Source organism: Duganella sp. GW821-FHT01E12, from assembly GCF_059422325.1.
Genome location: NZ_JBWKWR010000002.1, coordinates 440564 through 496260, shown reverse-complemented (window position 1 = coordinate 496260; position 55697 = coordinate 440564). Strand labels below are relative to the sequence as shown.

Annotated in this window: 53 protein-coding genes, 1 tRNA gene and 1 pseudogene (2 of these 55 running past the window's edge); 34 read left to right on the top strand and 21 right to left on the bottom strand. The window is 64.6% G+C overall.

The window, feature by feature from the left end; genetic code table 11:
• Positions 1 to 385: the 3' portion of an MFS transporter gene (locus AC07WS_RS07515; protein WP_494728436.1), read on the top strand. 935 nt of this gene lie to the left of the window's left edge; the window shows 385 of its 1320 coding nt (coding positions 936–1320); the start codon falls outside the window, past its left edge; the stop codon is at positions 383 to 385.
• Between the two features lie 306 nt (positions 386 to 691).
• Positions 692 to 1810 carry a trypsin-like serine protease gene (locus AC07WS_RS07510; RefSeq protein WP_494728435.1) on the top strand — a complete coding sequence of 373 codons (1119 nt, stop codon included), beginning with the start codon at positions 692 to 694 and terminating at the stop codon, positions 1808 to 1810.
• A 78-nt stretch (positions 1811 to 1888) separates the two neighbouring features.
• On the opposite strand, the gene AC07WS_RS07505 is transcribed toward AC07WS_RS07510, so the two are convergent.
• Positions 1889 to 4000 (bottom strand): prolyl oligopeptidase family serine peptidase, encoded by a 2112-nt coding sequence (locus AC07WS_RS07505; RefSeq protein WP_494728434.1) that lies wholly within the window; start codon positions 3998 to 4000, stop codon positions 1889 to 1891.
• A 96-nt stretch (positions 4001 to 4096) separates the two neighbouring features.
• On the opposite strand from AC07WS_RS07505, the gene AC07WS_RS07500 reads away from it, so the two are divergent.
• On the top strand, positions 4097 to 4942 hold the full coding sequence (locus AC07WS_RS07500; RefSeq protein WP_494728433.1) for a PhzF family phenazine biosynthesis protein: 846 nt from the start codon (positions 4097 to 4099) through the stop codon (positions 4940 to 4942).
• On the opposite strand, the gene AC07WS_RS07495 is transcribed toward AC07WS_RS07500, so the two are convergent.
• Positions 4939 to 5718: a substrate-binding periplasmic protein gene (locus AC07WS_RS07495; protein WP_494728432.1), complete on the bottom strand. Its 780-nt coding sequence runs from the start codon at positions 5716 to 5718 to the stop codon at positions 4939 to 4941. The genes AC07WS_RS07500 and AC07WS_RS07495 overlap by 4 nt on opposite strands.
• An 88-nt stretch (positions 5719 to 5806) precedes the next feature.
• Here AC07WS_RS07495 and AC07WS_RS07490 point away from each other — a divergent pair, with 88 nt between their 5' ends.
• The 3 genes from AC07WS_RS07490 to AC07WS_RS07480 all read left to right on the top strand — a co-directional run bounded on the left by AC07WS_RS07490 (position 5807) and on the right by AC07WS_RS07480 (position 10813).
• Positions 5807 to 7336, top strand: a complete 1530-nt coding sequence (locus tag AC07WS_RS07490) for an alpha/beta hydrolase family protein (RefSeq protein ID WP_494728431.1) — start codon at positions 5807 to 5809, stop codon at positions 7334 to 7336.
• Positions 7337 to 7498: 162 nt separating this feature from the next.
• Positions 7499 to 10192, top strand: a complete 2694-nt coding sequence (locus AC07WS_RS07485; RefSeq protein ID WP_494728430.1) for a hypothetical protein — start codon at positions 7499 to 7501, stop codon at positions 10190 to 10192.
• Between the two features lie 15 nt (positions 10193 to 10207).
• Entirely contained in the window at positions 10208 to 10813 is a 606-nt protein-coding gene (locus AC07WS_RS07480) for a hypothetical protein (protein ID WP_494728429.1), read from the top strand.
• Here AC07WS_RS07480 and AC07WS_RS07475 read toward each other — a convergent pair.
• The 4 genes from AC07WS_RS07475 to AC07WS_RS07460 all read right to left on the bottom strand — a co-directional run bounded on the left by AC07WS_RS07475 (position 10751) and on the right by AC07WS_RS07460 (position 13884).
• Positions 10751 to 11302, bottom strand: coding sequence for a hypothetical protein (locus tag AC07WS_RS07475; protein ID WP_494728428.1), 552 nt, complete (start codon positions 11300 to 11302; stop codon positions 10751 to 10753). The two genes, AC07WS_RS07480 and AC07WS_RS07475, sit on opposite strands and share 63 nt — an antisense overlap.
• Positions 11303 to 11306: 4 nt before the next feature.
• Entirely contained in the window at positions 11307 to 12086 is a 780-nt protein-coding gene (locus AC07WS_RS07470; RefSeq protein ID WP_494728427.1) for a substrate-binding periplasmic protein, read from the bottom strand.
• 80 nt (positions 12087 to 12166) lie between these two features.
• Positions 12167 to 12682, bottom strand: a complete 516-nt coding sequence (locus AC07WS_RS07465; protein WP_494728426.1) for a GNAT family N-acetyltransferase — start codon at positions 12680 to 12682, stop codon at positions 12167 to 12169.
• Complete coding sequence (locus AC07WS_RS07460; RefSeq protein ID WP_494728425.1) at positions 12679 to 13884, bottom strand: MFS transporter; 1206 nt, start codon at positions 13882 to 13884, stop codon at positions 12679 to 12681. The genes AC07WS_RS07465 and AC07WS_RS07460 overlap by 4 nt, the downstream gene beginning before the upstream one ends.
• Before the next feature lie 70 nt (positions 13885 to 13954).
• Between AC07WS_RS07460 and AC07WS_RS07455 the strand changes: the two genes are divergently transcribed.
• The 3 genes from AC07WS_RS07455 to AC07WS_RS07445 all read left to right on the top strand — a co-directional run bounded on the left by AC07WS_RS07455 (position 13955) and on the right by AC07WS_RS07445 (position 18057).
• The gene (locus tag AC07WS_RS07455; protein WP_494728424.1) at positions 13955 to 15133 is read left to right on the top strand and encodes a citrate synthase family protein; all 1179 of its coding nucleotides are present in this window, start codon (positions 13955 to 13957) and stop codon (positions 15131 to 15133) included.
• 103 nt (positions 15134 to 15236) lie between these two features.
• Positions 15237 to 17165, top strand: coding sequence for a serine hydrolase domain-containing protein (locus tag AC07WS_RS07450; RefSeq protein ID WP_494728423.1), 1929 nt, complete (start codon positions 15237 to 15239; stop codon positions 17163 to 17165).
• Between the two features lie 112 nt (positions 17166 to 17277).
• Entirely contained in the window at positions 17278 to 18057 is a 780-nt protein-coding gene (locus AC07WS_RS07445) for a substrate-binding periplasmic protein (protein WP_494728422.1), read from the top strand.
• Positions 18058 to 18131: 74 nt separating this feature from the next.
• On the opposite strand, the gene AC07WS_RS07440 is transcribed toward AC07WS_RS07445, so the two are convergent.
• The 4 genes from AC07WS_RS07440 to AC07WS_RS07425 all read right to left on the bottom strand — a co-directional run bounded on the left by AC07WS_RS07440 (position 18132) and on the right by AC07WS_RS07425 (position 21572).
• Positions 18132 to 18207 (bottom strand) — tRNA-Lys (locus tag AC07WS_RS07440).
• Between the two features lie 72 nt (positions 18208 to 18279).
• On the bottom strand, positions 18280 to 20094 hold the full coding sequence (gene tfpB / locus AC07WS_RS07435) for a type IV pilus assembly ATPase TfpB (protein ID WP_494728421.1): 1815 nt from the start codon (positions 20092 to 20094) through the stop codon (positions 18280 to 18282).
• 54 nt (positions 20095 to 20148) lie between these two features.
• Positions 20149 to 20925, bottom strand: coding sequence for a spermine/spermidine synthase domain-containing protein (locus tag AC07WS_RS07430; protein ID WP_494728420.1), 777 nt, complete (start codon positions 20923 to 20925; stop codon positions 20149 to 20151).
• A 122-nt stretch (positions 20926 to 21047) separates the two neighbouring features.
• Positions 21048 to 21572 carry a glycine zipper 2TM domain-containing protein gene (locus AC07WS_RS07425; protein WP_494728419.1) on the bottom strand — a complete coding sequence of 175 codons (525 nt, stop codon included), beginning with the start codon at positions 21570 to 21572 and terminating at the stop codon, positions 21048 to 21050.
• A gap of 446 nt (positions 21573 to 22018) precedes the next feature.
• Here AC07WS_RS07425 and AC07WS_RS07420 point away from each other — a divergent pair, with 446 nt between their 5' ends.
• The 6 genes from AC07WS_RS07420 (at position 22019) to AC07WS_RS07395 (ending at position 27829) form a co-directional block, all read left to right on the top strand.
• Positions 22019 to 22417 (top strand): barstar family protein, encoded by a 399-nt coding sequence (locus AC07WS_RS07420; protein ID WP_117011729.1) that lies wholly within the window; start codon positions 22019 to 22021, stop codon positions 22415 to 22417.
• Between the two features lie 124 nt (positions 22418 to 22541).
• Entirely contained in the window at positions 22542 to 23153 is a 612-nt protein-coding gene (gene purN / locus AC07WS_RS07415; protein WP_494728418.1) for a phosphoribosylglycinamide formyltransferase, read from the top strand.
• Between the two features lie 18 nt (positions 23154 to 23171).
• Complete coding sequence (locus tag AC07WS_RS07410; protein WP_494728417.1) at positions 23172 to 24476, top strand: RsmB/NOP family class I SAM-dependent RNA methyltransferase; 1305 nt, start codon at positions 23172 to 23174, stop codon at positions 24474 to 24476.
• An 85-nt stretch (positions 24477 to 24561) separates the two neighbouring features.
• Entirely contained in the window at positions 24562 to 25941 is a 1380-nt protein-coding gene (locus AC07WS_RS07405; protein WP_494728416.1) for a mechanosensitive ion channel family protein, read from the top strand.
• Between the two features lie 111 nt (positions 25942 to 26052).
• Positions 26053 to 27255, top strand: a complete 1203-nt coding sequence (locus AC07WS_RS07400) for a DesA family fatty acid desaturase (RefSeq protein WP_494728415.1) — start codon at positions 26053 to 26055, stop codon at positions 27253 to 27255.
• A 64-nt stretch (positions 27256 to 27319) separates the two neighbouring features.
• The gene (locus AC07WS_RS07395) at positions 27320 to 27829 is read left to right on the top strand and encodes a hypothetical protein (RefSeq protein WP_494728414.1); all 510 of its coding nucleotides are present in this window, start codon (positions 27320 to 27322) and stop codon (positions 27827 to 27829) included.
• Positions 27830 to 27887: 58 nt separating this feature from the next.
• On the opposite strand, the gene rpmG is transcribed toward AC07WS_RS07395, so the two are convergent.
• From rpmG to AC07WS_RS07375, 4 genes are all read right to left on the bottom strand, one after another.
• Entirely contained in the window at positions 27888 to 28055 is a 168-nt protein-coding gene (gene rpmG, locus AC07WS_RS07390; protein WP_008451489.1) for a 50S ribosomal protein L33, read from the bottom strand.
• Positions 28056 to 28068: 13 nt separating this feature from the next.
• Positions 28069 to 28305 carry a 50S ribosomal protein L28 gene (gene rpmB, locus AC07WS_RS07385; protein ID WP_008451488.1) on the bottom strand — a complete coding sequence of 79 codons (237 nt, stop codon included), beginning with the start codon at positions 28303 to 28305 and terminating at the stop codon, positions 28069 to 28071.
• 161 nt (positions 28306 to 28466) lie between these two features.
• On the bottom strand, positions 28467 to 29141 hold the full coding sequence (radC, locus tag AC07WS_RS07380; protein ID WP_494728413.1) for a RadC family protein: 675 nt from the start codon (positions 29139 to 29141) through the stop codon (positions 28467 to 28469).
• A gap of 66 nt (positions 29142 to 29207) precedes the next feature.
• Positions 29208 to 30332, bottom strand: coding sequence for an acyltransferase family protein (locus AC07WS_RS07375; protein WP_494728412.1), 1125 nt, complete (start codon positions 30330 to 30332; stop codon positions 29208 to 29210).
• A 138-nt stretch (positions 30333 to 30470) separates the two neighbouring features.
• Between AC07WS_RS07375 and AC07WS_RS07370 the strand changes: the two genes are divergently transcribed.
• The 6 genes from AC07WS_RS07370 to AC07WS_RS07345 all read left to right on the top strand — a co-directional run bounded on the left by AC07WS_RS07370 (position 30471) and on the right by AC07WS_RS07345 (position 35834).
• Entirely contained in the window at positions 30471 to 30926 is a 456-nt protein-coding gene (locus tag AC07WS_RS07370) for an FKBP-type peptidyl-prolyl cis-trans isomerase (RefSeq protein WP_494728411.1), read from the top strand.
• 7 nt (positions 30927 to 30933) lie between these two features.
• Positions 30934 to 31896, top strand: a complete 963-nt coding sequence (gene ispH / locus AC07WS_RS07365; RefSeq protein ID WP_494728410.1) for a 4-hydroxy-3-methylbut-2-enyl diphosphate reductase — start codon at positions 30934 to 30936, stop codon at positions 31894 to 31896.
• A 274-nt stretch (positions 31897 to 32170) separates the two neighbouring features.
• Positions 32171 to 33100: a branched-chain amino acid ABC transporter permease gene (locus AC07WS_RS07360; protein ID WP_494728409.1), complete on the top strand. Its 930-nt coding sequence runs from the start codon at positions 32171 to 32173 to the stop codon at positions 33098 to 33100.
• A 12-nt stretch (positions 33101 to 33112) separates the two neighbouring features.
• Positions 33113 to 34330, top strand: coding sequence for an ABC transporter permease subunit (locus tag AC07WS_RS07355; RefSeq protein WP_494728408.1), 1218 nt, complete (start codon positions 33113 to 33115; stop codon positions 34328 to 34330).
• Positions 34331 to 34341: 11 nt separating this feature from the next.
• On the top strand, positions 34342 to 35112 hold the full coding sequence (locus tag AC07WS_RS07350) for an ABC transporter ATP-binding protein (protein WP_494728407.1): 771 nt from the start codon (positions 34342 to 34344) through the stop codon (positions 35110 to 35112).
• Complete coding sequence (locus AC07WS_RS07345) at positions 35112 to 35834, top strand: ABC transporter ATP-binding protein (RefSeq protein ID WP_494728406.1); 723 nt, start codon at positions 35112 to 35114, stop codon at positions 35832 to 35834. The genes AC07WS_RS07350 and AC07WS_RS07345 overlap by 1 nt, the downstream gene beginning before the upstream one ends.
• Before the next feature lie 75 nt (positions 35835 to 35909).
• Here the strand turns inward: AC07WS_RS07345 and AC07WS_RS07340 are convergent, their stop codons facing one another.
• Complete coding sequence (locus tag AC07WS_RS07340; RefSeq protein WP_116990480.1) at positions 35910 to 36470, bottom strand: phasin family protein; 561 nt, start codon at positions 36468 to 36470, stop codon at positions 35910 to 35912.
• A 332-nt stretch (positions 36471 to 36802) separates the two neighbouring features.
• Between AC07WS_RS07340 and AC07WS_RS07335 the strand changes: the two genes are divergently transcribed.
• From AC07WS_RS07335 to pbpG, 3 genes are all read left to right on the top strand, one after another.
• The gene (locus AC07WS_RS07335; protein ID WP_494728405.1) at positions 36803 to 37711 is read left to right on the top strand and encodes a DMT family transporter; all 909 of its coding nucleotides are present in this window, start codon (positions 36803 to 36805) and stop codon (positions 37709 to 37711) included.
• A 10-nt stretch (positions 37712 to 37721) separates the two neighbouring features.
• On the top strand, positions 37722 to 38417 hold the full coding sequence (locus tag AC07WS_RS07330; protein ID WP_494728404.1) for a nitroreductase: 696 nt from the start codon (positions 37722 to 37724) through the stop codon (positions 38415 to 38417).
• Positions 38418 to 38565: 148 nt separating this feature from the next.
• Positions 38566 to 39633, top strand: a complete 1068-nt coding sequence (pbpG, locus tag AC07WS_RS07325; RefSeq protein WP_494728403.1) for a D-alanyl-D-alanine endopeptidase — start codon at positions 38566 to 38568, stop codon at positions 39631 to 39633.
• Here the strand turns inward: pbpG and AC07WS_RS07320 are convergent.
• Positions 39615 to 40394 (bottom strand): IclR family transcriptional regulator, encoded by a 780-nt coding sequence (locus AC07WS_RS07320; protein ID WP_494728402.1) that lies wholly within the window; start codon positions 40392 to 40394, stop codon positions 39615 to 39617. The two genes, pbpG and AC07WS_RS07320, sit on opposite strands and share 19 nt — an antisense overlap.
• A 103-nt stretch (positions 40395 to 40497) precedes the next feature.
• Between AC07WS_RS07320 and AC07WS_RS07315 the strand changes: the two genes are divergently transcribed.
• From AC07WS_RS07315 to AC07WS_RS07270, 10 genes are all read left to right on the top strand, one after another.
• Complete coding sequence (locus AC07WS_RS07315; protein ID WP_494728401.1) at positions 40498 to 40881, top strand: diacylglycerol kinase; 384 nt, start codon at positions 40498 to 40500, stop codon at positions 40879 to 40881.
• A gap of 98 nt (positions 40882 to 40979) precedes the next feature.
• Positions 40980 to 41978, top strand: coding sequence for a sulfate ABC transporter substrate-binding protein (locus AC07WS_RS07310; protein WP_494728400.1), 999 nt, complete (start codon positions 40980 to 40982; stop codon positions 41976 to 41978).
• Between the two features lie 2 nt (positions 41979 to 41980).
• Positions 41981 to 42544 (top strand): RBBP9/YdeN family alpha/beta hydrolase, encoded by a 564-nt coding sequence (locus AC07WS_RS07305; RefSeq protein ID WP_494728399.1) that lies wholly within the window; start codon positions 41981 to 41983, stop codon positions 42542 to 42544.
• A 35-nt stretch (positions 42545 to 42579) separates the two neighbouring features.
• On the top strand, positions 42580 to 43218 hold the full coding sequence (locus tag AC07WS_RS07300) for a peroxiredoxin (RefSeq protein ID WP_494728398.1): 639 nt from the start codon (positions 42580 to 42582) through the stop codon (positions 43216 to 43218).
• 99 nt (positions 43219 to 43317) lie between these two features.
• On the top strand, positions 43318 to 44091 hold the full coding sequence (locus AC07WS_RS07295) for a sulfite exporter TauE/SafE family protein (protein ID WP_494728397.1): 774 nt from the start codon (positions 43318 to 43320) through the stop codon (positions 44089 to 44091).
• A 110-nt stretch (positions 44092 to 44201) separates the two neighbouring features.
• Entirely contained in the window at positions 44202 to 45074 is an 873-nt protein-coding gene (gene cysT / locus AC07WS_RS07290) for a sulfate ABC transporter permease subunit CysT (RefSeq protein ID WP_494728396.1), read from the top strand.
• Complete coding sequence (cysW, locus tag AC07WS_RS07285; protein WP_494728395.1) at positions 45074 to 45973, top strand: sulfate ABC transporter permease subunit CysW; 900 nt, start codon at positions 45074 to 45076, stop codon at positions 45971 to 45973. Before cysT ends, cysW begins: the two co-directional genes overlap by 1 nt.
• A gap of 4 nt (positions 45974 to 45977) precedes the next feature.
• The gene (locus AC07WS_RS07280; protein WP_494728394.1) at positions 45978 to 47048 is read left to right on the top strand and encodes a sulfate/molybdate ABC transporter ATP-binding protein; all 1071 of its coding nucleotides are present in this window, start codon (positions 45978 to 45980) and stop codon (positions 47046 to 47048) included.
• A complete protein-coding gene (locus AC07WS_RS07275) occupies positions 47045 to 47977 on the top strand; it encodes a CysB family HTH-type transcriptional regulator (RefSeq protein ID WP_494728393.1) in 933 nt (310 codons plus the stop codon). Before AC07WS_RS07280 ends, AC07WS_RS07275 begins: the two co-directional genes overlap by 4 nt.
• A gap of 151 nt (positions 47978 to 48128) precedes the next feature.
• On the top strand, positions 48129 to 49733 hold the full coding sequence (locus AC07WS_RS07270; protein WP_494728392.1) for a methyl-accepting chemotaxis protein: 1605 nt from the start codon (positions 48129 to 48131) through the stop codon (positions 49731 to 49733).
• A gap of 6 nt (positions 49734 to 49739) precedes the next feature.
• Here AC07WS_RS07270 and AC07WS_RS07265 read toward each other — a convergent pair whose 3' ends face one another.
• From AC07WS_RS07265 to AC07WS_RS07245, 5 genes and pseudogenes are all read right to left on the bottom strand, one after another.
• A complete protein-coding gene (locus tag AC07WS_RS07265) occupies positions 49740 to 52121 on the bottom strand; it encodes a TonB-dependent receptor plug domain-containing protein (RefSeq protein WP_494728391.1) in 2382 nt (793 codons plus the stop codon).
• A 215-nt stretch (positions 52122 to 52336) separates the two neighbouring features.
• Complete coding sequence (locus tag AC07WS_RS07260) at positions 52337 to 53383, bottom strand: aldo/keto reductase (RefSeq protein ID WP_494728390.1); 1047 nt, start codon at positions 53381 to 53383, stop codon at positions 52337 to 52339.
• A gap of 20 nt (positions 53384 to 53403) precedes the next feature.
• Positions 53404 to 54444, bottom strand: coding sequence for a quinone-dependent dihydroorotate dehydrogenase (locus AC07WS_RS07255; RefSeq protein WP_494728389.1), 1041 nt, complete (start codon positions 54442 to 54444; stop codon positions 53404 to 53406).
• Positions 54445 to 54476: 32 nt separating this feature from the next.
• Positions 54477 to 55205, bottom strand: a complete 729-nt coding sequence (locus AC07WS_RS07250; protein WP_494728388.1) for an arginyltransferase — start codon at positions 55203 to 55205, stop codon at positions 54477 to 54479.
• Between the two features lie 73 nt (positions 55206 to 55278).
• Positions 55279 to 55697 (bottom strand): annotated as a pseudogene (locus tag AC07WS_RS07245) (leucyl/phenylalanyl-tRNA--protein transferase) (it continues 384 nt past the right edge of the window).

Sequence of the window (55697 nt, the reverse complement as noted above, 5' to 3'; positions counted from 1 at the left end):
CAAGCTGCTGTTCATGTACTACGGCTTGCGCGGGCTGTCGCTGTTCTGGCTGCCGTACTCGGAATTCACGTTGTACGGGCTGTCGCTGTTCGCCATGTTCTACGGCCTGGACTGGATCGCCACCGTGCCGCCGACGGTGCGGCTGGCCGGCGCCGCCTTCGGCAAGGAAAAGGCCGGCATGGTGTTCGGCTGGGTGTTCGCCGGACACCAGCTGGGCGCGGCCGTGGCCGCGTACGGCGCCGGCCGGGTGCGCACCTTGATGATGACCTACAACCCGGCGCTGTTTGCCGCCGGCGCGGCCTGCCTGGTGGCGGCCGGCCTCATCCTGCTGATCCGCAAGCCGGCCGTGGCCGTCGCGGCGGTGGCGCCGGCCAAGGCCGCCTGAGGGCCGGGCGTCGGCCCATCGACGCCGGCATCCCGCGCAAAACATTGATCAGTGACAATAACACTAGATTAAGTTTCAACTACATACTGGCAAGCTCTGCAATATCTGTCACAAACCGTAACATTTATCAAGAAACTAGCGCAAAAATAAATATTGCAACAACAAGATTACTTCATAAAAAAACAATGTTATATTGCTTTTCAGACTACAGTCATCTGGGATGCACTTCGGTGATGATGGCTGCGGTTGCTATTCAGGGCCCTATAACTTTCTACAAGAAACCTAAAAAGTAAGGATAGTTTTTTTATGATTTTTCAAACCAAACAATTCAAACTGGCCGCTGTGGCCGCAGCTCTGCTGGCCGCCGGCGCGGCCCAGGCAACCGAACACCTGAACAATGACCTGGTCCATGCGGCCAAGGCGCTGGAGCCGCTGACCGGCAACACCTCGGCCGTGAGCAACTGGCGCTTCACCGCAGGCCAGAGCTTCAACGGCGTCGCTGGCGCACTCGATGGCGTTGCCCGCCTGAGCTTCAGCAATTCGGGTGGCAACTGGGCTTGTTCCGGTTCGCTGCTGGCAGGCGGCCAATACGTGGTGACCGCCGCGCACTGCGCCGACAACTTCAGCAAGATGACCGTGCAGTTCGGCTGGCAGGGCGGTACCGCCGCCGTGACGCGCAACGTCTCGGTCGGCAACGCCTACGTCAACAAGGCCTGGACCGGCGCGCTCGACACCGGCGCCGACATCGCGATCCTGAAACTGGACACCGCCGTCACCGGCATCAATGGCTATCACCTGAGCACGACCAACGACGTCGGCAAGGACTACCTGATGGCCGGCTATGGCACCACCCAGAACGCCAACAACAACAGCGCCACCAACTGGAACGACGGCGGCTACGGCCACTACGGCTTCAACACCTTCGACGTCGACAGCAAGTCCTTCAACAAGGCCGCCGGCGATGCAGGCGTCTACTCGTACGACCCGAACTACTACGCTCCAGGCACCACCTACATGAGCGATTTCGATGACGGCACCGATGAACACAACACGCTGGGCCGTCTGGCCCACGCGACCGGCGACAAGTGGAGCAGCAGCACCGGCCATGGCGCCAACGAAGCGCTGATCGCCGGCGGCGACTCGGGCGGCGGCGATTTCGTCTGGAACGGCAAGGAATGGCTGCTGTCGGGCGTGCACTCGTGGGGCTGGCAGGGTAGCGACGCCTGCCCGGACTTCGGTCTGGCCGGTTGCGACAGCGCCACCAAGAACCACTCCAGCTTTGGCGACCTGTCCGGTTCCACCGCGACCTTCTCGCACATCGCATGGATCAACTCGGTGACCGCCGTGCCTGAACCGGAAACCTACGCGATGATGATCGCCGGCCTGGCGCTGGTGGGCGTGGCCCGCCGCCGCAAGCAAGCGTAATTCCGCAAGCGTAAAAAAGCCCCGCCTGCCTTGTGCGCGATCGTGATCGCGTTCAGGCAGGCGGGGCTTTTTGTCGACCTACTTCAGATACCTGGCCAGCCAGCCGTGCACCTCGCTGTAGAAGTAGCGGCTGTTCTCGCCCTTCAGGATCCAGTGGTTCTCGTCCGGGAACACCAGCAGCTTGGCCGGCACGTTCAGGCGGTGCTGGGTCGCGTAGTTCATCAGCGCGTTGTTGGCCGGCACCCGGTAATCCAGTTCGCCCACCGAGATCAGGATGGGCGTGGTGAAGCCCGTGCCCTTGGCGTGGTTCCCGCCCTGCATCACCGGACTCTGCTCGCGCCACACGGCCTGATCGCCCCACACCGGGCCGCCGCTGTTGACCTCGCGGCCGTGGATGCTGTCGCTGCTGCCCCACTGCATCACCAGGTCCATCTCGCCGGCGTGCGACACGAAGGCCTTGTAGCGCGTGGTGGTGGCCTGCAGCCAGTTGGCCAGGTGGCCGCCGTAGCTGGCGCCGCCGGCCGCCAGGCGGCTGCCGTCGATGTAGCCGTACTTTTTGACCGCCTCGTCCACCGCCTCGTTGATCTCGTCGCCCGGCCCCTTGAGCGGATCGCCCTGGATGGCGCGCGCGAACTCCTCGCCGTAGCCGGTTGAACCCTTGTAGTCGGTCAGCAGCACCACGTAGCCCGGCTGCGCCAGCAGGTGGTAGTTCCAGCGGATCACGAACTGGTCGCGCCACATATTGGCCGCGCCGCCATGGATCACCGCGAACAGCGGATACTTTTTGGCCGGGTCGAAATTGGCCGGCTTGACGAGCATGTTGTGGATCATGCGGCCGTCGCTCGCCTTGAACCAGAAGTGTTCGGGCGCCTGCCAGTCGATGGCGGCCGCGCGCTCGGTGTTGAACGCGGTCAGGCGCCTGGGCGCGCCGTTGCCGAAGGCGTACACCTCGGGCGGGTTGACCGAAGATTCCCACACGCCCACCAAGGCCTTGCCGGCGGCCGCCAGCGCGCCGATGCTGCCGGTCGGCGGCGAGGCCTCGTCGCGCAGGCCGCCGCCGGCGTAGTCGATCGAATGCAGCTGCTCCAGGCCCGCGTGCTCGTAGCTGAACACGATGCGGCCGCTGCCGGCCGGCAGCGCGTAGCGCGAGATCGAGCGGTCCAGGCCGGCCGTCAGCAGCCTGGGCTCCGGCTGTGTCAGCGGCCAGGCGAAGCTGGCCAGGCGCGTCACGTCGTAGACCTTGCCTTCCTCCTCGGCCTGGGTCAGGCTGAACAGCGTCCTGCCGTCGGCGCTGAACTTCAGGCCGCTGTAGCTGTGCTTGTCCCGCGTCAGCTGCTGCGGTTCGCCGCCGGCCACCGGCACGCTGTAGATCTGCGTGTAGCCGGCCGCGCGCGCGGCCTCGTCGCGGTTGGTCGAGGCCGCGAACACCACGGCCTTGCCGTCCGGCGACCACAGCGCGTCGAGCGACTGGCCCTCGTCGCCCTGGCCGCCGCCGAAGCCCGGCAGCGCCGCCAGCCTGCTGCCGGCCAGCAGGTCGCGCGGCTTGGCGCCGGCCGCCGCGTCCATCACGAACAGCCGCACTTTTTTATCGTCGAGCCATTTGTCGAAGTAGCGCGGCGGGAAGGTCTCGTAGGCGCGCGCCGTGTACTTGCGGTCCTTGCGCTCCTTGGCGCTCTTCCTGACGTCGTCCTCGCCGGCGTCGCCGGGGTAGACGTCGCTGACGAACAGCAGCCGCGTGCCGTCCGGGCTGAACTTGGGCTGGCGCGCGCCCAGCGTCAGCGTGGTCAGGCGCTGCGCCTCGCCGCCGGCCGCCACGTCGATGCGGTACAGCTGGGCCGCGTCGTCGCCGTCGCGCTTGGCCACGAACACCAGCTGCCTGCTGTCCGGCGACCACACTGCGCCGCTCTCGCCGCCCTTGCTGAAGGTCAGGCGGCGCGCCGGGGTGTCGTCGGTCAGCGACTTGATCCACAGGTCCGACCATTGCTCCTTGCTGTCGTAGGCCGGATCGGTGACGGGAAACACGGCCCACTTGCCGTCGGGACTGGGCACCGGCGCGCCGACCCGCTTCATCAGCCACACGTCCTCGTGGGTGATCGCGTGCCGGGCGGCCGGCGCGTCGGCGGCATGGGCGCCGCCGGCCAGCGCGGCCGAAATCAATATGGCAAAAATGGAAAGTCGCGGTATAGTCATGGCGAGGTCGCTGCAAAGTCGGTGAAGCGCCGATAGTGACCAAATCTCCCATTGCTGTCAATCAAGTATCCATTCTCAACCGTGGAGTAGCCATCTATGCAGACCATCACCAAGATCCACAAAGTCGCCGCCTTCACCGCCGGCGAACAGGGCGGTAATCCGGCTGGCGTCATGATCCGTTCCGCATTGCCGGAGGAGTCCGCCATGCAGCGGATCGCCGCCGAGATGGGCTACTCCGAAACCGTGTTTGCCGCGCCCACCGGCGACGGCTGGCGCGTGCGCTATTTCTCGCCGGACGGCGAGGTGCCGTTCTGCGGCCACGCCACCATCGCGCTGGGCACGGTGCTGGCGCAGCAGAACGGCGACGGCATCTTCCCGCTGACCACCAACCACGCCCGCGTCACCGTCGAGGCGCAGAGCCGTGGCGGGCAGGGCAGCGCCGCATTGCAATCGCCGGCCACCGCCAGCGCGCCGGCCCCGGCCGCGCTGGTGACGGCCGCGCTGGCGCTGTTCGGCTACCGCCACGCCGACCTGGACGACCGCATCCCGCCGGCCATCGCCAACGGCGGCGCCAACCATCTGGTGCTGGCGCTGGCCAGCCGCGCGCGGCTGAGCGCGATGCGCTACCAGCTGGCCGACGGCCGCGACCTGATGCGCGGCCACGGCCTGGCCACGATCGCGCTGGTGCACGCGGAAACCCCGCAGCGCTTCCATGCGCGCAATCCGTTCGCCTCGGGCGGCGTGTATGAAGACCCGGCCACCGGCGCCGCGGCCGCCGCGCTGGGCGGCTATCTGCGCGACCTCGACTGGCCGCACGGCGGCGCCATCGACATCATCCAGGGCGAGGACATGGGCGCGCCCTGTCATTTGCGGGTGGAGATTTCCGGCCAGGCCGGCAGTTCGATCCGCGTCTCGGGCAGCGCCCGCATGCTGGGGGACTAGTCCCACTTCCTGAGCAGGCGGGCCAGCTCGCCTGTTCTTTCCATCTGCTCCAGCGCGCCGCGCACGCGCGCCACCACGGCCGGATCGACCTGCCGGCCCATCGCCATGTACAGCTGCGCGCTCGCCATCACCTGCGGCAGGATCCTGACCTTGCCGGTGGCGCCGGCGCTGGCGATCAGGCGCGCCAGTCCCGGCGCGCGGTGCATGAAGAAGCGGCCCCGGCCGGCTACCAGTTTTTGCACGTTCAAGGCCGGACTGGTGGCGCTGGCGTTGATCTGCAGGCCGCCCTGCGCGGCCAGGATGCCGGTGGCGGCGTGGCCGCGGTTGGCCAGCACCACGCCGTCCTTGCCGAGCTTGCGCACATCGTTCCAGTCGTGGATCGCCACCTCGTCGCCGGCGCGCGCCAGCAGCATGAACTGGATGGGAAACAGCGGCGGTTCGACGTACACATATTGCCGTTCGCGCTCGTCGGTGCGTTGCACGCCGCACAGCGCGTCGTGCTGCTGGACCGCCACCTCGTGATAGGCGCGGATCAGCGGCATCCACTGCTGGTCGCCGACGAAGACCAGGCCGGGGTCGATGCGTTCGATGGCGCGGAAGATGTCGACGCACAGGCCGACGATGCGGTCCTTGCCGGCCGCGATGAACTTCGGCTCCGTGCCTTCCTGCGCGGCCACCCGCAGCACCACCGGTTCGGCGCGCGCGGCCGGCGGCAGCAACAGCGCGGCCAGCAGCAGCGCGGCGCGTTGGAGGGGCTGGCGTACGGTCGGCGGCATCGGGGCTCCTGCGGCGGATTTAAAAATGATTATAGTTTAAACATTGTCTTATACTGAATGTTTCAACCCGAAAAATGAAAGCTTAACCGTGCGCAAACTGCTGACCATGATCTTGTGCTGTGCCGCGGGCCTGAGCCAGGCCGCGTCCAATTTCACCTTCGATGTCGCGCCGGGGCCGCATGCGGTCGGCTTGCGCGTGGTCGAGCAATACGATTATTCCCGCGCCTACCTGGGCCAGTACGACGTCGTCACCGGCAAGCCGGTCAGCGGCGAGACCGCGCGCCCGATGCAGACCGTGATCTGGTATCCGGCGCAGAAATCCGGCAAGCCCATCGTCTACGGCGACTACTACCGGCTGGCCGCCGGCGAGGAGAAGTTCGGCCTGGGCGAGGCGGCCGTGGCGGCCGACGTGGCGGCGCGCGTGAGCAGCGATGCCGGCGAGGCGGCGCATGTGCGCGAGGAGCTGGCGCGGCCGATGTGGGCGCTGCGCGACGCCAAGCCGGCCGCCGGCAAGTTCCCGGTGGTGGTCTACGCGCCCAGCTTCGGCGCCCACGCCTACGAGAACGCCGACCTGTGCGAGTACCTGGCCAGCCACGGCTACGTGGTCATCGCCAGCCCCAGCATGGGCGCGCACGGCCGCGCCATGACCGACGACCTCGAGGGCATCGAGGCGCAGGCCGGCGACATCGCCTTCCTGATCGGCTACGCCCACACCTTGCCGCAGGCGGACACGGGCCGCATCGCGGTGGCCGGCTACAGCTGGGGCGGCATCTCGAATGTGTTCGTGGCCGCGCGCGACAGCCGCGTCAAGGCCCTGGTCGCCCTGGACGGCTCGGTGCGCTACTGGCCGGAACGGGTGCGCGAGGCCGGCTATGTGCTGCCGACGCGCGTGACGGTGCCGCTGCTGTTCCTGGCGGCGCGCCCGCGCTCGCTGGAAGACCTGGCCCGGCGCGGCAAGCCCGTCACCAGCTTCCTCAACGAGCTGAAGTATTCCGACCTGTACACGGTGACCCTGCCGGCGATGGAACACTACGCCTTCGCCTCCGAGGCGCTGCGCTTCTATGTCGACGCGCCCTACAAGGACTACACGGCGGCCGAGGTGAGCCAGTCGCACGGCTGGATGGCGCGCTACACGCTGCAATTCCTCGACGCCTACCTGAAGCAGCAGGCGTCCGCCAAGGCCTTCCTGGCCGCGTCGCCCGCGCAGAACGGCGCGCCGCCCCATGCGCTGACGGTCGAGACCCATTTGTCGGAAGGCCCGGCGCCGACCATGCAGACGCTGGCGCACGAAGCGTCCAAGAGCGGATTCGCCGACCTGCAGGCTGTGTATGAAGGCATGCGCAAGCGCGACAGCAAATTCGAGGTCGGCGAGTCGGCCTTGAACAGCTGGGGCTACCAGCTGCTGCGCGGCGGCGACACCCAGGGCGCGCTCGCCGTGTTCAAGCTGGCGACGGTGCTGCACCCGGACAGCGGCAACGCCCACGACAGCCTGGCCGAAGCCTACGAGGCCGCGCGCGACAAGCCGCTGGCGATCCAGCACTACCAGCGCTCGCTGCAACTCGATCCCAAGAACAGCAATGCCGTCCGGCACCTGAAAACGCTGGGCGCGCCGCTGTAAGCCTGTCGGCGAACTTGACAGTAAAACGCGCGCCGCCCATCCGGCGCGCGCCAATCGCTTGATTCCAAAGGAGGAGAGGGGAACGGCACGATATATGCGTCGCATCGCCGCGTGTCCGCCATGGCGCGGACTGGTGCTTCCACGCATGGGAAAGGATATCGTATGCGCACAGTTCCCTCCTTGTTGCTGGCCTCGCTGTTGCTGGCGGCCAGCCTTCCCGGCAACGCCTTCTGTCCCAAGAACGGCTTTGTCTGTTTCATCACGTCCAAGTCGGCCGGCAGCCTGACCCACCAGGACATCACCCAACGCGGCATCGAGGCGCTCGACAAGCGCTACTTCGCCGTGCCCAAGCTGACGGCGTCGATGCAGAAGGCGCTGGACCAGATCATCGAGGCCGACGCCAAGGTCGACGAGGACCAGACCAGCTCGGCCAAGCACTTCGACGGCGAGAACGCGGCCGGCGCCCAGCTGCGGCTGGCCACGCTCAAGCAGAACGTGCTGGACGCGCTGCGCAGCGACCCGATCAACGCCACCGGCGCGCGCGACAACCTCGGCAGCGCGCTGCACACCATCCAGGACTTCTACTCGCACAGCAACTGGGTCGAGCAGGGCAACAGCGGCGCCCATCCGGGCGTGGGCCGGCCGGGCGCGCTGCCCTTCGCCGGCCCAGCCACGCCGACCTGCGACGGCTACACCGACACCGGCCTGTTCTGCGCCAACTCGTCCAACCTGACCGGCAGCCTGCTCACCAGCGGCTATTACGGCGGCGAGGACCGCGTCAAGCCGGGCGCCTTCAAATGCAGCCACGGCGGCCCGCTCGACAAGAGCTCGCCGTCCAGCGACCTGCTGGGCTACTTCCGCGAAGGCATCAACAAGGACACGCTGTACTGCGACATCTCGCCGCACAGCGGCTTCCACAACACGGCCGCGTCGGCCGCCATCGATGCCACCCAGCAGTTCGTCGAGGACATCAAGGCCGTGATCACGCCGGCGCAGCTGAAGGCGCTGCTGGGCGCCGGCCCCACGCTGGCCTTCGCCATCGACACCACCGGCAGCATGGGCGGCATCATCGCCGGCGTGCGCGCCTCGGCCATCAGCATCGTCGACGCCCGCCTCGGCACCGACGAGGAACCGCTGCAATACGTGCTGGCGCCGTTCAACGACCCGTTCACCGGCCCCACCATCGCCACCAACGACGCCGACCTGTTCAAGGGCGCCATCGGCGGCCTGGGCGCCTCGGGCGGCGGCGATTGTCCCGAGCTGGCCATGACCGGCATGTACAACGGCCTGTCGCTGGCCGACCCCGGCGGCGACCTGTTCATGTACACCGACGCCAGCGCCAAGGACGCCAGCCTGGCCGGCGCCGTCATCAGCCTGGCCAAGAGCAAGGACATCAAGATCTATCCCATCCTGTTCGGCAGCTGCTCGCCGCTGACGCCGGGCTTTCTGCAGGCGGCGGCCGAGACCGGCGGCCAGGCGTTCTTCCTGTTCGGCGGCGAGGCCGGCACCGTCACCCAGCTGGCCGACCTGGTGGCGCGCAACAACGTGGTGCAGCTGCTGTCGCTGGTCGACACCTACGCCAGCGCCAAGAGCTACACGGTGCCGGTCGACAGCAGCATGAGCCGGCTGACGGTGTCGGTCAGCGGCACGGTGCAGGGCGTGCAGCCGGCGGTCACGCTGACGCGGCCGGACGGCGTGGTGGTCACCGCCGCCAACGCCACCCGCTTCCTCAGCCTGTCGAGCGGCGTCATCATCTCCATCGACAGCCCGCCGCGCGGCGCCTGGAAGCTGGACATCAGCGGCTCGTCCGACCAGACCTACGTCAACGTCAACGGCGTGGCCGACCTGGCGTTCAGCTCGTTCCGGCTGGCCCGCTTCGGCGCGCAGCCGCCGCACCAGGGCTTGCTGACCATCGACGGCGAACCGGGACCGGGCCAGTCGCTGTACGCGATCGCCGCGCTGACCGGCATCGCCAGCGCGCCGCAGTTCCAGCTGCGCCGCAAGAACTTCGACCTGCTGTCGCCGCTGTCGCTGGAGCAGGACCAGACCGACGCCGGCAAGTTCTTCGGCGCGCTGACCGTGCCCAACGAAGCCTTCGTCGCCTACGCCACCGGCACCGACAGTTCCGGCTTCCCCTACCAGCGGCTGGTGAGCGTGATGGTGCAGCCGCAGACGGTGTCGGTGACGCCGCCGTCGCGCCAGGACCTGCGCCCCGGCGTCAGCACCACGCTGATGTACCAGGTGCGCAACGACGGCCCGTCCGGCGGCTTCGGCGTCAGCGCCACCGACGACCAGCACTACATCACGGCCGTCTCGCCCAGCTCGCTGACGCTGGCCACCGGCGAGAGCGCCAGCGTTGCCGTCACGCTGATGCCGCCGGCCGGCGCGCGCATCGGCAGTTCCGACAGCATCACCGTGTCGGCGCAGAGCACCAGCGCGGCCACCGTGCACAACAGCGCATCGCTGACGGTGTTCGTCACCGGCGCGGCGCAGGTGCCGGGACGGCCCGACTTCACGGCCGCCATCGTCGGCCAGGAAACCGTGGCGCCCGGCGTGATCGGCGTCGATGTGCGGCTCACCAACATCGGCGTCGGCACGGCGCGCGACATGACCCTGTCCTCGCTGTCGTTGCGCACGCTGGCCGGCACCGGCACCGTCACGCTCAACACCGCGCTGTCGCCGGCGCTGCCGATGGTCACGCCGAACGTCGACGTCGGCAGCTTCTTCACCGTGCGCCTGACCTTCAACGTGCCGGCCACGGTGCAGCGCTTCAGCGTGATCGAGAACGGCAGCGTCACCGACTTGAGCGGCGTGATCTATGCCTACTCGCAGGCCCAATCCGTCATCCCGAAATAAACCGGAGCAAACGCCATGAAACTCAGATCCCTTTGCGCGCTGGCCGCGCTGCTGTCGAGCACGCTGCTGTGTTCGCTGTTGTGGACGCCCGCCGCGCAGGCCGCGCCCATCGTGTTCACCTTCGCCACGCTGCCGGCCGGCGGCGCGCTGACCGGCAATCCCGGCGACACGGTGGGCTGGGGCTACCAGCTGGTCAACACCGATCCGCTGAACTGGTTCGTGCCGACCCAGCTGAACGCCACCTCGTTCAGCATCGGCACGCCGGACGCCAGCTACTTCGACTTCCCGACGCTGGCGCCGGGCGCCAGCGCGACCGTCGCCTTCGATCCGGTCGCGCACGCGGGCCTGTACGGCTTGCAGATCTATGCCTTCGCCTTGCCGGGCATGAGCGACAGCGGCAACTTCACGCTGTCGGGCGAATGGTGGAGCGGCGATCCGCTGGCCGGCGGCAGCTTCCTGCGCGCGTCGGACCTGCAGATGGCGCCGCTGTCGGCCACGGTGAGGATAACGGCCGTGCCCTTGCCGGGCACGCTGTGGCTGCTGGCGGCCGGCCTGCCGCTATTGTGGCTGGGCCAGCGCCGACGCCAGAAAGGCGCGCAGTTCGGCGGCGCTCTGGGCTGAGGGCGCGGCCGGCCGCAGGTCCAGGTAAGCGCCGGGGCCGGTGCGGCCCAGCAGCTTGAAGGACTTGCCGGCGTAGACGGTGGGCCGCAGCTGCAGCACGGCCAGTTGCGACCGGCCGCCGCCATGGCCCGCCGCGGCCTGAATGTGCACGATGAACTGGCAGGAGAACTGGCGCCCCTCGGCGTTCCAGTAGTAATCGATATCGGGCGCGATCAGCACATCGTAGCGGCGCTGATCCGTCGGCAGGCGCAGCCATGCGGCCAGCGCATCGCCGGACGGTGCCAGGGCCAGGTCGGTGTCGGGCGGGAACAGCGGCGCGCCGAAGGGCAGGGCCATGCGGTAGCGCCGGTGCGCCTCCTGCTGCGCGGGGATGCGCTGCACCGTTTGCAGGATCGCCTGCTGCGCCTGCGGTGGCGCCAGCGCCACCGTCAGTTCGCCGGCCCGTGCATGCGCCGCCATCGACAGCATTAACACCAGCGCGGCGCGCATCGTCTCAATCCCACTTGCGCATCAGCCGGTTCAGCTCGCCGTTTTTCTCAAGCTGGTACAGGGCCCGTTCCAGGCGCTCGGTGATAAAGACGGCCAGTTTTTTGCTGGTCACGAAATACAGCTTGGCGCTGTACATCACCTGCGGCAGGATGCGCACCTTGTCGGCGGTGCCGGTGCGCGCCAGCAGCCGCTGCAGGCCGGGGCCACGGTGGAAGAACAGCCGTCCGCGGCCGGCGATCAGCTTTTGCAGATTCAGTTGCGGATTGGTGGAGTTGGCGTCGACTTCGACGCCGCCCATGCGGGCCAGCACATCGCCGGCCGCGAAGCCGCGATTGATCAGCACGATGTTGTCGGGCGCCAGCCGGCGCACGTCGTCCCATTGCGTGATGCTGATCGTGTCCTGGGCGCGCGCCAGGAAATGGTATTCGATGGTGTACAGCGCCGGGCCGAGATAATGAAAGCGCTGCTCGCGCTCGGCGGTGCGTTGCATGGCGCACTGCACGTCCTGCTGTCCGGTTTCCAGTTCCGAGAAGGAGCGTATCAGCGGCTTCCAGCGCTGGTCGCCGACGAACTGCAGTGTGGGTTCGATCTGCTCGACGGCGCGCAGGATGTCGACGCACAGGCCGACCACGCGGTCCTTGCCGTCGGCGACGAACTTGGGTTCGGTTCCTTCCTGCGCGGCGGTGCGCAGCACGATGGCGTGGGCGGGCAGGGCGGCGGATAGTCCGAACGCGCAGCACGCCGCGCCAAGCAGCCGGGTCCATCCGCTGTGCTGTCCTGCCATCTCGTCATCTCCGTATCGCGTTGTACGCTGTCGTTATACGCTGTTTGATGACAAGCTTACACCAGTATGGCGCCAAAGTCTCAAGGGCGCAGGCGGATAAATTGGCGGCCGTTGCGCAGGATTCCGGCGATGCGGTCCATGCCGGCCTGGCGCTCGCCTTGTGCGAAGCCGCATTTGCGCAGCACGCGGGCCGACGCGGGATTGCCGTCGGCGACGTAGGCCAGCACCTGCCGCAGCTGCCACTGGTCGTCCGCCAGCGCGACCAGGTGCCGCAGTGCGCGCGTGGCCAAGCCGCGTCCCGTCTGGTCGCGGGCGACGCGGTAGCCCGCCTCCGCGCTGCCGGCCTGGCGGTCGATGTCCTTCAGGTTGGCGCGGCCGACGATGCGGCCTTGCCCATCCAGGATCAGGCAGGGATGCCAGGTGCCGTGCGCGTAGCCGTCCAGGTATTGCGCGATGTGGCGCTGGATGCCTTGCGGCGTATAGAACTCCGCGCCGCGCGGTGCGATGTGCTGCTCGAACCAGTGCCGGTTCTCCAGCTCGAATTGCAGCAGCGGCGCGGCGTCCTCCTCCTGCAGCGTTCTGATGATGTCGTTCATGCGGTCTCCAAAAAATCGTTCGAGCAGGCCACCAGCGCCGCGCTGGCCAGCGTGGCCATGCCCGCAGCGGTCAGCGCCGGCACGATGCCGCAGCGCGCCGCCACCAGCCCCCACGCCGCGCTGCCGGCGGTCTGGCCGGCGGCGATCGCCAGGATGTGTACCGACAGCGTCCGCGCCCGCACCGCGTCGGGAAAGGCCTTCTGCGCCGCGCCGTTGAGCGTGGTGACGATGGCCGACCACGCCACGCCGCCCACCGTCACCAGCAGCAGGCGCAGCGGCTGCGAGGCCGCATGGCCGACCGTCGCCAGCATTGCGCCATACACGCACAGGCCGCCGGCCAGCACCATCCGCTTGACCGCGCGCCGGCGCACGGCAGGCAGCACGACGGCCGCCAGCACCGCGCCCGCGCCCAGCGCGCCCATCAGCGAGCCGTAGGTGCCGGCGTCGGGATGGAGCAGCGGCAGCAGCGCGGCAAACGCGGCCGACACGAAGAAGATCCCCATCGCATACATCAGCAGCGAGCGATAGCGGGGCGAGGCGTAACTGATGCGCAGCGCGCTGCCCATGCTGTGGCGGCCCGCGCCGGATGCCGCGCTCGACTGTTGCGCCGGCCGCCATTGGCGGTAGATCCACAGCAGCGCGCTGAAGGACACCGCGTTGAACAGATACAGCGGTCCCGCGCCGGACAGCTGGAACAGCATCCCGCCCAAGGCCGGCCCGGCCAGCGCGGCCAGGTTGTAGCTCAGGTTGTTCAGCGTGGCGGCCGACTCGATCTCGTGCAGCGGCACCAGCGATGACATCGACGCCTGCCAGGCCGGCATCGTGAACGCCATGCCGGCGCCCATGACAAAGGTCAGCAGCAGCAGGGCCGGCACCGGCTGCCTGCCGCCGTAGGCCAGCAGCGCCATCGCGACGGCCGCCGCCGCCATCACCGCGTTGCTGCGAAAGAGCAGCGTGGGGCGGTGCAGCGTATCGGCCAGCGCGCCGGCGGGCAGCGCGAACAGCAGCATCGGCGCCCAGGTCGCGGTCTGCACCAGCGCCGTCAACTGCGGCGATTGCGACAGCGAGGCGATCTGCCAGGCCGCCGCGAAGGCCTGCATGCGGCTGCCCAGGTTGGACAGCAGGTTCGCCGTCCAAAGCTGGCGAAAGCGCGCGTGGCGCAGCGGCTGGAAGATCGAAACGGTGTGGGATGGCGATGGCATGACGGCAGTCTAAAAGTGCGCCGCCGGCCGGGTCAATCTTGATTCCTGCAATCGACATTACAATACCCGCATGAACAGAGACCTGTCCGCATCCGAGGCGGCACGCATCCTGGGCGTCAGCCTCGCCACCCTGTACTCCTACGTCAGCCGGGGCATGCTCACGCCCAGCGGCGCGCAGGCCGACCGCCGCAAGCGCTATCCGCACGACGAGGTGCTGCGGCTGGCCGCGCGCAAGGCCGACGGCAAGCGCGGCGGGCACAAGGTCGCCGCCGCGATGAACTGGGGCACGCCGGTGCTGGAGACGCGCATCTCCGGCATCGCCGACGGCCGCCTGCATTATCGCGGCCACGACGTGCTGGCGCTGGCCGGCGGCGCCACGCTGGAGCAGGTGGCCTGCCTGCTGTGGGACGACAGCGGCACCGACTACTTCGCCGCCGCCGATGCCGCGCACGCGCCGTTCGCCGCGGGCGTTGCGGCGGCCATCGGCGGCACGCGGTCCATGCCGCCATTGGAGGCGGCCATGTGCATGCTGCCCGTGTGCGCGCAGTCGCTGCCCGCGCGCGACGGTTTCGTCGCCGGCGCCGCGTTGATGCGCATGCTGGCCGCGCTGCTGCTGAATCGCGCGCCGTCGACGCAGCCGCTGCACCTGCAAGTAGCGCAGGCATGGCAGGCCGACGCCGCGCAGACCGATTGGATACGCGCGGCGCTGGTGCTGCTGGCCGACCATGAGTTGAACGCGTCGGCTTTCACCGTGCGCTGCGTCGCCTCGACCGGCGCCGGCCAGGCCGCCACGCTGAGCGCCGGCCTGGCCGCCTTGTCCGGCCCGCAGCATGGCGCAGGCAGCACCGTGATCCGCGCCATGCTGGCGGCGGCGCTCGCGGCCGACAGCGTCGAAGAAGGCATTGCTCCGTGGCTGGATGGGCGCGATGCCAGCGTTTTCGGCTTCTCGCACCCGCTGTACCCGCAAGGCGATCCGCGCGGCGCCTGCCTGCTGGAGCGCATGGCGGCGTGGCCGCAAGCCCGGCCCGTGCTGGCGATCGGCGAGCGCGTCGCCGCGCGGCTGGGCATGCCGGCCAACGCCGACTTCGCGCTGGCGGCCATGAGCGTGGTTTGTGGATGGCCGCCGGCGGCCGGAGAAATCCTGTTCGCGCTGGCGCGTTCGGCCGGCTGGATCGCGCACGCCGCAGAGCAGATCGCCAACGGCAGCATGATCCGCCCCCGCGCGCGCTATGTCGGCAGCTACCGTTGACATGGCAAATGTTCAGATGTTGATTGACTAACATTCTTGCATGACGGAAGATCGCTTTCCCGGACGGTACCGGGGAATTGTCGAAAGTGATAGGAGTCATAGCTTGACCAGATTCTTGAGTAGCTTGAAGCGTGCTGTTGCACTCGTACTGCATGTCGCGGTCGGCATGGGATGTGTTGGACTGGCTCACGCGCAAACCGAGGCGCCGCCGGCCGCGGTGATGACAGCTGAAGATATGGGCAAGTTCTTCGACGAGCATGTTCCCCGCGAGATGACGAAGGGGAATGTGGCTGGCTCCGTGATCGCGGTAGTCAAAGACGGCCAATTGCTGTTTACGCGTGGCTACGGCTATGCGGACGTTGAGCGGAAGACCCCGGTATCGCCAAGCGGCACGCTGTTCCGCGTTGCATCGCTATCCAAGGTGGTGACCTATACCGCCGTCATGCAGCTGGTCGAGCAGGGGAAAATCGATCTCGATGCCGACGTCGCGAACTATCTGGATTTTGCTATCCCCGCCGCCTTCGGCAAACCGATCACCATGCGCAATCTGATGTCGCACACGGCCGGCTTCGAGGAAACGGTAAGGGGCCGCTGGGTGCAGCAGTTCGGTTCCACGCGCGACTATCTCGTGCGGCAGATGCCCAGGCGCCTGTTTGCGCCGGGCACCGTGCCTGCCTATTCCAGCTATGGCACCACGCTGGCGGGGTATATAGTCGAACGGGTATCGGGGCAGGCTTTCGATACCTATATCGAGCGTCATATTTTTGCTCCGCTCGGCATGCGCGATTCGAGTTTTGCGCAACCTTTGCCGCCACGCCTGGCGCCCATGCTGTCCAAGGGATATGAGACAGGCGGCGGGCCCTCCCGCCCGTTCGACACGGCGCAGGCGTCGCCTGCGGCCGGCATGTCGAGTTCCGCGATGGACATGGCGCGCTTTATGTTGGCACACCTTGGCGGCGCGGATGCGTCCGCGCCGTCGCTGCTCAAGCCGGCTACGCTGGCGCAGATGCATACGGTCCAGTTCCGCCACCATCCCGCGGGTCCGGGCATCGCACTGGGTCTCTACGAAATGGATCTGGTTGTGCCGAAAGTGATCGGACATACCGGCGACATTCCCAATTTTCACTCGGCGATGTATCTGTTGCCCGACCAGCGTATCGGCTTGTTTATCGCCCAAAACACCGAGTCTGGCGGAGCAATGCGCAGCGCCTTGCTGAGACAATTTGCCCGACGCTACCTGGCGCCTCTTCCGCCGGCCACGTTGCCGCGCCAAGCTGCGGCCAGCGACGCTGAACAGCTGCAGGGGAGTTATCGAACCAGCTGGCGGTTCGATGCGAGCCCGCTATCGCTGCGCGATTTGCTGGGACAGGACATGGTGCGCGTCGTCAAACCGGGAATCCTGGCGATCGGGACGCAGCTTGGATTGGATGGCGCGCCGGTTCAATGGCATGAGGTCGCCGCCGGCGTATGGCAGGGTGATGCGAACCCGCAGGACCGGCGCTACTTTCGCAAGAGCGCGGATGGAAACTGGGAGATGAGCAGTCGCTACAACCCGACCTACATCATGCAGAAGACGCCTTGGCACCAGCACAGGCTGCTCGTGCTTTGCGTGCTGTCGCTATCGATAGCCGGCTTATTGCTCAGTGTGCTGGCATGGCCGGTGTCCGCCGTGCGCCGCTGGCGCCACGGCCGGCGGGCCGATCCGTCGCCGCCGTTGCGCATGGCGCGCCTGGCAGGGCTGTTGGCTTTGTCGCCCTGGCTTTTGTATGGCGGCATTGCGCTGGTCATCGCCAACGACCTCTTGTTCGTCTCAACACCGGCCTGCGCATTTCTGCTGCGTGTGGTTCAGGCGCTGGCATGGCTTGCGGTGGGCGGCGCGATCGGCGCAATCTGGGTCGCATCGGTGAGCTGGCGTACACGGGGTGTGTCGTGGGTGAGTCGGGCTCACCATGCCTTGCTTTGCATGGCCTGCCTCGGGGCTTCGGCGATGGCCTGGCAGGGCGGCTTTCTCATTTGGGATGGAAGGTATTGACCATCCCGGCAATCCAGGTCGTGAACGAGCATAAGCAGAAACCGTTAATATGCTTTTCACTCGGCTTGGTATATTGTCTTGCCTATCATCCACAGTTTTTTTGGGGGGGCGCATGCTGTTTCACCATGCACCATGGTCGCTCTTTGTCTTCCTGCTCGTCATCGCTTGCGCTGGCGCGCTGGACGGGACGGCGGGCGCGCAAGAATTGATATTGCGGGAAGTGCACGTGGGCATGGGCTTGCCCAAGCCACCCTACATCATGGAATCGGGAACGGCAGGTCTCGACTATGACATCGCCAAACAGGCGCTGGCAGCCGGAGGCTACAAGCTGGTCGGCCATATGTTGCCGCAGACGCGGGCGCTGGCGATGCTGCGCGCCGGCCAGCTCGACGGCATGCTGTCGACGACGGAAGGAATCGGCGGCCATGATTACTTTACCGACGCCTACGTCGTCTACCAAAACGTCGCGATCACGCTCACCAGCCGCAACTTGAAACTTCGGAAAATTGAGGAGTTGTCCAATTACTCGGTGGCTGCTTTCCAGAATGCGAGTATGGTTCTAGGCGAGCGTTTTGGCTTGGTCGCGAGCGGGCATACCGACTATAGGGAATTGCCATCCCAGATCACCCAGAACAAGCTGCTCTTTACTGGAAGGGTCGATGTGGTGGTGGGGGATCGTTTGATTTTTAACTACTTCCGCGACAAGCTCGAACCGCAGATCGATGCCACGCAGGCGGTGACCTACCACAGGATTTTTCCGGAAAGCCCGCGCAAGGCGGTATTTCGCGATGCGCGCGTGCGCGACGCCTTCAATGCCGGCCTGAAGATCATCCACGGCAATAGCGCATATGACTCGATCGTGAGGCAATACGTGGGCGTGGCGCGGCCCTGACGGCACGGCCTCCCAAAACAAAAAAAGCAATTACGATCACTCGTAACTGCTTGATTTTGCCACTGCGAATTCGGTGGTAGGCCGTGCGGGATTCGAACCTGCGACCAACGGATTAAAAGTCCGCTGCTCTACCAGCTGAGCTAACGACCCCCGAAAGAGGCCGTATTATATACAGCCTGCAGGAAACTGCAAAGGGTTTTGTGAAAACAATTTATCCCCTTCTCATTTCATGCCCAGCGCCGCCGTCACCTTCAGCACCTCGTCCGCCGTGGTCACGCCCTCCTGCACCTTCATCGCGCCGGCGATGCGCAGCGGCTTCATGCCGTCGGCCACGCTTTGGCGGCGCAGCGCCTGGATGTCGGTCTCCTCGCGCACCATCTCGCTGAAGCCTTCCGTCACCGTCAACAGCTCGTAGATGCCGGTGCGGCCGCGGTATCCTGTCTGCCGGCATTCGGGACAGCCCACCGGCCGGTACACCGTGGCCGGCTTGGGCAAGTCCCAGGCGCCGCCGATGCTGTGCCAGATGTCGTCGGTCAGCGTGCCGTCGGGCTTCTTGCATTCGCTGCACAGCGTGCGCACCAGGCGCTGCGCCATGATGCCGATCAGCGTCGCTTCCAGCAGATAGTAGGGCACGCCCAGTTCCAGCAGCCGCATCACGGCCGACGGCGCGTCGTTGGTGTGCAGCGTCGACAGCACCAGGTGGCCGGTCAGCGCGGCCTGGATCGCCATCTCGGCGGTGGCCAGGTCGCGGATCTCGCCGACCATGATGATGTCCGGGTCCTGCCGCATCAGCGCGCGCACGCCATCGGCGAAGGACAGCTCGATCCCGGGCTGCACCTGCATCTGGTTGAAGGCCGGCTCCACCATCTCGATCGGGTCTTCCACCGTGCAGACGTTGACCTCCGACGTGGCCAGCGCCTTGAGCGTGGTGTACAGCGTGGTGGTCTTGCCGGAGCCGGTGGGCCCCGTCACCAGGATGATGCCGTGCGGGCGCGCGGTCAGCGCGTCCCAGCGCTGCGCGTCGTCGGGCGGGAAGCCCAGTTCCGGCAGGGTCTTGACCACCACCTCGGGATCGAAGATGCGCATCACCAGCTTTTCGCCGAAGGCGGTCGGCAGCGTCGACAGGCGCAGTTCGATTTCCTGGCCGCCGGCGGTGCGGGTCTTGATGCGGCCGTCCTGCGGGCGGCGTTTCTCGATCACGTCCATGCGTCCCAGCAGCTTGATGCGCGCGGTCATGGCGATCATCACCACCGCCGGCACCTGGTACACCTGGTGCAGCACGCCGTCGATGCGGAAGCGGATCGCCGCCATGTCGCGCTTGGGCTCCAGATGGATGTCCGAGGCGCGCTGTTCGAACGCGTACTGCCACAGCCAGTCGACGATGTTGATCACATGCTGGTCGTTGGCGTCGACCTGCTTGTTGGTCTTGCCCATCTCGACCAGCTGCTCGAAGTTGTTGCGCAGCGCCAGGTCGTTGGTGTTGGACTTGTTGGCCTTCTTGATCGACTTGGCCAGGCTGAAGAACTGCGTGATGTACTGCGCGATGTCGAGCGGGTTGGCGATCACGCGGCGTATCGTGCGGCGCGAGATCTTGGCGATCTCCGCTTCCCACTCGACCGCGTAGGGATCGGCGGTGGCCACCACCAGCGTGTCGCCGCTGATCTCCAGCGGCAGGATGTTGAAGCGCGCCGCATAGTTGGCCGACATCACGTCGGCCACGCGGGTGAAGTCGATCTTCAGCGGGTCGATGCGGGTGAAGGGCAGGCCGGCGCGCGCGGCCAGCCATTCGCACAGCACGTCCAGCGTGAGCAGCTTGTGCGGCGGCTGCGCCGACAGCAGCTTGCCATGCGCCACCGCGCACAGCGGGTGCATGGGGCCGATGGCGTTCTTCAGGATGCCCTGGCTGTGCGCGTACAGTTCCTTGACTTCGGCCTTGCGTATCATGCCGTCGGCCAGCAGCCAGGAGTAGATCTGTTGCAGATCGAGGGGACCCGTTTTGGCGGGCGGCGTGACGGTAGGTGCGGACGTTGCGGACATCGTGCCACTTTCAAAAGTTGGCAGCGGAACGGCCCGCCGCCGCATTACCTGTGCTTACTTCGCTGCGATGCCTTGGACCCAGGTCTTGGCCGGCAGCTTGGTGTCGGCGGCGATCTGTACCGCGCGCGCGGCCAGCGCCTCCAGGTCGATGGCGCGCTTGCGCTTGAAGGCGATCGCCACCACGTTACCATCATGTACCGGCGGCAGGCAAATGACTTGCTCGAACGCGAAATTCATCGCTTTGATGTTGCGCGCATAACTCGGATGGTCGCCGAACAGGTTGACCGTCATGATGCCGTCGTCGGCCAGGCAGGCGTTGCAGGACCGGTAGAACTCGGCGCTGTCGAGCACCGGGCCGCGCGCGGTGGCGTCGTACAGGTCCACCTGCAGCACGTCCAGCAGGCCGGCGTTGGCTTCGTCGTTGACGTAGTCGAGCGCGTCCATTTCCACCACGTGCAGGCGTTCGTCGTTGTCGGGCAGCTTGAACATCGAGGCGCAGATCGCGATCACCGACGGGTTGAGCTCGACGGCGGTGACGGCCGCCTCGGGGAAGGTGGCGTAGCAGTATTTGGTCAGGGTGGCCGTGCCCAGGCCCAGCTGGGCGATCTGCGCCGGCTTTTCCAGCCACAGCATCCAGGCCATCATCTGCTGCGCGTATTCGAGCTCCGGCCAGTTCGGCTTGCGGATGCGCATCGCGCCCTGCACCCATTCCGTGCCGAAGTGCAGGTAGCGCACGCCGTCCTGTTCCGACAGCGTCACCGGCGCGTACTTGGGCTTGCGGGCGGGACGGGAGGATTCTACTTGTTCGATGGATTTTCGTTTGATCAGCATGGGGTGGGGGCAGCGGCAACAGGAGGTGAACCCGCATTATCCCGCGATGCCTTGCAGCAAAGCAAGCCTGAAAACGACACTGCCGGTCATGGGACCGGCAGTGCTGGGGGAGAAGCTGGGGATTAACGCTGCATCGGCTCGACGACCACGCGCAGGCGCACGCGCTCGCCCGGATCGTAGGACATCACGCTGGTGTAGTTGCGGCCGCGATAGTCGTAGGTGACTTCATAGCCGGACGTGCGCGATTCCCAGTGGTCGACGGTGCGGCACTGCTTGACTTGCTGTTCCTGCACGCCGCCGCTGCTGGGCGTGTTGGCGTTGTCGACGCGGTCGCCGACGACGGCGCCGGCGATGGCGCCCGCCGCGGTCGCGACCGAGCGGCCGGTGCCGCCGCCGACCTGGTTACCGGCCAGACCGCCGATCAGGCCGCCGATGATGGCGCCGCCGACGCCGCGCTGGGGCGCAGGCTGCTGGACTTGCACGTATTCGGTGCGGCATTCCTGGCGCGGACGGTTGATCTGCTCCACCTGCGGGGTCACGCGAACGACCCGGCCGAAATCTTCAAAATCGGCAGCTTGAGCTTGGGCGGCGAAGGGCAGGGCGCCTACGCACAGTACGGATGCGATCAATTTGGCTTGCAAGTTCATTTGGTACCTCGTTTCAGTTTGGATGGCTTGGGTGGCATGTCAGGGCCTCTGATATGGCATGGTTTGTATGGTAATCCCGTAACCAGGCCAGAACTAGTGCTATTCAGGTATCTGTGGCAACAAATTGTAACAGCGATCACAAATGGCCGTTGTGTGGCCCCGGAACGGAAATGTGCCGATTTGACCCCTAAAATCCATATAAAATGTTCTGTTTTTAACAAATATTGCGTGAGCCATCACATTCGTGTTGATCTAGGAGGAACAACACGTTACCCTAATATGCGTATGGGATTCGAGAAACATATTGAATCAGCCATGGCGAACGCAGACCAGTTTGCCGTGTAAAGTGGACAGGTGCTCAAATTATTTACTCTTTAATTCACAAAATAGGCACGCTCGACAGTAAAGTGGACACACCGTACATACCAGGTCAGATTGAGGGAAACATGAGTTTGCTAATGACCGTGCCGCCCAACCTTGTGCAATCGATCCGCGCCTTTCGCGTGGTCGAGCTGCAGGAGGAGGCGGCCCGCCTCGGACATCACTTCCTGTACGCGCACTGCATTGCCGGCGCGACCAAGCAGCAAGTCCTGGGCATCATTGCCGAATCGTTCCTGTTCCCCAAGGGTATAGGCAAGAATTTCGATGGTTTACGGACAACATTGACCGAAACCATGGCCGGCGCCGGCACCCAGGAGGGTTTCCTGGTGGTGCTGGAGCAATTGCCCAATACCCAGAAATTTGACAAGGAAGCACGGGAAACCCTGCTGGATGTCTTCCGCGACGCTGCCGATTACTGGGCCGACAAGAAAGTCCCGTTCCGGGTATTTTACTCCTTCGAGTAAGCCCGCACCCCCTCCCGCGCCAGCGTAGGAGCGGGCGTGCTGCGCCCCGGGCTGTCCTGCTGCATTGCAACAAATCTTGTTCAGTTGTAGTCCCGACTGCCTGAACAAGGTACAATGTCGGCCTATGAAAAACATCGTCATCCTGATTTCCGGTCGCGGCAGCAATATGGAAGCGGTGGTCCGCGCGGCGCAGGCCGAGCGCTGGCCAGCCCGGATTGCCGCCGTCATCAGCAACCGCGCCGACGCCTCCGGGCTGGCGTTCGCTGCCGGACACGGGATTCCGACGGCCGTTGTGGCCAACAAGGATTACGCCAGCCGCGCCGAGTTCGACGCCGCCCTGCAGACCGTGATCGACGGCTACGCGCCCGATCTGGTGGTGCTGGCCGGGTTCATGCGGATTTTGACGGAGCAGTTTGTCGCGCACTACGCCGGCCGCATGCTCAACATCCATCCCTCGCTGCTGCCGCTGTTCCCCGGCCTGGCGACCCACGCGCAGGCGCTGGCCGCCGGCGTGGCGGAGCATGGCGCGACGGTGCATTTCGTGACGGCCGAACTCGATCACGGGCCGATGGTGGCGCAAGCCGCCGTGCCCGTGTTGCCCGACGATACGGTCGAAACCCTGTCCGCCCGCGTGCTGCAGCAGGAGCATGTGATTTATCCGCGGGCGATACGCTGGTTTGTCGAAGACAGGTTGACGATAGCGCAGGGCGCGGTCCACGTGGACCACACAAAGTAAAACTAACCAAGGATTTCCATGAGATTGCCACCAGCGATACTCGCCAACGCCGAAGAAGTGTTGCGCGAGATTTTGCGCTTTGCCGCGCCGGCCGACACCACCCTGTCGCGCTATTTCAAAGACCACCATCGCCTGGGCGGCCGTGAGCGCGGCGCCATCGCCGAGTGCATCTACAACGTGCTGCGCAACAAATCGTTTTATACCGATTTCTCCGAGGCCGGCGGCGGCGCCACCATGCGCCGCCTGACCCTGCTGGGCATGGCGGACGCGGTCGGCGTCGAATCGCTGGGCGGCCTGACCGAGGACGAGGTGTCCTGGGTCGAGCGCATCCTGCAGATCGACCGCAAGGTGATGCACAAGTCCAGCCGCTCGAACATGCCGAAGTGGCTGTTCGACAAGCTGGTCGAGCAGATGGGCGAGGAGGAAACGCTGGCGCTGGCCGACGGCATGAATTCGCCCGCGCCGCTGGACCTGCGCGTCAACGCCATGAAGGCCACCCGCGAGGAAGTGGCGGCCAAGCTGCTGGAAGCGCCGATCCGCAGCACGCCGACGCCGTTCGCGCCGCTGGGCCTGCGCGTGCTGCAAAAGCCTGCGCTGCAGAACCTGCCGCTGTTCAAGGAAGGCCATATCGAGGTGCAAGACGAGGGCAGCCAGATCCTGTCGGCCATCGTCGGCGCCAAGCGCGGCGAGATGGTGGTGGACTTCTGCGCCGGCGCCGGCGGCAAGACGCTGGCCCTGGGCGCGACCATGCGCAACACCGGCCGCCTGTACGCCTTCGACGTGTCCGAGAAGCGCCTGGCCAAGCTCAAGCCGCGCCTGGCGCGCAGCGGCCTGTCCAACGTGCATCCGGTGCAGATCGCGCACGAGCGCGACGCCAAGATCAAGCGCCTGGCCGGCAAGATCGACCGCGTGCTGGTCGACGCGCCGTGCTCGGGCCTGGGTACCCTGCGCCGCAACCCCGACGTCAAATGGCGCCAGCAGCCGAGCGCGATCGGCGAACTGCAGGTCAAGCAGGCCGCCATCCTGGACGGTGCGGCCCGCCTGCTGAAGGGCGGCGGCCGCCTGGTCTACGCCACCTGCAGCTTCCTGGACGACGAGAACGACTTCATTGCCAAGCAGTTCCTGGAGACCCATCCGGACTTCGAGCTGGTGCCGATGAGCAAGGTGCTGGCCGAGCAGCGCATCGAGCTGGAGATGGGCGACTATCTGAAGCTGCTGCCGCACAAGCACCAGACCGACGGCTTCTTCGCCGCCGTGTTCGAGCGCAAGCCGATGGCCAAGAAAGCCGTCGTCAAGGATGAAGAGGATGCCGCCGACGAGTAATCGGCCGCACGTCTCATCGCAAAAGGCCGGGGTTCCGGCCTTTTTTACGTTAATCTACACACCTTAGCCTTCGCATCCAGCTCCTATGACACAACAACAGCCCCTGCTCAATCTGATCGACGACCTGACCGGCGACCTGCAAGACCCCAGCCGATTGTGGCAACTCGCCGCCATCGTCGGTTCCGTGATCCTGGGCTGGGGCCTGGCGCGGCTGCTGAAGAAACGATTTGGCCGCCAGGAAGTGCAGAGCGGCGTGCTGGGCTTCGGCGTGGAGAGTTTCGGCCGTGTGATGGCGCCGCTGGCCGTGGTCTGCCTGCTGGCGCTGTCGCGCGTGGCGCTGGCCAAGTATCAATTCCACGTCAACCTGATCAAGGTGGCGTTGCCCATCTTCGGATCGCTGGTCGTGATCCGCTTTGCCGTCTACCTGCTGCGCCGCGTGTTTGCGCGCCACGGCCAGATCAGCGCCACCATGCTGGCGTTCGAGAAGGTGTTCCAGCTGCTGGTGTGGCTGGCCTTCGTGTTGTACATCACGGGCCTGTACCAGGAGGTGTTCGACTTCATGGACGACACCATCCTGCCGCTGGGCAAGTACAAGGTGTCGCTGGCCGACATCCTGCAGGCGACCGTTTCGGTGATCGTGCTGCTGATGCTGGCGCTGTGGGCCGGCGCGGCGCTCGAAGAGCAGCTGATGAAAGTGCAGGGCATGCACACCAATCTGCGGGTGGTGGTGGCGCGCACGGCGCGCGCGCTGCTGATCCTGGTGGCGGTGCTGATGAGCTTGTCGCTGGTGGGCATCGACCTGACCGTGCTGTCGGTGTTCGGCGGCGCGCTCGGCGTCGGCCTGGGCTTGGGCTTGCAGAAGATCGCCAGCAACTATGTGTCCGGCTTCGTCATTCTGCTGGACCGCAGCCTGACCATCGGCGACATGATCACGGTCGACAAATACAGCGGGCGTGTGACGCAGATCAACACTCGCTACACGGTGCTGCAAGGCCTGGACGGCGTCGAATCCATCGTGCCGAACGAGATGCTGGTGTCGGGCGCGGTGCAAAACTCGTCGCTGTCGAGCAGCATGCTGTGGATTTCAACCAAGGTGTCGGTGGCCTACGATACCGACGTCGACACGGTGCTCAAGCTGCTGGAAGCCGCCGCGTTGACGGTGGACCGCGTGCTGAAGGAAGAGAAGCTGCCGTCGGCGCAGCTGCTGAGCTTTGGCGCGGACGGGCTGGATCTGCAGCTGGGCTTCTGGATCAACGATCCGCAGAACGGCCGCGGCGGCGTGATCTCGGACGTCAACCGCGCGATCTGGCGCGCGCTCAAGGATAACAACATCTCCGTCCCATTCCCGCAACGGGAAATGCGCATCCTCGGTCCCGTGCCGGAGCAATTTACCGCTCCGGAAAGCACGACCGTGCCAAAGAAAACGGCAGTGACTGAGGGAAATCCTTCCGCTAATCACGTTTAATTCAGCGTACAATGAGGTCCAAGAGTAATACTGACGGACTTCCTGCGCCTGCTGGAAACGCAATGTTGTCGGAACGACCGTGCAGCGAGACACGCCCACTTTGGAGTAGTAATGATTTTTAGTTTATACGATGTACTGGATTTTTTGTCTAACGGCGTCACCCGACTCACCGCATGGCAAGTATTTTTCTATACGCTGGTTGTCACCCACATCACCATCGCCAGCGTCACCATTTACCTGCACCGCCACCAGGCGCACCGCGCGCTGGAGCTGCACGCCATTCCAAGCCATTTCTTCCGGTTCTGGCTGTGGCTGACCACCGGCCAGGTGACCAAGGAATGGGCGGCGATCCACCGCAAGCACCACGCCAAGTGCGACACCGAGGAAGATCCGCACAGCCCTGTTACCCGCGGCATCAAGAAGGTTTTCTGGCAGGGCGCCGAGCTGTATCGCGCTGAATCGAAGAACCTGGAAACCATGGAAAAGTATGGCCATGGCACGCCGACCGACTGGATCGAGCGCAACCTGTACACCCGTTTCAGCTGGCAGGGCGTCGCCGCGCTGCTGGTGATCAACGTCATCCTGTTCGGCGTGATCGGCATCACCGTGTGGGCCGTGCAGATGATGTGGATCCCCGTGACGGCGGCCGGCATCATCAACGGCATCGGCCACTACTGGGGCTACCGCAACTACGATTGCGCCGACGCCGCCACCAATATCATCCCGCTCGGCATCCTGATCGGCGGCGAAGAACTGCACAACAATCACCACACCTTCGCCACCTCGGCCAAGCTGTCGTCGAAGTGGTATGAGTTCGATATCGGCTGGGGCTATATCCGCGCGCTGGAAATGATGGGCCTGGCCAAGGTGAAGAAGCGCGCGCCGGAGCCGAAGTTCGCCAAAGGCAAAGTGGAAGCCGACTTCGACACGCTGCAATCGGTCATCGCCAACCGTTACGACGTGATGGCCAAGTACGCCAAATCGGTCAAGCATGCCTGGAAGGAAGAGCTGGAACACCTGAAGGACAAGGCCCAGCTGGAAGCGCGCTTCCTGAAGTCGTCGCGCAAGCTGCTGCAGCGCGAGCCGGGCAAGCTGGAAGCGCCGCAACAGCAACAGCTGGTGGAACTGTTCCAGCACAGCAAGGCGCTGGAGACCATGCACAATATGCGCGTGGAACTGGGCGTGATATGGGAGCGTTCGCACTTCACCCGCGACCAGCTGCTGCACAAGCTGCAAGACTGGTGCAACCGCGCGGAAGCGTCGGGCATCAAATCGCTGCAGGATTTCTCCTTACGCCTGCGCAGCTACGCATAAGAAAGTATTGATACAATTGAACGGCCCCGAATCTTCGGGGCCGTTTTTCATTCCGAGGAGCAATATGAGATTGCGAACTTATCTGGCGGCCCTGGCACTGGCCTTGCCGCTGTGTGGCGTCCGTGCCGCCGACTGGACCGTGCGCTTCGACGGCGCCGGCCCGCTGAAGATAGGCATGCGTTTCGATGCTGTCAATAAAGTGCTGGGCGATCACATGCAACGTACGCCCAAGGAATTGCGCGGCTCGCCGAACTGTTTCCAGCTGGAGCCGGCTCGACAGCCCGGTTTGCTGCTGATGTTTGTCGGCGACGTGCTGAAGCGGGTGGACGTAATGGAGGAGGGCATCTCATCCGAGCGCGGCATCGGCCTGGGCGACCCGGTGGAAAAGATACGGCAAGTCTACGGCGAGGCGGTCACGTCGGCGCCGCAGGCCTACGACGACAGCGAGCAGACCCTGACCGTCAAAGCCGGCGGCGGACAATATGCGATCCGCTTCGACACCAGCAAGGGCAAGGTCGGCGCGATCTACGCCGGCGCCTGGAAGGAAGTGCAATACATCGAAGGCTGCCTGTAAAAGAAAAAAGCCGCTGAGCTGATGCTGAGCGGCTTTTTTGCGAGAAGCGAAGACCGGATTACTTGATCTTGGTTTCTTTGAACATGACGTGCTTGCGAGCTTTAGGATCGAACTTCATGATCTCCATTTTAGCTGGCGTAGTACGCTTGTTCTTGGTGGTGGTGTAGAAGAAACCCGTACCTGCGGTCGATTCCAGTTTGATTTTGTCGCGGCCAGTTTTTGCCATGGTAGCTCCCTAATTAGACTTTTTCGCCACGGGCGCGCATGTCGGCCAGTACGGCATCGATGCCGACTTTGTCGATTACGCGCAGACCAGCGTTGGACAGACGCAGGGAGACCCAGCGGTTTTCAGATTCAACAAAAATACGACGGTTCTGCAGGTTAGGCAGGAAACGACGTTTGGTTTTGTTGTTTGCGTGGGAAACATTGTTGCCGACCATCGGCTTCTTCCCAGTAACTTGGCAAACACGTGCCATAACGCACTCCTTAAAAGACATTCCACAATTGGAAAAACAAGAGTATATCCAAAAAACTCAGCTTTTTCAATGACTTGTGGAAAACAATTGTGTCTTGAATATCTGAAAAAATTTAACAATTGTGAATTCACTCGTAAACCCTTGAGCCCATAGGGGTAAACTCATAGCTGGCCGTGCTCGGCAAACGAGTGGACCTGGTGGCCGGCCACCACAAAATGGTCGAGGATGCGGATATCGACCAGCGCCATGGCCTGCACCAGCGCCCGAGTCAGCAGCAGGTCCGATTCGCTGGGCTCGGGCGTGCCCGACGGATGGTTGTGCGCCAGCATGATGCTGGCCGCGTTGCAGGCCAGCGCCGCCTTGACCACCTCGCGCGGGTAGACGCTGGTGTGCGTCAGGGTGCCGCGAAACATTTCGCGGACCTCGATCAGGCGGTTCTTCACATCCAGGAACAGGACGTGGAAGGATTCGCAGGCATGGCCACGGAACAGCATGCGCAGGTATTCCTTGACCGCCTTGGGCGAGCCCAGCGCCTGTCCCGTCTTGATTTCCTCCAGCATGGCGCGCCGCGCCAATTCCATCACCGCCTGCAGCTGGGCGAACTTGGCCGGGCCGAGCCCGTTGATGGCGGAAAATTCCCTTAGGCTGGCGCCAAACAAACCTTGCAGCGAGCCAAAATGGTGCACCATCTCCTGTCCCAGCTGCACGGCATCCTTGCCGGGCACGCCGATGCGCAGAAAGATGGCCAGCAACTCCGCATCCGTCAGCGCGGTGGCGCCTTCGCGTATCAGGCGCTCGCGCGGGCGCCGCTCCAACGGCCAGTCCAGGATGGGCATGGGGGTCTCCGGTAATCGTTCTGCCGTCGATTATCGGCGCGCCGGCGCGGGCGGTACTAACCCTGCTCAAAGGCGCAGGAAAAGCTTCTTTCGGTAGAGCGCCAGCAGCAGCGTGCCCAGTAGCACCACCAGTCCGGCGGAGTAGGCGACGGAGGCGATGCGGGCGTCGGCGATCAGTCCGCCCAAGCCGTGCGCCAGACTGTCATGCCACGATTGCCCGGCGTTCAGCGGCAGTTGCAGTACGCAGTCGAGCAGGCTGATGGCCACAAAGGCCAGCGTGGCGTTGGCGCCGAAAGCCAGGATGACGCTGGCGCCGGCCGTCGTGCGCCGCAGCAGCACCAGCGCCAGCAGCGAAAAGCCGGAGGACAGCAGGGCGAAGCTCGGCGTCCAGATCTTCTTGACCACGGGAAGCAAGGGGTCCAGCGCGAAGCCGGCCACCAGCAGCGCCACGGCGGCCAGCGCCAGTTGGCGCCAGGCATCGCCGCCACGGCGCAGCACCAGTCCCGCCGCCAGGCCGGCCAGCACGTTGACCAGCGCGCCGACGGTCGACAGCAGGCCCTCGGGCTCGTACGTGACCTGGCCGCCGGTCAAGCCGTAGGGCCACAGGTGGTCGACGCCGAGCACGGCACGGTCGATCATTGCCGGCAGCGAGTGGACCGAATCAAAGCAGGCGCGGCCGCAGTCGGGCGCATTCCAGGCCAGCAGCAGGGCGCCGTAGGCCGCCGCCACGGCCGCCGCGGCCAGCAGCACGGAGCGCAGCGGCAGCAGGAAGCCGTCCGCCGTGCGCCGCCCCAGCGCCAGGACCAGCGCGCCCGCGGCCAGGTAGCAGATGCCGATGCGTTGCAGGATGCCCATGAGGCGCACGTGCGCGAAGTCAAAGGAGGGCAGCAGGTTCAGCGCCAGCCCCAGCAGGAATAGCGCGGCCGAGCGCCGCGCCAGGTAGGCCAGCAATTCGGCGGCGGACTTGTCGCCGGCGCGTTTGAGCAGCGAGTAGGGCATGGCCGCGCCCACGCAAAACAGGAAGCTGGGGAAGATCATGTCGGCCAGCGCGAAGCCTCGCCAGTCCGCATGGGTCAGCACGCGGAAACGGTGGTCCCAGTCGCCGGCGTAGGCGACCAGTATCATGCCGATCACGGCCAGTCCGCGCAGCATATCAATAGCGGCCACCCGCTGACGGGGCTGTATTTCCATGGTCTTCCTTTCAATGGCCAGAAATCGTTTCAAATATGCCTATGAAAACGTTTTCAGTCAATCCTTTGCGCACTTGGAGGGCGCTGGCGGCAAGGTGGCTTACAATAGAGCCTTTGCCAGCTCACCGAATCCCACGTCATGTCTAACGCGCAACCTGCTGTCGTCACCAAATCGGCTTACTTAACTCTGCATTACCGTCTCGCCTCGCTGGACGGTACTGATATCGTTACAACCTTCAGCGGCAATCCCGCCACGCTGATGCTGGGCCAGGGCCAGCTGGCGCCGGTGCTGGAAGAGCTGTTGATCGGCCTGCCCGAAGGCACGCACAAGACCTTCGACCTGGAGCCGGGCGTCGGCTTCGGCCCGCGTAATCCGGAACTGGTGCGCGAAGTCACCCGCGCCACGCTGGACGAGAACTCGATGCCGGGCGCCGACTACAAGGTGGGCGACCTGGTCGACTTCGCCGCGCCGGGCGGCGGCCGCTTCGCCGGCATCCTGCGCGAGCTGGGCGATGAAACCTGCCTGTTCGACTTCAACCACCCGCTGGCCGGCCAGCCGCTGAAATTCGAAGTCCAACTCATTTCCGTGCTGTGAGGAAGTCATGAGCGATAAAGAAATCCTGTTGGCCCAGCCGCGCGGCTTTTGCGCCGGCGTCGACCGCGCCATCGAAATCGTCGAGCGCGCGCTGGTCCAGTTCGGCGCGCCCATCTATGTGCGCCACGAGATCGTCCACAACGCCTATGTGGTGGAAGATTTGCGCAACAAGGGCGCCATCTTCATCGAGGACCTGGACGACGTCCCGGCCGGCAACACGCTGGTGTTCTCGGCGCACGGCGTGTCCAAGGCAGTGCGGGCGGAAGCGGAATCGCGCGGGCTCAGCATCTTCGACGCGACCTGTCCGCTGGTCACCAAGGTCCACGTGGAAGTGGCCAAGATGCGCAAACAGGGCTGCGAGATCATCATGATCGGCCACGACGGCCACCCGGAAGTCGAGGGCACGATGGGCCAGACCGAGGAGGGCATGTACCTGGTCGAAACCGTGGCCGACGTGGACAAGCTGAACGTCACCAAGCCCGAGCAGCTGGCGTATGTCTCGCAGACCACCTTGTCGGTGGACGACACCGCCGACATCATCGAAGCGTTGAAGCGCAAGTATCCTGCGATTATCGAGCCGAAGAAGGGGGACATCTGCTACGCCACCACCAACCGCCAGGAAGCCGTGAAGTTCATGGCGCCGCAGGTGGAGCTGGTGATCGTGGTCGGCAGTCCGAACAGTTCCAATTCCAACCGCCTGCGCGAAGTGGCGGAAAAGAAGGGCACGCCGGCCTACATGGTGGACAACGCCACGCAGATCGATCCGCTCTGGCTGGAAGGCAAGCTGCGTGTGGGTGTCACCGCTGGTGCATCGGCGCCCGAGGTGTTGGTGCAAGCGGTCATCGATCGCCTGAAAGAATTGGGCGCGCGCAGCGTGCGCACGCTCGACGGCGTACAGGAAGCTGTTACTTTTCCGCTACCCAAGGGCCTGGATGGACAAAAAGCCATACCGGCGGAGGGTGCGGTTTAACGAATTCCTGGATGATACAGAATTAAATTCCGTGTTTTTCCGTTATTCCGCAGTTAGTTTTTCGAAAATCTCGTTATCATTGCCTCGCTCTTAAAAAGTTGTCGTTTCGGCTTATAAATGAGAGGGCGGTACGCAGGAGACGATATCGGTTCAGGCACGATTTTTGCAACGTGAACGCGTAGTCAACGGCGGCACTACGGAGACTTCCTCCGGGTGCCGTTTTTGTTACCTGAATCGGTTGTGCAGGCATAACTAAAAAGTAAAGGCACTCTTCATGGATACTTTTATCCAACAAATTATTAACGGACTGGTGCTAGGCAGCATGTACGCCCTGGTCGCGCTGGGCTACACCATGGTGTACGGTGTGCTGAACCTGATTAACTTCGCGCACGGCGACGTGCTGATGATCGGCGCCATGACCGGCCTGACCATCCTCAAATATCTCAACGAATACGCGCCGGACCTGCCCGGCTACGTCAAGCTGGGGATCGCCATCGGCGGCGCCATCCCGGTCTGCATGGCGGTCAACGTCCTGATCGAACGGGTGGCCTACCGCCGCCTGCGCAATGCGCCGCGCCTGGCGCCGCTGATCACCGCCATCGGTGTTTCGATCCTGCTGCAAACCTTCGCCATGATGATCTGGGACCGCAACCCGCTGCCATTCCCGCAGTTGCTGTCGTCGGAACCGATCACGGTTGGCGGCGCACTGATTTCGCAGACCCAGGTGTTGTTACTGGCGCTGGCGGTGCTGTCGATGGCCGGTCTGGTCTTGCTGGTCGAAAAAACCAAGATGGGCCGCGCCATGCGCGCCACGGCCGAGAACCCGCGCGTCGCCGGCCTGATGGGCGTCGACTCGAACAAGGTCATCGTCGCCACTTTCGCGCTGGGCGCCGCGCTGGCGGCCTTGGCCGGCGTGATGTGGGGCGCCAACTATGCGTCGATTTCGTTCTCCATGGGCTTTGTGCCCGGCCTGAAGGCGTTCTCGGCCGCAGTGCTGGGCGGCATCGGCAATATCTACGGCGCGATGATAGGCGGTATCGTGCTGGGCATCGTCGAAAGCCTGGGCGCCGGCTATATCGGCGAACTGACCGGGGGCTTCCTCGGCAGCCACTACCAGGACATCTTTGCCTTCGTGGTGCTGATCCTGGTGCTGACGGTGCGTCCGTCCGGCATCATGGGCGAGCGCGTTGCGGATCGCGCATAAGAAAGGATAATCATGGCTATCTTGAATTTCGACCTTACCCGCAATCCGCGCAAGACCTACGGCAGCTTGGCGGTCCTGCTGATCGGCTTGCTGATCTTCCCGTTCCTGGCCGCGCCGTTCGGCAACTCCTGGGTACGCATTGTCGATATCGCGCTGCTGTATATCATGCTGGCGCTGGGCTTGAACATCGTGGTCGGCTTCGCCGGCCTGCTGGACCTGGGCTACATCGCCTTCTATGCGGTGGGCGCTTACATGACCGGCCTGCTGGCCTCGCCGCAGTTCGCGACCCTGCTGGAATCGATGATCAATGAATACCCTGCAGTCGGCAATACGCTGGTCGCCATCATGGGACCGGATATCCAGCAGAACGGCATCCACCTGTCGGTCTGGCTGATCGTGCCGCTGGCGGCCGCGCTGGCCGGCCTGTTCGGCGCCATCCTCGGTGCGCCGACGCTCAAGCTGCGCGGCGACTACCTGGCCATCGTGACGCTGGGCTTTGGCGAGATCATCCGCATCTTCATGAACAACCTGAACGAGCCGATCAACTTCACCAACGGGCCGCAGGGGATCAATATGATCGATCCGATCCGCGTGTTCGGCGTCAACCTGGCGGGCGAGGCGGGCTCGCGCGCCAATGTGGTGATCGGCGGCTTTTCCATGCCGTCCGTGAACGCCTATTACTTCCTGTTCCTGTTGCTGTGCGTGGCGATCGTGTTCGTCACCGCCCGCCTGCAGCACTCGCGCCTGGGCCGTGCCTGGGTCGCGATCCGCGAGGACGAGATCGCCGCCAAGGCGATGGGCATCAACACCCGCAACGTCAAGCTGCTGGCGTTCTCGATGGGCGCCTCGTTTGGCGGCATCGCCGGCGCGATGTTCGCCTCGTTCCAGGGCTTCGTCTCTCCGGAATCGTTCTCGCTGACCGAATCGATCGCCGTGCTGGCGATGGTGGTGCTGGGCGGTATCGGCCACATCCCCGGCGTGGTCCTGGGCGGTGTGTTGCTGGCGGCCTTGCCGGAGGTCTTGCGCTACGTCGTCGAGCCGGTGCAGCAGCAACTGTTCGGCCACGTCTATATCGAGGCAGAAGTGATGCGCCAATTGCTGTATGGCCTGGCCCTGGTGCTGATGATGCTGGTCCGCCCGGCCGGCCTGTGGCCCGCGCCCAAGCATGAGGACCGTCCCGACGGCGACTCCGACACCAAAGACCAATCGTCCGGCGTCATCGCGGCTTGAGGAAAACAGAAATGAGCGAACCAGTTATTCTCCACATCGCCGGCGTCAACAAGCGCTTCGGCGGCTTGCAGGCGCTGACCGATGTCGGCATCAAGATCATGAAGGGCCAGATATACGGCCTGATCGGCCCGAACGGCGCCGGCAAGACCACCTTCTTCAACGTCATCACCGGCCTGTACCAGCCGGACACCGGCACCTTCGAGCTGGCCGGCAAGCCGTACTCGCCATCGGCGCCGCACGAGGTGGCCAAGGCCGGCATCGCCCGCACCTTCCAGAACATCCGCCTGTTCGGCGAGATGACCGCGCTGGAAAACGTCATGGTCGGGCGCCACGTGCGCTCGCACCAGGGCGTGTTCGGCGCCGTGTTCCGCCACAAGGCCGCGCGCGAGGAGGAGGCGGCGATCCGCAAGCGCGCGCAGGAGCTGCTGGACTTCGTCGGCATCGGCCAGTTCGCCAGCCGCACCTCGAAGTTCCTGTCGTACGGCGACCAGCGCCGGCTGGAAATCGCCCGCGCGCTGGCCACCGATCCGCAGCTGCTGGCGCTGGACGAGCCGGCGGCCGGCATGAACGCCACCGAGAAGCTGGCGCTGCGCGAGCTGCTGGTCAAGATCAAGAACGAAGGCAAGACCGTGCTGCTGATCGAGCACGACGTCAAGATGATGATGGGCCTGTGCGACCGGCTGATGGTGCTGGAATACGGCAAGCCGATCGCCGAAGGCCTGCCGGCCGAAATACAAAGCAATCAGGCGGTTATCGACGCCTACCTGGGAGGATCGCACTAATGGGCGACAACGTTCTTAAAGTATCGGGACTGAAAGTCGCGTACGGCGGCATCAAGGCCGTCAAAGGCATCGACCTGGAAGTGAACCAGGGCGAGCTGGTGGCCTTGATCGGCGCCAACGGCGCCGGCAAGACCACCACCTTGAAAGCCATCACCGGCACGCTGCCGCCTTGCAAGGTCGAGGGCACGGTCACTTACCAGGGCGAATCGCTGAAGGGCAGCAAGTCCTTCCATCTGGTCGAAAAGAAGCTGGCCATGGTGCCGGAAGGGCGCGGCGTGTTCACCCGCATGTCGATCCAGGAAAACCTGATGATGGGCGCCTACACCCGCGACGACAAGGCAGGCATCGAGGCCGACATCGCCAAGTGGTTCGATGTGTTCCCGCGCCTGAAGGAGCGGGCGGCGCAGATGGCGGGCACGCTGTCGGGCGGCGAGCAGCAGATGCTGGCGATGGCGCGCGCGCTGATGTCGCATCCCAAGCTGCTGCTGCTGGACGAGCCGTCGATGGGCCTGTCGCCGATCATGGTCGAGAAGATTTTCGAAGTGATCCGCAACGTCTCGAAGGAGGGCATCACGATCCTGCTGGTGGAGCAGAACGCCAAGCTGGCGCTGCAGGCCGCGCACCGCGGCTACGTCATGGATTCCGGCCAGATCACCATGACCGGCAACGCCAGGGACATGCTGGACGACCCGCGCGTCAAAGCCGCCTACCTCGGCGAATAAAAAAAGCCCGTGTGGCTTGAGGCGCACACGGGCTTTTTGATGGAACCGGCGCCCTACCGCGCCGGTATTCCTTGATTACTTCTTGGCTGGAGCAGCTTTTGCGGCAGCGGCGGTGAACTGGTTCACGGCCGAGGTCAGGTTCGATTCGATCGACTCGACAGCCTGCTTGGCGGTCTTGGCGAACTGCTCGTAACCGGCGTTGGCGTTGCCGATGGCCGATTTCAGGATGGCCACGGCGTTTTCCGAACCGGCTGGAGCGTTCTTGCTCACTTCTTCCACCAGCGAGATGACTTTGCGGTTGGTTTCAGCGATCTGGGTTTCAGCGGCTTTGCTGAATTCAGCGCCGGTGCTCGAAGCGATGGTCGCCAGGTGACGGCCGTAAGCGATGGTTTTTTCTGCGCTAGGCTGGGCTTGAGCCGAAGCCAGCGAGAAGAATTCTTGTGGATCTTTGGCCGACAGCAGTTGCTTGGTGGTGATCGACGACTCTTCCAGCGATGCCTTGGCAGCGGTCAGGTTCAGGTCGACGAACTTCTCCACGCCTTCGAAAGCCTTGTTGGTCAGGGCCGAGAAAATCGCGAATTGAGCTTCAAAATTAGCTTTGGTCGCATTGGAAAATTGCTCAGGGATTGAAAACATTTAAATCTCCAGGAAAGTAGTCATTGATAAGTACTGCTGTTTCTACAGCCGGTGCGAAACAGACTATCCACGTTTCAGACCGAACAACAAATTGTGCAACGCAACAAACCCGATTTTACGGCCTTACGAAATTAAGTCAAGCGATTTTTTGTGCATTGCATCAAAGAACCAACTCTGGCCGGAAGAAAGCATTTCCATAGGGAAAATGCGGCCGGGCCTGGCTTGGCCGGTGGCGCGACGCCTGCCGTGATAGACTTGCATCCTGTCGAGTCGGCGCCGCATACCGGCGCCGATTTCCTTTCATTTTGCAAGCCGGTTTGACCGGTTGACCCATGTCCGACACCCCCAGCGCCGCCGCAGCCCTCAAACACGCCACTTTCCTGTCGCCGCTGCCGCTGTTTTTCGTGTTGTTGTGGAGCAGCGGCTTCATCGTCGCCAAGTTCGGCCTGCCGTATGCGCCGCCGCTGACCTTCCTGGTGATGCGCTTCCTGGGCGTGCTGCTGTTCCTGGTGCCGGCCGTGCTGGTGCTCAAGGCGCCCTGGCCGCGGGGCAAGGTCTGGCAGATCGCGCTGGCCGGGCTGCTGGTGCAGGCCGGCTACCTGATCGGCGTCTGGTGCGCCATCAAGCTGGGCATGCCGGCCGGGCTGTCGGCGCTGATCGTCGGCATGCAGCCCATCCTGACCGCCATCGCGGCGCCGTTGATCGGCGAAAGGGTGCTGCCGCGACAGTGGCTGGGTCTGCTCTTTGGCTTTGCCGGGGTGGGGCTGGTGGTGGCCGCCAAGATCCGGCTGGCCGGCCTGTCGCTCGACGCCATCCTGCTGTGCCTGCTGGCGCTGTTGTCGATCACGGCCGGCACCCTGTATCAGAAACGCCATTGCCCGCAGTTCGACCTGCGCACCGGCACCGTGATCCAATTCGCCGCCTCGCTGGCCGTGGTGCTGCCGCTGGCCGTCTTCTTTGAGGGCTGGACGCCGGACTTTGCTGCGGTGCAGTGGACGCCGCGCTTCATCGGCGCCTTGCTGTGGTCGGTGATGGGCTTGTCGATCGGCGCCATCTTTTTGTTGTTCGCGCTGATACGCCGCAGCGACGCCACCCAGGTCACCAGCCTGATGTACCTGACACCGCCGACCACCGCCGTCATGGCCTGGCTGATGTTCGGCGAGGCGTTCAATGCCCTCGGCATAGTGGGGATGGCGCTGGCGGTCACCGGTGTGATATTTGTAGTCAAGAAAACCAGATAAGCGAGTGCATATGATTTCAACTCCCGACCAGCAAGCGGTGGACGCCGCCATCACCAGCCGCCGTTCGATCCGCGCCTTCCTGCCGCAGGCCGTGGCGCGCGAGGATATCGCGCAGATTTTGCAGGTGGCGGCGCGGGCGCCGTCCGGCACCAACACCCAGCCGTGGAAGGTCTACGTGCTGGACGGCGAGCGCAAGCGGCAACTGTCGTCGGCCATCCTGGCCGCGCACAATGACCCGGAGCAAGCCAGACAGCACAGCGAGGAATACGCCTACTACCCGCGCGAATGGGTCTCGCCCTTCATCGAGCGCCGCCGCAAGGTGGGCTGGGATTTGTATGCGCTGCTGGGCCTGACACGCGACAACAAGGCCGGCATGGCCGCGCAACATGGACGCAATTATGAATTTTTTGGCGCGCCGGTAGGTCTGATCTTTACCATCGACCGTATCATGGAGCAGGGCTCGTGGCTGGACTATGGCATGTTCCTGCAAAACATCATGGTGGCGGCGCGGGCGCGGGGCCTCGACACCTGCCCGCAGGCGGCCTTTACCCAGTATCATAAAATCATAGGCAAGGAGCTGGGTTTGCCGGACAATGAAACCGTCGTGTGCGGTATGGCGCTAGGCTACGCCGACCGCTCGAAAATCGAGAACACGCTGGTCACGGAGCGGATGGCGGTTGAGGAATTTGTTAAATTTGTCGGTTAGCACCAGCTTGTCTAAAGCGTACTGTGGCCTATTGCGTCGATGCAACCATCGATGCTCTCAATGTTAAATTTGCTTGCGATTGTTCAGCGTTTTGCTAAACTGCAACAGAACTTTCGCTTTCTGTGCAGTGCTTTTTTCGGGGATATGAATGTATAAACTAGCTTTGAGTGCGCTCATTTCGCTGATGTTCGCCTCCACGGCGCTCACCGCTAACGTCGCCCACGCGGCCGATGGCGCCGCTCCGAAAAAACACCACATCAAGAAGGTCAAGGCCCGCGGGCCGGTGCGCGTGGCGGCCGCCGAACCGGGCGAGCGCGTGGTCAAGCGCGTGATCAAGGTCAACGGCCGCCGCAAGGTGGTGTACCAGCGCATGATCGTTGCCGCGCCGCCGGTGCCGACCATGGGCGATCTCGCCGGCCTGAACATGACGCACGATCCGCTGGACCTCAAGTCCAACGTGGCGCTGGTGCTGGACCAGGCCAATTCCGAAGTGCTGTTTGAAAAGAATTCTAACGTCGCCCTGCCGATCGCCTCGATCACCAAGATGATGACCGGCCTGATCGTGGTCGAAGCCAAGCAGAATATGGACGAGATCCTGACCATCACCGACGAGGACGTCGACCGCGAAAAGTTCAGCAGCTCGCGCCTGAAAGTCGGCACCCAGCTGAGCCGCGCCGACATGCTGCACATCGCACTGATGAGCTCGGAGAACCGCGCCTCCTCGGCGCTGGGCCGCAACTATCCGGGCGGCAAGCCCGCGTTTGTCGAGGCGATGAACGCCAAGGCGCGCGAACTGGGCATGGTCGACACGCACTATGTCGATTCCAGCGGCCTGTCGAAGATGAATGTGGCCAGCGCGCGCGACCTGGCCAAGCTGGCGATGGCGGCGTATCAGCAGCCCATCCTGCGCCAGTATTCGACCGACGCCAAGGCCATGGTGGAAACCAACGGCCGTCCTATGCAGTTCGGCACCACCAACCACCTGGTGGCCAGCCCGGACTGGGCGATCGGCCTGCAGAAAACCGGCTTCATCAACGAAGCGGGGCGCTGCCTGATGATGCAGGCGGTGATCGAAGGCCGCTCGGTGATCATGGTGTTCCTCGATTCCAAGGGCAAGCAGTCGCGCACCGCCGATGCCGGCCGCATGCGCAAATGGCTGGAGGCGCTGAAACCGGCCGGCCTCGGCGCCCCGTCGACTTATTCGACCGGGATGTAACCGAGCGTGGCGGAAATCTGGTTGGCGGTCGCCACCAGGTCTTCCAGCCACTCGTCCTGCAGACGGTCGGCCGGCGCCGAGATCGACAGCCCGGCGATCAGCTTGCCGCTGTCGTCGTGGATGCCGGCGGCCATGCAGCGCACCCCCAGCTCCAGCTCCTCGTTGTCGCGCGCGTAGCCGCGCGATTTCACCAGGCTCAGCTCGCGTTCGAGCTTGGCCAGATCCGTGATCGAATTCTTGTTGTGGCCGGCCAGCCCGGTGCGCGTGGCGTAGGCGCGGATGGCTTTCGGCTCGTCCACCGACAGGAACAGCTTGCCGGTCGAGGTCAGGTGCAGCGGGCCGCGGCCGCCGATGGCGCGCACCACCTGCATGCCCGAGCGCTCCGAGAAGGCGCGGTCGATGTAGACGATCTCGTCGCCCTGGCGCACCGACAGGTTGATGGTCTGCTGGGTTTTTTTGTGCAGTGCACGCATGAAGTCCAGCGCGGCCTCGCGCACGGACAGGCGGCTCTTGACCACATTGCCCAGTTCCAGCAAGCGCATGCCGAGCCGGTAGGTGCCCGGCTCGATGCGGTCGACAAAGCGCGTGAGCACCAGATCGTTGAGGATGCGGTGGGCGGTGGAAGGGTGTAGCCCGGAAACCTTGGACAATTCCTTCAGGCTCACGGGGTCGGGATATTTGGCCAGCGCATCGAGTAGCGCCACCATGCGCTCGATCACCTGGATAGTGGTCTTTTGCTCTGGAACGGTTTCGATTTTCATGATGTGGTTGGTGCGGTGCAGTATGCGATAGTCACTTTATACCATAATGTGAAAAAAATGGGAATTGATGCATAATGACGCATTGTCTATTTGTGGCTTATTCATGGAACCAGTGAGCGAATTCAAGAGCAAGAGCGGCCTGAAACGTATCTTTTCGGCCTTTTTATACTCGATCGACGGCTTTAAGTCGGCCTGGAGGCACGAACATGCGTTCCGCCAGGAGGTAAGCGTGTTCGCGGTCGGCACCATCGTCGCGCTGGCGCTGCGCATCTCGGCGTTTGAAAAATTGATGTTGATCGGTGTGCTGATGTTGATCCTGATCGTGGAACTGATCAATTCCTCCATCGAGGCGGTGGTGGACCGGGTGTCGCTGGAGCGCCATCCGCTGTCCAAGAACGCCAAGGACTTCGGCAGCGCCGCCGTGCTGCTGAGCTGCCTGCTGGCGGCCGGCGCCTGGGGCGTGGTGTTGTTCAACCGCTTTTATTGAGCTCATATAAAGTTTGGGTATATTGAACTGCTAAAAGCTTAGTTCTCATTTATAAAGGACAGCCTTACTCTGAAGACCTTCACTACCAGGGGAATCAGATGCTGTCCAAAAAAATACTTGCTGCTGTTCTTGCCGTTACCGCCCTCGCGCCAGCCTTGGCTGCGGAAGTGACCTTGCTGAATGTCTCCTACGACCCGACGCGCGAGCTGTACCAGGATGTTAATACCGCCTTTGCCAGGGAGTGGAAGGCCAAGACCGGCGATGTGATCAAGATCAAGCAATCGCACGGCGGCTCCGGCAAGCAGGGCCGCGCCGTGATCGACGGCCTGGAGGCGGACGTGGTGTCGCTGGCGCTGGCCTACGACATCGACGCCATCGCCGAGCGCAAGCTGCTGGCGCCGGACTGGCAGAAAAAGCTGCCGCACAACAGCACGCCCTACACGTCGACCATCGTGTTCCTGGTGCGCAAGGGCAATCCCAAGGGCATCAAGGACTGGAACGACCTGGTCAAGCCCGGCGTTGCCGTCATCACCCCGAACCCCAAGACTTCCGGCGGCGCCCGCTGGAACCACCTGGCCGCCTACGGCTACGCGCTGCGCCAGCCCGGCGGCAGCGAGGCCTCGGCCAAGGACTTCCTGGGCAAGCTGTACAAGAACGTGCCGGTGCTGGATTCCGGCGCGCGCGGCGCCACCACCACCTTTGTCGAGCGCGGCATCGGCGACGTGCTGATCGCCTGGGAAAACGAGGCGCTGCTGGCGATCAAGGAACTGGGCCCGAGCAAGTTCGACATCGTCGCGCCGTCGGTTTCCATCCTGGCCGAGCCGCCGGTGGCGGTGGTCGACAAGGTGGTCGACAAGCGCGGCACCCGCAAGGTAGCCGAAGCTTATCTGAACTTCCTGTACACCGACGAAGCGCAGGAAATCATCGCCAAGAATTACTACCGTCCGGCCGTGGAAAAAGAGGCGAAGAAATACGCCGCCCAGTTCCCTAGCGTTAAGCTGTTCAGGCTGTCCGACGTGGCAGGCGACTGGACCAAGGCGCAGAAAGTGCATTTCGCCGACGGCGGCCTGTTCGACCAGATCTATCAGCCCAAATAATCATGGACATCCTGCTGGCGCAGTTCCGCATACTGATTGCCCCCGGCCTGCATGACAGTGGACCGGAGCATTGGCAAAGCCGATGGCAGCGCCTGTTTCCCGCTTTCGAGCGGGTGCGGCAGGACGATTGGGATGCGCCGGACCTGGCGCGCTGGTCGGCACGCGTCGACCACACCCGCCGCGCCGGCCACGACCGGCGCCCGGTGCTGATCGTCGCCCACAGTTTCGGCAGCCTGGCCACCGTCCACAGCGTGGCGCGCGATCCGGCCGGCGTGGCCGGCGTGCTGCTGGTGGCGCCGGCCGATCCGGCCAAATTCAAGGTGGAGGCCCAACTGCCGCGGCAGGCCTTGCCGATACCGTCCATCCTGGTCGGCAGCACCAACGATCCGTGGATGACGGCGCAGCGCGCCGCATGGTGGGCGCGGCGCTGGCACAGCCGTTTCATCGACGGCGGGCCGCTGGGCCATATCAATGCCGAGTCGGGGCTGGGCGATTGGCCCGAGGGGCTGGAAACATTGTATTTTTTAGCAGAAAAGGCGCAGAATGGTGCTTTCACGGTCACTTGAACGCCGCTGCTTTTACTTTCCTTCTGGAGCTGATTATGACGATACGACTGGGCGACACCGCCCCTGATTTTGAACAGGATTCTTCCATCGGCAAACTGCATTTCCATGAGTGGGCAGGCAATTCCTGGGTGGTGCTGTTCTCGCACCCGGCCGACTTCACGCCGGTCTGCACGACCGAGCTGGGACTGACTGCCAAGCTGAAACCCGAATTCGACAAGCGCAACGTCAAGGCCATCGCGCTGTCGGTCGATCCGGCGGAATCGCACAAGGCCTGGATTTCCGACATCGAGGAAACCCAGGGCACCGTGGTGGGATTCCCCATCATCGCCGACGCGGATCGCAAAGTGTCGACGCTGTACGACATGATCCACCCTAACGCCTCGACCACCGCCACCGTGCGCACGCTGTTCGTGATCGACCCGAACAAAAAAGTCCGCCTGAGCCTGACCTACCCGATGAGCACGGGCCGTAATTTTGACGAAGTGTTGCGTGTAATCGACGCTTTGCAATTGACCGATGGTTACACCGTGGCCACTCCAGGCAACTGGAAAGACGGCGACGACGTCATCATTCCGCTGACCGTGCAGGACCCGGATGTCCTGAAGCAGAAGTATCCCAAGGGCTACACCGCACCCCGTCCGTACCTGCGCGTCACCCCGCAGCCGAACAAGTAAGTTCGCTTCTGCAAGGAAATGCATATAAGCAAATAAGGATTGCGTTGTTTGGATATTCCCTTAGAGTAGGTACTCTGCGATCTACTCTTGGGGATTTGCATGGATTTGTCCTTTGTCGCATCTGGTTTCGCTGTCGGCCTGCTGGTCGGCATGACCGGCGTGGGCGGCGGCTCGCTGATGACGCCGCTGCTGACGCTATTGTTCGGTGTATCGCCTGCGGTGGCGGTCGGCACCGACCTGGCGTTCGCCTCGCTGACCAAGGGCGTCGGCACCTTCACCCACCGCATGCGCGGCACGGTGCACTGGGAAATCGTGCGCCGCCTCTGCCTCGGCGCCTTGCCCGCCGCCCTGGTGGCCAGCCTGGCCCTCAAACATTTCGGTACGCTCAACCAGGAAATCGGCCTGGTCATCCGCTACATGATCGCCGGTTCGGTGATGCTGACCGTGGTCGCCTTGATGTTCAAACGCAAGATGCTGGCCTGGATCATGGCGGAACCATCGCGCCAGCTGCAGGGCAGGGCGCTGACCATCGCCACCATCATCGCGGGCGCCGTGCTGGGCACGCTGGTGACGATCTCCTCCATCGGCGCCGGCGCCATCGGCGCGACGCTGCTGGTGATGCTGTATCCGCGCCTGAGCGCAGCGGAAGTGGCTGGCACCGACATCGCTTACGCGGTGCCGCTGACGGCCATCGCCGCCATCGGCCATTGGTGGCTGGGTTCGATCAACTGGAGCTTGCTGCTGACCTTGCTGGTCGGTTCGCTGCCCGGCATCACCATCGGCTCCTACGCCGCCCGCGCAGTGCCGGAGCGCCTGCTGCGCGGCCTGCTGGCCTTCACCCTGGTCGCGGTCGCGGCCAAGCTGGTGTCTTGAAATCCATATAGCGTAAACGTCTAACCAAATGAAAAATGCTTCGTTTGTAATATGAAGCCTGGATGAGATTATGCAGCCCTTATAGAAGAATTTGTAATAAGGGAGCATACATGTCTGCAGTTCTCGCTGCGCCCACCTCGGCGCAGACCGCCGCCCGGGGCGCGCCCTTCCGCGTCATGCCAGGGTTCCGGCTGTCGCTGGGCTTCACCATTTTCTACCTGACGCTGATCGTCCTGATCCCGCTGTCGGCCGTGTTCCTGAAGACCTTCACCCTCAGCTGGGAAGGCTTCTGGAGCGCGGTGACGTCGGCGCGCGTGGTCGCTTCCTACAAGCTGACCTTTGGCGCCTCGCTGCTGGGAGCCTTCGTCAACGTCGTGTTCGGCGGCATCGTCGCCTGGGTGCTGGTGCGCTACGAGTTCCCCGGCAAGCGCATCATCGACGCGCTGGTCGACCTGCCGTTCGCGCTGCCCACCGCCGTGGCCGGCATCACGCTGACCGCGCTGTATTCGGCCAACGGCTGGTTCGGCCGCTTCCTCGAAGGCACGCTGGGCTTCAAGGTGGCGTTCACGCCGGTCGGCGTGGTGGTGGCGCTGACCTTCATCGGCCTGCCGTTCGTGGTGCGCACCGTGCAGCCGGTGCTGGAGGACGCCGAACGCGAACTGGAGGAGGCCGCCGCCAGCCTGGGCGCCAACGCCTGGCAAACCTTCACCCGCGTGGTGTTCCCGACCATCCTGCCGTCGCTGATGACCGGCTTCGCGCTGGCCTTCGCGCGCGCCACCGGCGAGTACGGCTCGGTCATCTTCATCGCCGGCAATATGCCGATGGTGTCGGAGATCACGCCGCTGTTCATCATCACCAAGCTGGAGCAGTACGACTACGCCGGCGCCACCGCGATCGCGGTGGTGATGCTGGTAGTGTCCTTCGCCATGCTGTTGACCATCAACCTGTTGCAAGCCTGGGCTCGCGGAAAGTCGGGGAAATAATGAGCGCCATTCCAACCGCGCCCACCACGCCGGCGCGCCGGGGCGAGCTGAATTCGGCCCCGCACACGCTGGAACCCCGGTGGGTGCGCATCGTGCTGGTCGCCATTGCGCTGACTTTCCTGACGCTGTTCCTGTTCGTGCCGCTGGTGGCGGTGTTTGTCGAAGCCTTCCGCAAGGGCTGGGAGGCGTGCGCGGCGGCCATCATCGAGGACGATGCGATCTCGGCCATCAAGCTGACGCTGATCACGGCGGTGATCGCCGTGCCGCTGAACCTGGTGTTCGGCGTGGCGGCCTCGTGGTGCATCGCCAAGTTCGAGTTCCGTGGCAAGAGTATTTTGCTGACGCTGATCGACCTGCCGTTCTCGGTGTCGCCGGTGATCTCCGGCCTGATCTACGTGCTGCTGTTCGGCGCGCAGGGCTGGTTCGGCCCGTGGCTGCAGGCGCACGACGTCAAGATACTGTTCGCGGTGCCGGGCATCGTGCTGGCCACCATTTTCGTCACCTTCCCGTTTGTCGCGCGCGAGCTGATCCCGCTGATGCAGGCGCAGGGCAGCGAGGAGGAGGAGGCCGCCATCGTGCTGGGCGCGTCCGGCTGGGACACCTTCCGCCGCGTCACGCTGCCCAACATCAAGTGGGGCCTGCTGTATGGCGTGATCCTGTGCAACGCGCGGGCGATGGGCGAGTTCGGCGCGGTGTCGGTGGTGTCCGGCCACATCCGCGGCGAGACCAACACCGTGCCCTTGCAGGTCGAGATCCTCTACAACGAATACAACTTTGCCGCAGCCTTTGCCGTGGCCTCGCTGCTGGCCCTGCTGGCGCTGGTGACGCTGGCCCTGAAATCCTTTATCGCCTGGCGCCTGAACGAAGCCATCGCCGACGACGCGCGTCCAACGGAGTAATGCCATGACCATCGAAGTTATCAACATCAATAAACGCTTCGGCGATTTCGTCGCCCTCAACAACGTGTCGCTGGACTTTCCGCAGGGCGAGCTGACCGCGCTACTGGGCCCGTCCGGCTGCGGCAAGACCACGCTGCTGCGCATCATCGCCGGCCTGGAGCATCCCGATTCGGGCCGCGTGCTGCTCGACGACCGCGACGCCTCGCACCGCCATGTGCGCGAGCGCCAGGTCGGCTTCGTGTTCCAGCACTACGCGTTGTTCAAGCACATGACGGTGTTCGAGAACGTCGCCTTCGGCCTGCGCGTCAAGCCGCGCGCCGAGCGGCCGTCGGAAGACCAGATCCGCCGCAAGGTCAAGGAGCTGCTGGAGCTGGTGCAACTGGACTGGCTGGCCGACCGCTATCCGCCGCAGCTGTCGGGCGGGCAGCGCCAGCGCATCGCTTTGGCGCGCGCGCTGGCGGTCGAACCGCGCGTGCTGTTGCTCGACGAGCCGTTCGGCGCGCTGGACGCCAAGGTGCGCAAGGAGCTGCGCCGCTGGCTGCGCCGCCTGCACGACGAGCTGCATGTGACGTCGATCTTCGTCACCCACGACCAGGAGGAGGCGCTGGAGGTGGCCGACCAGGTGGTGTTGATGAACAAGGGGAACGTCGAGCAGATCGGCGCGCCGGACCAGGTCTACAACCATCCGGCCTCGCCGTTTGTGTACAGCTTCCTGGGCAATGTGAACATGTTCCACGGCCGCGTGCAGGATGGCGTGCTGGCCAGCGGCGACGCATCCTTCGCGGTGCCGGGCCAGCCGTCGGCCGAGGGCAAGGGCACGGCCTATGTGCGCCCGCACGACCTGGAGATCGACCGCTACACGCCCGGCGCGGAAGGCATCGTGGTCAAGCTGCGCCGCGCGCACGCGATCGGCCCGCTGGCCCAGCTGGACCTGGAGCGCAGCGATACCGCCGAGCTGATCGAGGCGGTGATGTCGAATGAACGATATAGCCTTCTGCAATTGAAGGAAGGCGAAACCCTGGTAGTGCGTCCCAAACGCCTGCATGTATTTGTTGACGCTGGAGTAGCCATATGAATTTCCAACAACTGCGGTCCATCCGCGAAGCGGCCCGCCGTGGCTACAACCTGACCGAAGTGGCCAATGCCTTGTTCACCTCGCAGCCCGGCGTCAGCCGCCAGATCCGCGAGCTGGAGGACGAGCTGGGCGTGGTGATCTTCGAACGCAACGGCAAGCGCCTGACCGGCATGACCGAGCCGGGCAAGGGCATCCTGAAGATCATCGACCGCCTGCTGATCGAGGCGGAAAACCTGCAACAGGCCAGCCTCGAATACACCGGCCAGCAGAGCGGCACCTTGAGCGTGGCGGCCACCCACACGCAGGCGCGCTATGCGCTGCCGAAAGTGGTGCAGGGCTTCCGCGCGGCCTACCCGGACGTGCGCATCGCCTTGCAGCAGAGCGCGCCCGAGCACATCGCCGAGTGGATCTTGTCGGGCAAGACCGACATCGGCATCGCCACCGAGGGCTTGTCGCAATTCCCCGACCTGGTGTCCTTCCCTTGCTACCGCTGGAGCCATTTGATCGTGGTGCCGGACGGCCATCCGCTGCTGGCGCGCTCGCCGATCCGGCTGGAGGACCTGGCCGAGTTCCCGCTGATCACCTACGACATCGGCTTCACCGGCCGCGGCCACATCGACGCGGCCTTCGAGCGCGCCGGCGTCAAGCCCGACATCGTGCTGACCGCCATGGACTCGGACGTCATCAAGCAGTATGTGGCGCTGGGACTGGGCGTGGGCATCGTCGCCTCGATGGCCTTCGATCACGGGCGCGACAAGGGCATGCGCGCGGTGGAGGCGTCGCACCTGTTCGCGCAGAACACCACGCGGCTGGCGGTGCGGCGCGGCGCCTACCTGCGTTCCTACGCCTACCACTTCATCCAGGAATTCGCGCCGGACCTGACCCGCGCCGACATCGACGCGGCCTTGAACGGCGGGGATTTGTCCTGATCCGGCGGCCGCCGCCAAGCTGTGGCGGCCGCCAAACAGTTTGCTAATTTTTTCCATCAGGCATGCCTGATTGATCCTATACTCAAACTCAAAACTAGTTTGCAGCAACCAAGAATTTAAGTCCGATGGTCTTACTCTGGGGAGCACGTAAATGCGTATTGGAAACTGGAAAATAGGGGTGCGGCTGGCTGCCGGCCTGGGCGTGTCGATGGTGTTCATGGTCGGCATTTCGGTGATCGGCATCAGCAATCTTGGCAAGTTGAATAACAACACCCAGGACCTGGCGGCCGATAAAATCCCCAAGGTCATCCTTGCGTATGAAACCATCGGCGGCCTCAACGATATTGCGCGCGCCATGCGCAACGCCATGCTGTCCAAGGACCCCGAGGTGGTGAAGTCGGAACTGGAGCGGGTGGAAAAGCGCAAGGGCGAGAACGCCGAACGCCTCGAGAAGTTGAAAGTCCTGATTGCCGACGACGACGATCCACGAAGCAAGGCCAAACTGCAAGCGGTGCTCGATGCGCGCGAAAAATACCTGGTGGTGCAGAACATTTTCCTCAAGATGTCGGCCGACGACAGCCGCCGCGAAGAGGCGGTCACCTACCTGCTGAACACGGTGCGCAAGGAACAGACCGCCTTTCTGAACGTATTGACCGAGCTGGTCAAGTTTCAGAACGCCGCCGTCGAGGACGCCAGCACCGTGGCCCAGCAATCCTATGCCAGTTCGCGCAACACGATGATACTACTGACGGTCATGGCGACCGCGCTGGCGTCGTGGGTGTTGTACTGGATCACGCGCAGCATCACCCAGCCGCTGAACCGCGCCGTCGGCATGGCGCAGGCGGTGGCCGGCGGCGACCTCACCACGCGCATGGAGTGCGACACGACCGATGAAACCGGCCTGCTGCTGCGCGCGCTGATCGACATGAACGACAGCCTGGCCCGCACCGTGGGCCAGGTGCGCTCTGGCACGGACACCATCGCCACCGCGTCCAACCAGATCGCCAGCGGCAACCTGGACCTGTCGAGCCGCACCGAGCAGCAGGCGTCCAGCCTGGAGGAGACGGCGTCGTCGATGGAGGAGTTGACCTCGACCGTGACGCAGAACGCCGAGAACGCGCGCCAGGCCACCAAGCTGGTGGTGGCGGCATCGGACTTCGCCACCAAGGGCGGGCAGGTGGTGGGCCAGGTCGTGACCACGATGGGCGCGATCAAGGAAAGCTCCAGCAAGATCGTCGACATCATCAGCGTGATCGACGGCATCGCCTTCCAGACCAACATCCTGGCCTTGAACGCGGCGGTGGAAGCGGCGCGCGCCGGCGAGCAGGGACGCGGGTTCGCGGTGGTGGCCTCGGAGGTGCGCACGCTGGCGCAGCGTTCGGCCAGCGCCGCCAAGGAGATCAAGGATTTGATCGCACGCTCGGTGCAGACGGTGGATGCGGGATCGTTGCTGGTCGATCAGGCCGGCGTGACGATGGATGGCATCGTCAAGGCGGTCAAACAGGTGGCCGACATCATGACGGAGATCAGCGCCGCCAGCAGCGAGCAGAGCGCGGGGATAGAACAGGTCAATCAAGCCATCGTCTCGATCGACGATGTGACGCAGCAGAACGCGGCGTTGGTGGAGGAGGCCGCCGCAGCCGCGCAAAGCATGCGCGACCAGGCGGACTTGCTGGCGCAGGCGGTTAGCGTGTTCAAGCTGGCGGGGCAGCCGGCGGCGCCGCGTGTGCGCGCGCCGCAGTTGACGGCCGCCTAGCCGCGCTTACCAGCTGTAGCCGGCCTTGGCGTAGTAGTAGCGGCCGTTGAAGCCGTTGGGCGCGAAGCCGCTGTACGGATTGATGCCGTTGTTGTTGAGGTTGCCCGCCGACGTGACCTGGTCCGGATAACGGTTGGTCACGTTGTCGATGCCCGCGCTCAGGCGCCAGTTCTTGTTCAGCTTGACGCTGCCGGACAGGTCCAGCACCCATTGCGGATCGTAGACCTGGTCCAGCGCCGCGTTATTCTGCGGCACGGTGAAGCTGCCGTAGCGCGTGACCACGCCGCGCGCGCCCCAGGCGCCCAGCGACCAGTCGGTGGCCAGGCTGAACTTGTCCTTGGGCGAGCCGACCGTGAGGCGGTTGATGGTCTGGCGGTCGATCAGCGTCAGGCCGTTGGCGGTCAGGATGGCCGGGTTGGCGTTGACGTGCTCCAGCGAGTTCTTGTTGTGGTTGTAGGCCGCGGTGAAGTCGTAGCGGCCCGCCGCCGAGGTCTCCCAGCGGTAGGTGCTGACCACGTCGACGCCGGTGGTGCGGGTGTCGATGGCGTTGGTGAAGTAGCGGCCGGCGCCGACCAGGATGCCCTGCTTGGCCAGCGTCGCCTGCAGCGTCGGCGACAGCGTCATGTTGGCCGACAGCGCGATACGGTCGTCGATGTCGATGCGGTAGGCGTCGACCGTGGTGTTCCAGTTGCGGGTCGGCGCGAACTGCAGGCCGAGGCTGTAGTTGCGGGCTTTTTCGGCCTTCAGCGGGGTCGCGCCCAAGGCGGACGCGGCGGCGCTGCCGACCGCGAAGGTGCCGGTTTCGATCGGCGTGTTCACGCCGTTCACCACCGAGAAGTTGGTGGTGGTGATGGTGTAGAACTGCTGCGCCAGCGACGGCGCGCGGAAGCCGGACGAGGCAGTGCCGCGCAGCGAGAAGTCCGGCGTGAACGCGTAGCGGGCTGAGCCCTTGGCCGAGGTGGTGCTGCCGAAATCGCTGTAACGCTCGTGGCGCAGCGCGCCCGAGGCGGAGAATTGCTTGGTGATTTCCGCCTCCAGATTGGCGTAGACCGATTCGTTGTGGCGGCTGTTGCTGCCGGCGTTGATCGGGCGGAAGCCGGAGAAGCCCTGCGCGCCGCTGCCGATGTAGGACGCCTCGTCGCCGGCGCCGATCTCATATTTCTCGTGCCGCGCCTCGACGCCCAGCGCCACCGTCAACGGGCCGCTGAAGGCCGCCACCGGATACTCCTTGGCGATGTCGAAGTTGAACAGCTGCTGCGTGTTCTTCAGCTTGCCCGCGTAGAAGTGCGTCGGGCTGGCCGCGCCCAGCGTCTGGTTGACGGTGTGGTCCAGGTCCAACTGGAACTCGTTGCTGCCGTAGTTCAGGCTGGCGTCCCAGCGCCATCCGCCCGCCTCGCCGCGCAGGCCGGTGACCAGCGAGGCGTCGGTCGACTCGCTGTTCTCCAGCGGCAGGAAGCCTTCCGGGTACAGCGGCGTGCGCTGCGCCGTGCCGACCAGCGCGGTGCGCCAGGTGGCGGCGGCCGAGGTGTTGCGCTGGCCGTAGTTGGCGAAGGCGTACCAGTCGATATCGTCGTTGACGCGGTACTGGCTGTTGACGAACACGGTGCGCGGACGGGTCTCGGGATCGCCGAAGCGCTGGTTGACCTTGCCGTAGCGCGGCTCGGCCGGATTGCGCAGGTCGGGGCCGGCGCGGTTGGTCGGATCGCGGTCGGACGCCTCCAGCGCCACGCGCACCCAGCCCTGGTCGCCCAGGTTGAAGCCGGTGGAGCCGCGCACGGTGAGCGCCTTGCCGTCGCGCTTCTGGTACTCGCCCCAGCCCACTTCGGCCTCGCCGCCGGCCGCGCCTTTTTTCAGGATGATGTTGATCACGCCGGCGATCGCGTCCGAGCCGTACTGGGCCGCCGCGCCGTCGCGCAGCACCTCGATGTGGTCGATGGCGGCCAGCGGGATCGCGTTCAGGTCCACCGGCGCCGAGCCGCGGCCCTGGGTGCCGTTGACGTTGACCACCGCCGAGGTGTGGCGGCGCTTGCCGTTGACCAGCACCAGCGTCTGGTCGGGCGACAGGCCGCGCAGCTGGGCCGGGCGCACCGCGTCGCTGGCGTCGGCGCCGGACGGGCGCGGGAAGTTCATCGACGGCAGCAGGCGGCCCAGCACGGTGGCCAGTTCGGTCGAGCCGCTGGCCTGCAGCTCGCGCGCGCCGATCACGTCGACCGGCGATTCGGAGTCGATGGTGCGGCGGTTCTTGGCGTAGGTGCCGGTGACGACCACGGACTGCAATTCGCCGTCGGCGACGGCTTGCTGGGCGAAGGCGGGAACGACGACGGTGGCGATCAGGCTGCTGAGCAGCAGCGGGCGGGCGAGGGGAGGGACGATGCGGCGTGTGCTCATGAGACGGTCTTTCTACGTTGATGATGAGGAAAGCTTACCAGTGCGCAAAGTTGCTGCCCACGAATGGTTACGTCTAATGATATGCAAGATTTGCTGAACGTGCAGGAGGACTGTTGTTTTTGGGTGGGGTCAAGTCTGACATTCGGACACGAGCTCTGCCGTAGCGGCCGCTACGGCAGAGCTCGTGTCCGAATGTCAGACTTGACCCCAGGGGGTTATTGGCCGGGATTGGGGATGGCGGCGTGGATGGCGTCCACCTGCGCCAGCACTTCGGGCGGCAGTTGCACGCTGTAGGCGTCGATGTTTTCCTTCAGCTGCGCCAGGTTGGTGGCGCCGATGATGGTCGAGGCCACGAACCAGCGCGAGTAGCACCACGCCAGCGCCAGCTGGGTCGGCGTGAGGCCGTGGGCGCGCGCCAGCGCCGCGTACTGCGCCACCGCCGACTGCACCGCCGGACGCAGGTAGCGCGGGCTCCACGTCGGCGGGAACAGCGTCAGCCGGCCCTTGGCTTTCGGGTCGTCGTGGTATTTGGCGGTCAGCTGGCCGAAGGCCAGCGGGCTGTAGGCCAGCAGGCTGACGTTCTCGCGGTAGCAGGTCTCGTCCAGCAGGCTGGTCTCGAAGTGGCGCGCGGTCAGGTTGTACAAGTTCTGGATGGTGGCGATGCGCGGCAGGCCGCCCATCTCGGACTGCTTGATGAACTCGTTCACGCCCCAGCACGATTCGTTGGACACGCCGATCGCGCCGATCTTGCCTTCCTTGATCAGCTCGCCCAGCGCGGCCAGGGTTTCCTCGACCGCCACGCAGGGACGCTCCAGCTTGGGATTGAAGGCGTTCGAGCCGAACACCGGCACGTTGCGGCTGGGCCAGTGCAATTGGTATAAATCGATATGGTCGGTTTGCAGCCGCTGCAGGCTGGTCTCGACCGCCGCGCGCAGGTTGGCGGCGTCGAAGTTCTGCTGGCCGCCGCGCACCCAGCTGATGTGCGGGCTGGGCCCGGCCGCCTTGGTGGCCAGCACCACCTTGCCGCGCGCGCCGCTTTTCTTCAGCCAGCTGCCGATGTGGCGCTCGGTCATGCCCTGCGTTTCCGCGCGCGGCATCACCGGATACATCTCGGCGGTGTCGATGAAGTTGATGCCGCGCTCGAGCGCGTAGTCCAGCTGGCTGTGCGCGTCGGCTTCGGTGTTCTGCTCGCCGAAGGTCATCGTGCCCAGGCAGATCTTGCTGACGCTGAGGTCGCTCGTTCCGAGTTGAGTCTGCTGCATGCCGTCTCCTTGGTTGTTCCTTAGTTGCCGCGCAGGGCGTCCGCGCAATCGCGCACCAGCGCCGGGCCCGCGTAGATCAGGCCGCTGTACAGCTGGACCAGCTGCGCGCCGCATGCCATCTTGACCTTGGCGTCCGCGCCGCGCAGGATGCCGCCCACGCCGATGATGGGCACGGCGTCGCCCAGCTCGGCCTTGAGCAGGCGGATCACCGTGTTGGACAGCTCGAACACCGGCGCGCCCGACAGCCCGCCCGCTTCGGCGCCGTGCAGCATGCCGGCGACGGCGTCGCGGCTGAGCGTGGTGTTGGTGGCGATCACGCCATCGATCTTGTGGCGCAGCAGTGCGTCGGCGATGTTCTTGACCTGGTCGCCGTCCATGTCCGGCGCGATCTTCAGGGCCAGCGGCACGTAGCGCTTGTGCTGGTCGGCCAGGCGCAGTTGCGCGTCCTTCAGCGTGCCCAGCAGGCCGTCCAGTTCCGAGCCGCCCTGCAGCTGGCGCAGGTTCTTGGTGTTCGGCGACGAGATGTTGACCGTCACATAGCTGGCGTAGGGATAGACTTTTTCCAGGCAGTGCAGGTAGTCGTCGGTGGCGCGCTCGATCGGCGTGTCGGCGTTCTTGCCGATGTTCAGGCCCAGCACGCCGGCCTTGTCCTGGTAGAAGCGCGACGACTGCACATTGGCGACGAAGGCATCGACGCCGCCGTTGTTAAAGCCCATGCGGTTGATGATGGCGTGCGCCTCCGGCAGGCGGAACATGCGTGGCTTGGGGTTGCCCGGCTGGGCGCGCGGCGTGACGGTGCCTACCTCGATCGAGCCGAAGCCCAGGTCGGCCAGCGCGTCGATGTAGGCGCCGTCCTTGTCCAGGCCGGCGGCCAGGCCGACCGGGTTTTTGAACGTGATGCCCATCACGGTGCGCGGATCGGCCTTGGGCTGCTTGACCAGCTTGGTCAGGCCCAGGGCGGCGGCGCGCTTGAGTGCGGGAAGGGTGAAATGGTGGGCGGCTTCGGCGTCCATGGAGAACAGCAGCGGACGGGCCAGCGAGTACAGGAATTTTTCGGACATGGGGAGCTCTGGTTGATGTTCCCCGTATTTTATCAGGCGTCCAGCACGCTCCACGTGCCGCGGATGCGCGCCTCCAGCGGCTTGAAGTTGGTTTTGTAGGACATCTTCGGGCTTTCCTTGATCCAGTAGCCCAGGTAGACGTAGGGCAGCTTCAGTTCGCGCGCCTGGGCGATCTGCCACAGCACGTTGAAGGTGCCGTAGGAGGCGCCCTCGACGTCCGGATCGAAGAAGGTGTAGACCGACGACAGGCCGTCCGACAGCACGTCGATGATGCTGACCATGCGCAGCGTGCCGCCCGGTTCGCGGAACTCCACCAGGCGCGTGTTGACCCGGCTTTGCAGCAGGAACTGCGCGTACTGGTCGCGGCTGTCCTGGTCCATGCCGCCGCCGGCGTGGCGCTTGCTCTGGTAGCGCAGGTAGAGCTCGTAATGCTCGTCCGAGAACGACAGCGTGGCGACGCCGGCGACCAGGTTGCCGTGCTTGATCCACGCGCGCCGCTGGCCGCGGCTGGGCGCGAACAGGTCGGCCACCACCCGCACCGGGATGCAGGCCTGGCAGCCGTCGCAATACGGGCGGTAGGTGAAGATGCCGCTGCGGCGGAAGCCGTTCTTGACCAGCTCGGAATACACGTCGGCGTTGATCAGGTGCGAGGGCGTGGCCACCTGCGAGCGCGCCTGGCGCGCGTCGAGGTAGCTGCAGGGGTAGGGCGCCGTCGTGTAAAACTGCAGCGTCGCGAAAGGCAGATCGTTCAGGTGCGTCATGCGCGTCCTATCGAGAGCGGTGGTGTAAGCCTATGATAGCGCCAAGTTTCCGAAGGCGCTTGTCACCTTTAGCTTAACTGTCCGCAGCCAGCGGTGCAATGGGTTCCCACGCGGTGATCTGAGGCAATTCAATAGTGTTGCGCAGATGCGCCAGGAATTGCGCGCGTGGAATCGGTGCCGCGCCCAGCGAGGCCAGGTGGCCGGTCTCCTGTTGGCAATCGATCATCTGCACGCCGTGCTGGCGCAGGAAGCGCACCAGGTAGGCCAGCGCGATCTTGGAGCCGTCGGTCACGCGCGCGAACATCGATTCGCCGTAGAACATGCGGCCGATCGATACGCCGTAGGCGCCGCCCACCAGTTGCCCGTCCAGCCACAGCTCGGCCGAGTGGGCGTAGCCCAGCCGGTGCAGGCCGGTGTAGCCGGCGATGATGTCTTCCGAGATCCACGTGCCGGGGCCGTCCTTGCGCAGGGTGACGTAGGCAGACACCAACC

Bases quoted from the DNA above. Each gene is read 5' to 3' on its own strand.
- AC07WS_RS07355 (WP_494728408.1), top strand. From the start codon at position 33,113: ATGGCTATCTTGAATTTCGACCTTACCCGCAATCCGCGCAAGACCTAC.
- AC07WS_RS07505 (WP_494728434.1), bottom strand. From the start codon at position 4,000: ATGACTATACCGCGACTTTCCATTTTTGCCATATTGATTTCGGCCGCG.
- AC07WS_RS07265 (WP_494728391.1), bottom strand. From the start codon at position 52,121: ATGAGCACACGCCGCATCGTCCCTCCCCTCGCCCGCCCGCTGCTGCTC.
- AC07WS_RS07430 (WP_494728420.1), bottom strand. From the start codon at position 20,925: ATGCTGATCAAACGAAAATCCATCGAACAAGTAGAATCCTCCCGTCCC.
- AC07WS_RS07250 (WP_494728388.1), bottom strand. From the start codon at position 55,205: ATGACGCACCTGAACGATCTGCCTTTCGCGACGCTGCAGTTTTACACG.
- AC07WS_RS07405 (WP_494728416.1), top strand. From the start codon at position 24,562: ATGACACAACAACAGCCCCTGCTCAATCTGATCGACGACCTGACCGGC.
- purN (WP_494728418.1), top strand. From the start codon at position 22,542: ATGAAAAACATCGTCATCCTGATTTCCGGTCGCGGCAGCAATATGGAA.
- AC07WS_RS07295 (WP_494728397.1), top strand. From the start codon at position 43,318: ATGGATTTGTCCTTTGTCGCATCTGGTTTCGCTGTCGGCCTGCTGGTC.
- AC07WS_RS07280 (WP_494728394.1), top strand. From the start codon at position 45,978: ATGACCATCGAAGTTATCAACATCAATAAACGCTTCGGCGATTTCGTC.
- tfpB (WP_494728421.1), bottom strand. From the start codon at position 20,094: ATGTCCGCAACGTCCGCACCTACCGTCACGCCGCCCGCCAAAACGGGT.
- AC07WS_RS07425 (WP_494728419.1), bottom strand. From the start codon at position 21,572: ATGAACTTGCAAGCCAAATTGATCGCATCCGTACTGTGCGTAGGCGCC.
- rpmG (WP_008451489.1), bottom strand. From the start codon at position 28,055: ATGGCAAAAACTGGCCGCGACAAAATCAAACTGGAATCGACCGCAGGT.
- AC07WS_RS07330 (WP_494728404.1), top strand. From the start codon at position 37,722: ATGATTTCAACTCCCGACCAGCAAGCGGTGGACGCCGCCATCACCAGC.
- radC (WP_494728413.1), bottom strand. From the start codon at position 29,141: ATGCCCATCCTGGACTGGCCGTTGGAGCGGCGCCCGCGCGAGCGCCTG.
- AC07WS_RS07270 (WP_494728392.1), top strand. From the start codon at position 48,129: ATGCGTATTGGAAACTGGAAAATAGGGGTGCGGCTGGCTGCCGGCCTG.
- AC07WS_RS07350 (WP_494728407.1), top strand. From the start codon at position 34,342: ATGAGCGAACCAGTTATTCTCCACATCGCCGGCGTCAACAAGCGCTTC.
- AC07WS_RS07375 (WP_494728412.1), bottom strand. From the start codon at position 30,332: ATGGAAATACAGCCCCGTCAGCGGGTGGCCGCTATTGATATGCTGCGC.
- AC07WS_RS07310 (WP_494728400.1), top strand. From the start codon at position 40,980: ATGCTGTCCAAAAAAATACTTGCTGCTGTTCTTGCCGTTACCGCCCTC.
- AC07WS_RS07475 (WP_494728428.1), bottom strand. From the start codon at position 11,302: ATGCGCGCCGCGCTGGTGTTAATGCTGTCGATGGCGGCGCATGCACGG.
- cysW (WP_494728395.1), top strand. From the start codon at position 45,074: ATGAGCGCCATTCCAACCGCGCCCACCACGCCGGCGCGCCGGGGCGAG.
- AC07WS_RS07455 (WP_494728424.1), top strand. From the start codon at position 13,955: ATGAACAGAGACCTGTCCGCATCCGAGGCGGCACGCATCCTGGGCGTC.
- AC07WS_RS07420 (WP_117011729.1), top strand. From the start codon at position 22,019: ATGAGTTTGCTAATGACCGTGCCGCCCAACCTTGTGCAATCGATCCGC.
- AC07WS_RS07485 (WP_494728430.1), top strand. From the start codon at position 7,499: ATGCGCACAGTTCCCTCCTTGTTGCTGGCCTCGCTGTTGCTGGCGGCC.
- AC07WS_RS07335 (WP_494728405.1), top strand. From the start codon at position 36,803: ATGTCCGACACCCCCAGCGCCGCCGCAGCCCTCAAACACGCCACTTTC.
- AC07WS_RS07460 (WP_494728425.1), bottom strand. From the start codon at position 13,884: ATGCCATCGCCATCCCACACCGTTTCGATCTTCCAGCCGCTGCGCCAC.
- AC07WS_RS07345 (WP_494728406.1), top strand. From the start codon at position 35,112: ATGGGCGACAACGTTCTTAAAGTATCGGGACTGAAAGTCGCGTACGGC.
- AC07WS_RS07340 (WP_116990480.1), bottom strand. From the start codon at position 36,470: ATGTTTTCAATCCCTGAGCAATTTTCCAATGCGACCAAAGCTAATTTT.
- AC07WS_RS07275 (WP_494728393.1), top strand. From the start codon at position 47,045: ATGAATTTCCAACAACTGCGGTCCATCCGCGAAGCGGCCCGCCGTGGC.
- AC07WS_RS07465 (WP_494728426.1), bottom strand. From the start codon at position 12,682: ATGAACGACATCATCAGAACGCTGCAGGAGGAGGACGCCGCGCCGCTG.
- AC07WS_RS07495 (WP_494728432.1), bottom strand. From the start codon at position 5,718: ATGCCGCCGACCGTACGCCAGCCCCTCCAACGCGCCGCGCTGCTGCTG.
- ispH (WP_494728410.1), top strand. From the start codon at position 30,934: ATGAGCGATAAAGAAATCCTGTTGGCCCAGCCGCGCGGCTTTTGCGCC.
- AC07WS_RS07300 (WP_494728398.1), top strand. From the start codon at position 42,580: ATGACGATACGACTGGGCGACACCGCCCCTGATTTTGAACAGGATTCT.
- AC07WS_RS07445 (WP_494728422.1), top strand. From the start codon at position 17,278: ATGCTGTTTCACCATGCACCATGGTCGCTCTTTGTCTTCCTGCTCGTC.
- AC07WS_RS07370 (WP_494728411.1), top strand. From the start codon at position 30,471: ATGTCTAACGCGCAACCTGCTGTCGTCACCAAATCGGCTTACTTAACT.
- AC07WS_RS07395 (WP_494728414.1), top strand. From the start codon at position 27,320: ATGAGATTGCGAACTTATCTGGCGGCCCTGGCACTGGCCTTGCCGCTG.
- AC07WS_RS07480 (WP_494728429.1), top strand. From the start codon at position 10,208: ATGAAACTCAGATCCCTTTGCGCGCTGGCCGCGCTGCTGTCGAGCACG.
- AC07WS_RS07320 (WP_494728402.1), bottom strand. From the start codon at position 40,394: ATGAAAATCGAAACCGTTCCAGAGCAAAAGACCACTATCCAGGTGATC.
- AC07WS_RS07400 (WP_494728415.1), top strand. From the start codon at position 26,053: ATGATTTTTAGTTTATACGATGTACTGGATTTTTTGTCTAACGGCGTC.
- AC07WS_RS07360 (WP_494728409.1), top strand. From the start codon at position 32,171: ATGGATACTTTTATCCAACAAATTATTAACGGACTGGTGCTAGGCAGC.
- rpmB (WP_008451488.1), bottom strand. From the start codon at position 28,305: ATGGCACGTGTTTGCCAAGTTACTGGGAAGAAGCCGATGGTCGGCAAC.
- AC07WS_RS07500 (WP_494728433.1), top strand. From the start codon at position 4,097: ATGCAGACCATCACCAAGATCCACAAAGTCGCCGCCTTCACCGCCGGC.
- cysT (WP_494728396.1), top strand. From the start codon at position 44,202: ATGTCTGCAGTTCTCGCTGCGCCCACCTCGGCGCAGACCGCCGCCCGG.
- AC07WS_RS07255 (WP_494728389.1), bottom strand. From the start codon at position 54,444: ATGTCCGAAAAATTCCTGTACTCGCTGGCCCGTCCGCTGCTGTTCTCC.
- AC07WS_RS07410 (WP_494728417.1), top strand. From the start codon at position 23,172: ATGAGATTGCCACCAGCGATACTCGCCAACGCCGAAGAAGTGTTGCGC.
- AC07WS_RS07470 (WP_494728427.1), bottom strand. From the start codon at position 12,086: ATGGCAGGACAGCACAGCGGATGGACCCGGCTGCTTGGCGCGGCGTGC.
- AC07WS_RS07305 (WP_494728399.1), top strand. From the start codon at position 41,981: ATGGACATCCTGCTGGCGCAGTTCCGCATACTGATTGCCCCCGGCCTG.
- pbpG (WP_494728403.1), top strand. From the start codon at position 38,566: ATGTATAAACTAGCTTTGAGTGCGCTCATTTCGCTGATGTTCGCCTCC.
- AC07WS_RS07315 (WP_494728401.1), top strand. From the start codon at position 40,498: ATGGAACCAGTGAGCGAATTCAAGAGCAAGAGCGGCCTGAAACGTATC.
- AC07WS_RS07260 (WP_494728390.1), bottom strand. From the start codon at position 53,383: ATGCAGCAGACTCAACTCGGAACGAGCGACCTCAGCGTCAGCAAGATC.
- AC07WS_RS07510 (WP_494728435.1), top strand. From the start codon at position 692: ATGATTTTTCAAACCAAACAATTCAAACTGGCCGCTGTGGCCGCAGCT.